General features: G+C 34.5%; 51 protein-coding genes and 1 tRNA gene (1 of these 52 running past the window's edge). 22 read left to right on the top strand and 30 right to left on the bottom strand.

Going from position 1 to position 57,671, the window contains the following annotated elements:
- The 4 genes from KO527_RS03115 to KO527_RS03100 all read right to left on the bottom strand — a co-directional run.
- On the bottom strand, nt 1-229 hold the 5' portion of the coding sequence (locus KO527_RS03115; protein WP_216038923.1) for a hypothetical protein. It extends 71 nt beyond the left edge of the window; the window shows 229 of its 300 coding nt (coding positions 1-229); it begins with the start codon at nt 227-229; its stop codon lies off the left edge, out of view.
- A 101-nt stretch (nt 230-330) separates the two neighbouring features.
- Nucleotides 331-849 carry a DUF6817 domain-containing protein gene (locus tag KO527_RS03110; RefSeq protein WP_216038922.1) on the bottom strand — a complete coding sequence of 173 codons (519 nt, stop codon included), beginning with the start codon at nt 847-849 and terminating at the stop codon, nt 331-333.
- 39 nt (nt 850-888) lie between these two features.
- Complete coding sequence (locus KO527_RS03105; protein ID WP_216038921.1) at nt 889-1,500, bottom strand: LysE family translocator; 612 nt, start codon at nt 1,498-1,500, stop codon at nt 889-891.
- 126 nt (nt 1,501-1,626) lie between these two features.
- Nucleotides 1,627-2,541, bottom strand: a complete 915-nt coding sequence (locus KO527_RS03100) for a LysR family transcriptional regulator (RefSeq protein ID WP_216038920.1) — start codon at nt 2,539-2,541, stop codon at nt 1,627-1,629.
- Nucleotides 2,542-2,646: 105 nt separating this feature from the next.
- On the opposite strand from KO527_RS03100, the gene KO527_RS03095 reads away from it, so the two are divergent.
- Nucleotides 2,647-3,597 carry a DMT family transporter gene (locus KO527_RS03095; RefSeq protein ID WP_216038919.1) on the top strand — a complete coding sequence of 317 codons (951 nt, stop codon included), beginning with the start codon at nt 2,647-2,649 and terminating at the stop codon, nt 3,595-3,597.
- A 73-nt stretch (nt 3,598-3,670) separates the two neighbouring features.
- Here the strand turns inward: KO527_RS03095 and KO527_RS03090 are convergent, their stop codons facing one another.
- From KO527_RS03090 to KO527_RS03060, 7 genes are all read right to left on the bottom strand, one after another.
- Nucleotides 3,671-4,441, bottom strand: a complete 771-nt coding sequence (locus tag KO527_RS03090) for an SDR family NAD(P)-dependent oxidoreductase (protein WP_216038918.1) — start codon at nt 4,439-4,441, stop codon at nt 3,671-3,673.
- A 125-nt stretch (nt 4,442-4,566) separates the two neighbouring features.
- Nucleotides 4,567-5,457, bottom strand: a complete 891-nt coding sequence (locus KO527_RS03085) for a 3-hydroxybutyryl-CoA dehydrogenase (RefSeq protein WP_216038917.1) — start codon at nt 5,455-5,457, stop codon at nt 4,567-4,569.
- A 1-nt stretch (nt 5,458) separates the two neighbouring features.
- Nucleotides 5,459-6,349, bottom strand: a complete 891-nt coding sequence (gene mmsB / locus KO527_RS03080) for a 3-hydroxyisobutyrate dehydrogenase (RefSeq protein WP_216038916.1) — start codon at nt 6,347-6,349, stop codon at nt 5,459-5,461.
- 4 nt (nt 6,350-6,353) lie between these two features.
- A complete protein-coding gene (locus tag KO527_RS03075; RefSeq protein ID WP_216038915.1) occupies nt 6,354-7,484 on the bottom strand; it encodes an enoyl-CoA hydratase/isomerase family protein in 1,131 nt (376 codons plus the stop codon).
- Nucleotides 7,484-8,260, bottom strand: coding sequence for an enoyl-CoA hydratase (locus tag KO527_RS03070; RefSeq protein ID WP_216038914.1), 777 nt, complete (start codon nt 8,258-8,260; stop codon nt 7,484-7,486). The genes KO527_RS03075 and KO527_RS03070 overlap by 1 nt, the downstream gene beginning before the upstream one ends.
- Before the next feature lie 75 nt (nt 8,261-8,335).
- Entirely contained in the window at nt 8,336-9,493 is a 1,158-nt protein-coding gene (locus tag KO527_RS03065; RefSeq protein ID WP_216038913.1) for an acyl-CoA dehydrogenase family protein, read from the bottom strand.
- Nucleotides 9,494-9,676: 183 nt separating this feature from the next.
- Nucleotides 9,677-10,861 (bottom strand): acetyl-CoA C-acyltransferase, encoded by a 1,185-nt coding sequence (locus KO527_RS03060; RefSeq protein ID WP_216038912.1) that lies wholly within the window; start codon nt 10,859-10,861, stop codon nt 9,677-9,679.
- A gap of 368 nt (nt 10,862-11,229) precedes the next feature.
- Between KO527_RS03060 and KO527_RS03055 the strand changes: the two genes are divergently transcribed.
- From KO527_RS03055 to KO527_RS03020, 8 genes are all read left to right on the top strand, one after another.
- Entirely contained in the window at nt 11,230-11,637 is a 408-nt protein-coding gene (locus tag KO527_RS03055; protein ID WP_216038911.1) for a MerR family DNA-binding transcriptional regulator, read from the top strand.
- A 47-nt stretch (nt 11,638-11,684) separates the two neighbouring features.
- Nucleotides 11,685-12,860: an isovaleryl-CoA dehydrogenase gene (locus tag KO527_RS03050; RefSeq protein WP_216038910.1), complete on the top strand. Its 1,176-nt coding sequence runs from the start codon at nt 11,685-11,687 to the stop codon at nt 12,858-12,860.
- A 48-nt stretch (nt 12,861-12,908) separates the two neighbouring features.
- Nucleotides 12,909-14,516: a carboxyl transferase domain-containing protein gene (locus KO527_RS03045; protein WP_216038909.1), complete on the top strand. Its 1,608-nt coding sequence runs from the start codon at nt 12,909-12,911 to the stop codon at nt 14,514-14,516.
- A 109-nt stretch (nt 14,517-14,625) separates the two neighbouring features.
- A complete protein-coding gene (locus KO527_RS03040) occupies nt 14,626-15,393 on the top strand; it encodes an enoyl-CoA hydratase-related protein (protein WP_216038908.1) in 768 nt (255 codons plus the stop codon).
- A 35-nt stretch (nt 15,394-15,428) separates the two neighbouring features.
- On the top strand, nt 15,429-17,387 hold the full coding sequence (locus tag KO527_RS03035) for an acetyl/propionyl/methylcrotonyl-CoA carboxylase subunit alpha (protein WP_216038907.1): 1,959 nt from the start codon (nt 15,429-15,431) through the stop codon (nt 17,385-17,387).
- Nucleotides 17,388-17,389: 2 nt separating this feature from the next.
- Entirely contained in the window at nt 17,390-18,301 is a 912-nt protein-coding gene (locus KO527_RS03030; protein WP_216038906.1) for a hydroxymethylglutaryl-CoA lyase, read from the top strand.
- A 108-nt stretch (nt 18,302-18,409) separates the two neighbouring features.
- The gene (locus tag KO527_RS03025) at nt 18,410-19,114 is read left to right on the top strand and encodes a CoA transferase subunit A (RefSeq protein ID WP_216038905.1); all 705 of its coding nucleotides are present in this window, start codon (nt 18,410-18,412) and stop codon (nt 19,112-19,114) included.
- 18 nt (nt 19,115-19,132) lie between these two features.
- Complete coding sequence (locus tag KO527_RS03020) at nt 19,133-19,792, top strand: 3-oxoacid CoA-transferase subunit B (RefSeq protein WP_216038904.1); 660 nt, start codon at nt 19,133-19,135, stop codon at nt 19,790-19,792.
- Between the two features lie 166 nt (nt 19,793-19,958).
- Here KO527_RS03020 and msrB read toward each other — a convergent pair whose 3' ends face one another.
- Together msrB and gndA are read right to left on the bottom strand one after the other, a co-directional pair.
- A complete protein-coding gene (msrB, locus tag KO527_RS03015; RefSeq protein ID WP_216038903.1) occupies nt 19,959-20,324 on the bottom strand; it encodes a peptide-methionine (R)-S-oxide reductase MsrB in 366 nt (121 codons plus the stop codon).
- A 215-nt stretch (nt 20,325-20,539) separates the two neighbouring features.
- Entirely contained in the window at nt 20,540-21,913 is a 1,374-nt protein-coding gene (gene gndA / locus KO527_RS03010; protein ID WP_216038902.1) for an NADP-dependent phosphogluconate dehydrogenase, read from the bottom strand.
- A 297-nt stretch (nt 21,914-22,210) separates the two neighbouring features.
- Between gndA and pyk the strand changes: the two genes are divergently transcribed.
- A complete protein-coding gene (gene pyk, locus KO527_RS03005) occupies nt 22,211-23,647 on the top strand; it encodes a pyruvate kinase (protein ID WP_216038901.1) in 1,437 nt (478 codons plus the stop codon).
- A 325-nt stretch (nt 23,648-23,972) separates the two neighbouring features.
- Here the strand turns inward: pyk and KO527_RS03000 are convergent.
- From KO527_RS03000 to KO527_RS02970, 7 genes are all read right to left on the bottom strand, one after another.
- A tRNA-Ser gene (locus KO527_RS03000) sits at nt 23,973-24,063 on the bottom strand.
- 128 nt (nt 24,064-24,191) lie between these two features.
- Nucleotides 24,192-25,346: an erythromycin esterase family protein gene (locus KO527_RS02995; RefSeq protein WP_216038900.1), complete on the bottom strand. Its 1,155-nt coding sequence runs from the start codon at nt 25,344-25,346 to the stop codon at nt 24,192-24,194.
- Between the two features lie 195 nt (nt 25,347-25,541).
- Nucleotides 25,542-26,243, bottom strand: coding sequence for a hypothetical protein (locus KO527_RS02990; protein ID WP_216038899.1), 702 nt, complete (start codon nt 26,241-26,243; stop codon nt 25,542-25,544).
- Between the two features lie 77 nt (nt 26,244-26,320).
- Entirely contained in the window at nt 26,321-27,409 is a 1,089-nt protein-coding gene (locus KO527_RS02985) for an HDOD domain-containing protein (protein ID WP_216038898.1), read from the bottom strand.
- Nucleotides 27,410-27,566: 157 nt separating this feature from the next.
- The gene (locus KO527_RS02980; protein ID WP_216038897.1) at nt 27,567-28,097 is read right to left on the bottom strand and encodes a hypothetical protein; all 531 of its coding nucleotides are present in this window, start codon (nt 28,095-28,097) and stop codon (nt 27,567-27,569) included.
- 33 nt (nt 28,098-28,130) lie between these two features.
- Nucleotides 28,131-28,742, bottom strand: a complete 612-nt coding sequence (locus KO527_RS02975; RefSeq protein ID WP_216038896.1) for a DsbA family protein — start codon at nt 28,740-28,742, stop codon at nt 28,131-28,133.
- Nucleotides 28,743-28,815: 73 nt separating this feature from the next.
- Nucleotides 28,816-30,162, bottom strand: a complete 1,347-nt coding sequence (locus KO527_RS02970) for an outer membrane protein transport protein (RefSeq protein WP_216038895.1) — start codon at nt 30,160-30,162, stop codon at nt 28,816-28,818.
- Nucleotides 30,163-30,348: 186 nt separating this feature from the next.
- Here KO527_RS02970 and KO527_RS02965 point away from each other — a divergent pair, with 186 nt between their 5' ends.
- A complete protein-coding gene (locus KO527_RS02965; RefSeq protein WP_216038894.1) occupies nt 30,349-30,819 on the top strand; it encodes a hotdog fold domain-containing protein in 471 nt (156 codons plus the stop codon).
- Between the two features lie 52 nt (nt 30,820-30,871).
- On the opposite strand, the gene KO527_RS02960 is transcribed toward KO527_RS02965, so the two are convergent.
- Nucleotides 30,872-31,738 (bottom strand): delta-class carbonic anhydrase, encoded by an 867-nt coding sequence (locus tag KO527_RS02960; protein ID WP_216038893.1) that lies wholly within the window; start codon nt 31,736-31,738, stop codon nt 30,872-30,874.
- Between the two features lie 306 nt (nt 31,739-32,044).
- Between KO527_RS02960 and KO527_RS02955 the strand changes: the two genes are divergently transcribed.
- Nucleotides 32,045-32,659: a flavin reductase family protein gene (locus tag KO527_RS02955; protein WP_216038892.1), complete on the top strand. Its 615-nt coding sequence runs from the start codon at nt 32,045-32,047 to the stop codon at nt 32,657-32,659.
- 97 nt (nt 32,660-32,756) lie between these two features.
- Here KO527_RS02955 and KO527_RS02950 read toward each other — a convergent pair whose 3' ends face one another.
- Together KO527_RS02950 and KO527_RS02945 are read right to left on the bottom strand one after the other, a co-directional pair.
- Entirely contained in the window at nt 32,757-33,683 is a 927-nt protein-coding gene (locus KO527_RS02950) for an FAD-binding protein (RefSeq protein WP_216038891.1), read from the bottom strand.
- Entirely contained in the window at nt 33,684-34,433 is a 750-nt protein-coding gene (locus KO527_RS02945) for an electron transfer flavoprotein subunit beta/FixA family protein (RefSeq protein WP_216038890.1), read from the bottom strand.
- 183 nt (nt 34,434-34,616) lie between these two features.
- Here KO527_RS02945 and KO527_RS02940 point away from each other — a divergent pair, with 183 nt between their 5' ends.
- On the top strand, nt 34,617-36,263 hold the full coding sequence (locus KO527_RS02940) for an electron transfer flavoprotein-ubiquinone oxidoreductase (RefSeq protein WP_216038889.1): 1,647 nt from the start codon (nt 34,617-34,619) through the stop codon (nt 36,261-36,263).
- A 59-nt stretch (nt 36,264-36,322) separates the two neighbouring features.
- Here the strand turns inward: KO527_RS02940 and KO527_RS02935 are convergent, their stop codons facing one another.
- From KO527_RS02935 to KO527_RS02920, 4 genes are all read right to left on the bottom strand, one after another.
- On the bottom strand, nt 36,323-37,681 hold the full coding sequence (locus KO527_RS02935; protein ID WP_216038888.1) for an ATP-binding protein: 1,359 nt from the start codon (nt 37,679-37,681) through the stop codon (nt 36,323-36,325).
- A 79-nt stretch (nt 37,682-37,760) separates the two neighbouring features.
- Nucleotides 37,761-38,507, bottom strand: a complete 747-nt coding sequence (locus KO527_RS02930) for a transporter substrate-binding domain-containing protein (protein ID WP_252733400.1) — start codon at nt 38,505-38,507, stop codon at nt 37,761-37,763.
- A 165-nt stretch (nt 38,508-38,672) separates the two neighbouring features.
- On the bottom strand, nt 38,673-40,766 hold the full coding sequence (locus KO527_RS02925; protein WP_216038886.1) for a hypothetical protein: 2,094 nt from the start codon (nt 40,764-40,766) through the stop codon (nt 38,673-38,675).
- Nucleotides 40,767-40,938: 172 nt separating this feature from the next.
- The gene (locus KO527_RS02920) at nt 40,939-42,207 is read right to left on the bottom strand and encodes a hypothetical protein (protein ID WP_252733381.1); all 1,269 of its coding nucleotides are present in this window, start codon (nt 42,205-42,207) and stop codon (nt 40,939-40,941) included.
- 345 nt (nt 42,208-42,552) lie between these two features.
- On the opposite strand from KO527_RS02920, the gene KO527_RS02915 reads away from it, so the two are divergent.
- The 4 genes from KO527_RS02915 (at nt 42,553) to KO527_RS02900 (ending at nt 46,182) form a co-directional block, all read left to right on the top strand.
- On the top strand, nt 42,553-42,996 hold the full coding sequence (locus KO527_RS02915; RefSeq protein ID WP_216038885.1) for a hypothetical protein: 444 nt from the start codon (nt 42,553-42,555) through the stop codon (nt 42,994-42,996).
- A 129-nt stretch (nt 42,997-43,125) separates the two neighbouring features.
- Complete coding sequence (locus KO527_RS02910; protein ID WP_216038884.1) at nt 43,126-43,809, top strand: response regulator transcription factor; 684 nt, start codon at nt 43,126-43,128, stop codon at nt 43,807-43,809.
- Complete coding sequence (locus tag KO527_RS02905) at nt 43,802-45,148, top strand: HAMP domain-containing sensor histidine kinase (protein WP_216038883.1); 1,347 nt, start codon at nt 43,802-43,804, stop codon at nt 45,146-45,148. Before KO527_RS02910 ends, KO527_RS02905 begins: the two co-directional genes overlap by 8 nt.
- Nucleotides 45,149-45,231: 83 nt before the next feature.
- Nucleotides 45,232-46,182, top strand: coding sequence for a succinylglutamate desuccinylase/aspartoacylase family protein (locus KO527_RS02900; RefSeq protein WP_216038882.1), 951 nt, complete (start codon nt 45,232-45,234; stop codon nt 46,180-46,182).
- Nucleotides 46,183-46,383: 201 nt separating this feature from the next.
- On the opposite strand, the gene KO527_RS02895 is transcribed toward KO527_RS02900, so the two are convergent.
- The 3 genes from KO527_RS02895 to KO527_RS02885 all read right to left on the bottom strand — a co-directional run bounded on the left by KO527_RS02895 (nt 46,384) and on the right by KO527_RS02885 (nt 49,579).
- Nucleotides 46,384-47,604 (bottom strand): M23 family metallopeptidase, encoded by a 1,221-nt coding sequence (locus KO527_RS02895; RefSeq protein WP_216038881.1) that lies wholly within the window; start codon nt 47,602-47,604, stop codon nt 46,384-46,386.
- A 79-nt stretch (nt 47,605-47,683) separates the two neighbouring features.
- Nucleotides 47,684-49,183, bottom strand: a complete 1,500-nt coding sequence (locus KO527_RS02890; protein ID WP_216038880.1) for a M23/M56 family metallopeptidase — start codon at nt 49,181-49,183, stop codon at nt 47,684-47,686.
- A gap of 9 nt (nt 49,184-49,192) precedes the next feature.
- Entirely contained in the window at nt 49,193-49,579 is a 387-nt protein-coding gene (locus KO527_RS02885) for a BlaI/MecI/CopY family transcriptional regulator (RefSeq protein WP_216038879.1), read from the bottom strand.
- A gap of 787 nt (nt 49,580-50,366) precedes the next feature.
- Between KO527_RS02885 and KO527_RS02880 the strand changes: the two genes are divergently transcribed.
- The 5 genes from KO527_RS02880 to KO527_RS02860 all read left to right on the top strand — a co-directional run bounded on the left by KO527_RS02880 (nt 50,367) and on the right by KO527_RS02860 (nt 57,334).
- Nucleotides 50,367-50,999: a protocatechuate 3,4-dioxygenase gene (locus KO527_RS02880; protein ID WP_216038878.1), complete on the top strand. Its 633-nt coding sequence runs from the start codon at nt 50,367-50,369 to the stop codon at nt 50,997-50,999.
- A gap of 162 nt (nt 51,000-51,161) precedes the next feature.
- Complete coding sequence (locus tag KO527_RS02875) at nt 51,162-52,325, top strand: methionine aminotransferase (protein ID WP_216038877.1); 1,164 nt, start codon at nt 51,162-51,164, stop codon at nt 52,323-52,325.
- Nucleotides 52,313-53,086: an amidohydrolase gene (locus KO527_RS02870; RefSeq protein ID WP_216038876.1), complete on the top strand. Its 774-nt coding sequence runs from the start codon at nt 52,313-52,315 to the stop codon at nt 53,084-53,086. The genes KO527_RS02875 and KO527_RS02870 overlap by 13 nt, the downstream gene beginning before the upstream one ends.
- 122 nt (nt 53,087-53,208) lie before the next feature.
- Nucleotides 53,209-56,496, top strand: a complete 3,288-nt coding sequence (locus KO527_RS02865) for an SNF2-related protein (protein ID WP_216038875.1) — start codon at nt 53,209-53,211, stop codon at nt 56,494-56,496.
- 628 nt (nt 56,497-57,124) lie between these two features.
- Nucleotides 57,125-57,334 (top strand): cold-shock protein, encoded by a 210-nt coding sequence (locus KO527_RS02860; RefSeq protein WP_042144538.1) that lies wholly within the window; start codon nt 57,125-57,127, stop codon nt 57,332-57,334.
- The last annotated feature ends 337 nt before the right edge of the window (nt 57,335-57,671 follow it).

The raw sequence follows: 57,671 nt of genomic DNA, 5'->3' as shown, positions 1-57,671 counted from the left end.
AATGGTCGCTTGCTGTAAAAGAAACAATCGGCGCGGTAGCACACACTTCAAGTAATAAGCTAGATTCATACTCTTGCCTTAATTGCTTTGTGGTTTTACCCGCTTTATTTAATAATAAAGTATATATATCTAGTGCTCTGTCTGGATATGATAAATCATCTATGCTTTCCATGACTTCATATAATTCTTGTAAACTATAATTATCTATTGAAAATTTATTCTCTGACATAACTTTCCTTAATTTATACTTTTCATAAAAATATTTAGATCTGTGTTTGTTATCGCTCTATTGTATATGAGGTTCTATTTATTTTTATATTCCTCATAGTATTAATACAATATGTCTTCTATGGCCGATTTAGCATATTTTGAAATATAGGGTGCCATTTCATTAAATAATACCTTTAATTCATTGCCATACTGCTCAATAAACTCATAACTGTTGTTAGCTATTTCTAATTCATTTGCTACCGTTAGTTCACAAAAATCACTTATGGTTTGTTTATCTAATTTAAAAGTTTTGTTTGTAAACCTGTCTTTATAAAGGTGAGTTTTCAAACAATTTTCATTAAAAAATGTTCTATCACATGCACAATATAAATACACTAACTCTTCTGCTTGTGTTCCAATTATTGCCCCAATTGCTTTTCGTTGTGTCACTGAAACCATATGTTCCTCAAAACCATCTGTACCATAGGCTGCATGGTATAAGCCTGCATCACATATATACTGGTTAGCGTCCCAACTTTTTAACATAGTGCATGTACCAATTAAATGCTTTTTCAAAGAACCATTAAAGTGTTCGAACTCCCCTGCACCTAATGTTTGTAATTGTATAAATTTATCCACTTTCGAACCTCTTATGTTCTGTCATTATTGAATTTTGTCTTATAAAATGTACTTTTTAATTAGCTCAGTTATTACGGGGAGAACAGATAAAAATAGTACAAATGCCATTGAATAATTGAAGTATGTTTGTTGAGTTTTTTTATGCAGTAAGTTTTTTAATCGATTACCAAAAATGAGCCAAATACCAACACAAGGGAAGGCAACAACTAAAAAAGTGAGAGATATTATGAATATTTGAACATACAAATCTAGACTTACTGAAGTATAAGCTGCAATTGCACCCGTTGCGGTGATCCATGCTTTTGGGTTGACCCACTGAAATAAAGCACCTTGGAAAAATGTAAGTGGTTTCGGTTTTTTATTAGAATAAGAAACTGTTGATGAAGCAAGGATATATGCTAAATATAACAAATATAAAATGCCAAAGCCTTTAATAATTTCAAATAACATAGGGTAAAGTTGAAAAACAACACTAAGCCCTAAACCCACAAAGATGACCATTACAGGAAATCCTATACATATCCCTAAGAATAAAGGCATGCTTTTTTGAACACCAAAATTCAACCCTGATGTCATTACCATAATGTTATTTGGTCCTGGTGTAACTGACATAGAAATTGCAAAAAATATTATTGCAGGTAATAATTCCATTTACTCACTCCATTAATCCATAAAGGCTACAAAATAAATTATCATAATAATGAGTACTATTTCGATGTTAGATATGTAACAAAAATTGTCTTAATATATATTTAATTTTGTTCTGCATCTTCTGACTCAAGAGGATAAGTTATTTTTTATAATATTTGCACACAAAGTTCTTAACCACTGCTGTGCAGGGTCTTTATGTACTGTAGGTGGCCAAACTAAAACATACTTTAGTTTTTCTTGTGAAAATGGTAACGGTTTGCTTATGATATTAAAAAGGTTACTAAACCTTTTTGGTACAAATGAACTTGATGTAAATAACATAGGTGTTTTACTCATTACCTCCAATGCGCCTAAGTAATGTGGTACACGCATGCCTACTTTACGTACGCGCCCAAGTTTACTCAGTTTATTTTCAATTGGGACATTAGGTCCGCCTCCAAGAGACACCATAATATGAGAGTAAGATAAATAATTATCTAAGGTTAATTCTCGATTATGCAAAGGATGGTTCCTAGACATAAAACAGACCATCTTCTCAGTGCCAACTGCGATAGTATGATAATACTCAGGGATCTTCATTGCTTGACTACAAATAGCAATATCTATGTTTTGCGCACTTTCTTGTAATAAAGATTTTTCACTGAGATTTATTATCTCTAATTGTGCATGAGGAGCTGCTTTGTAAAATGCTTCAGCAATATCAGGTAAATGCGCTTGTGTAATATAGCTGCTCATATGTAATCGAAAATTTCTTTGACAAGTCTCTGGTTCAAAAGCCTTATTTGTAAGTAATAAGTTTAACTGATTAAGGGTATTTTCTAGCGGTTGAACTAAAGACAACGCTCTATTGGTCGGCTCCATACCTTTTGCTGTTCGTACAAATAAAGGATCGTTAAAAATATTCCTTAACTTTGATAAATTACGGCTCATGGCAGGTTGTGTCATATTCATATCATCTGCAGCTAAACTCACATTTTTATACTTTATTAGGCTACTTAAACATTGAAGTAATTTAAAATCGACTTGTGAAATAGATGACATAGCTATATACATTTATTGCATAATGGTTAAACCAATTATGCATTGGTTTAAATAATATTAAAAGCGCACACTATAGGTAATTCAAAAAAGTTATTTGGTTGTAAAGTGGTTTTAAATTTCAGATTAGGTTTATTTTTTATATCAATAGCAGTGCTATCTTGGGGGGTATTACCAATTGCGCTAAAATTGTCTGCTAATTTTATCGACCCGGTTACATTAACTTGGTTCAGATTTCTTGTTGCTTTAATAGTAAGCTTGGCGATTCAATTCTTTGGCAATAAGTTATCTCAGTTTCTCAAGCTTACAAAGTGTGATTGGTTTAAACTCAGTATCGCTGCAGTATTTTCTATTTTTAATTATGTGTCTTTTGTTTACTGTTTAGATTATTTGTCTCCTGGCCAAGCACAACTTAACTTTCAAACAGCACCCTTCTTTTTAGCATTTGGCGGTTTGTTATTCTTTAAAGAAAAATTAAGACCTATTCAAATGATGTGTTTTGCCACATTAGCTTTAGGTATGATGTTATTTTTTAATCCCTATCTAGATTTATCAAGTTCAAAAAATGCAGATATTTGGTTAGGCATATTAATTGTTCAGTTCTCTGCATTATCATGGACGACTTATGCATTAATCCAAAAGTCATTAATTAATAAATTATCTCCAAACAATATCTTATTATTTATATACGGTTTTGGTTTATTTGCGATGTTACCTTTTAGCAATTTTGAATACTTTGAAGTAATGAAAATTAATGATTGGTGGGTGGCATTATTTTGTGCTGTAAATACCTTAGTTGCATATGGCTGTTTTGCACAATCTATGAAATATTGGCCAACATCTCAAGTTGGACCTATGGTAGCACTGACACCAGTCCTGAGCTTATCAAGTACAGCATTAGTTGCTTATTTAGGATGGTGGCCAGATCAAATAACAAGTACATCTTTAGGCATGATGTCAATCATTGGCATTGTATTTGTGATTTCATCTGTATTTGGTATTCAAGCTTTGCCGCGTTTAATAGATAAACGTAAATATAAAAAAGCTTTAATGTCATGAGTTTATTGGATTGGTAAATTTATGTCATTAACCAATCCAGTATGAAGAGAATAATTATCTTTAGGAATAAAGATTAAATCCTTATTCCACCGTCTATCTCAATCATACGGCCAGTGAAAAAATCATTTTCGATAATATATTGTGCCGTATGTGCGATTTCATTTGTAGAGCCAAAACGTCCTACTGAAGTACCTTGTATCATACGTTCTTGGGCTTGTTGTTTCATTGATCTGGTCATTTGTGTATCAATTACACCAGGTGCAATTGCAGCGACACGGATATTATACCTGCCAAGCTCTTTCGCCCAAGTCGTCGTTAACGCAACAACGCCCGCTTTTGATGCCGCATAATTTGTTTGACCTACATTACCCACATGACAAATACTCGACATATTAATAATGAGTCCCTCTGAAGTATTTTTATTTTCTATCATATAGGTTGCCGCTTCGCGCCCACATAAAAATACCCCTGTTAAATTAACATCAATAACGGATTTAAATTGATTTATCGACATACGCTCAACTACTTTTTGCTCTTTTACTTTAACTAACATGGCATCACGGGTAATGCCTGCGTTGTTAATTAAAATATCAATAGAACCAAAGTCAGTATTAATCGTTTTGAATGTAGATATGACTTGTTCTTCATTTGTGACATCAGCGATATAAGAGACAACTTTATTATCTGTATTAGTTGTTAATTCGTGAACAGCTTCATCAAGTTGATTCACACACATATCAATCAGTGCAATGTTTGCACCTTGCTCAATAAAAGATTTTGCCATTGCAAACCCTAAACCTTGGGCACCGCCTGTGATTACAATCGTTTTATTATTTATATTCATGTTTATGCTTTTAGAATTTTTTTTAGTTATTTTTACAATGTATCGTTTTGCTGAATTTAAAGCAAAAAAAAGCCTTATAAAATGATAAGGCTTTTAAACTTAACAAATTTTTGTTTGACTGATAATTAATTAGTAAATTGTTCTGAGACCTTTAAGTCTTTCATACCGTTTGACCAGTCGTAAAAACCATTACCTGATTTAGCACCCATGTGCCCCGCTGTTACCATGTTGACAAGTAATGGCGCTGGTGCATATTTATCGTCACCTAAACCATCTTGTAATACACGCATTATGTACAAACATACATCTAAACCAATAAAGTCAGCTAGCTGCAATGGACCCATAGGGTGCGCCATACCTAGCTTCATAATTTGGTCAATTTCGTTTACACCAGCAACGCCATTTTGAAGAGATAAAATCGCTTCGTTAATCATTGGCATTAATATACGGTTAGCAACAAAACCAGGGTAATCATTTGCTGGAACAGCTGTTTTGTGTAACTTATCACACAGTGAAATAATGCAATCAGTTGTTTCATTAGATGTTAAGTAACCATTGATCACTTCAACTAACTTCATTACCGGCACTGGATTCATAAAGTGCATGCCGATTATTTTTTCTGGGCGGTTTGTAACACTGGCAATTTTTGTAATTGAAATAGAAGATGTATTAGACGCTAAAATCGCGCCTTCTTTACAATAAGTATCTAGGTCTTTAAAAATGTTTAACTTAATTTCTGGATTTTCTGTCGCAGCTTCAACAACCAAATCAGCAGATTTAACACCTTCTTCCATTTGAGTAAAAGTAGTGATGTTATTTAAGGTATCTAGCTTAACTTGTTCAGTTATTGCTTCTTTTTTAACTTGGCGGTCTAAATTTTTACCAATCGTTAATAGCGCTTTATCAAGTGCATCTTGTGAAATATCAACTAAGTTTACTTGAAAACCATTTTGTGCAAATACATGAGCAATACCATTGCCCATAGTACCTGAACCTATTACTGAAATTTGTTTCATTTTATTCTGCTTTTGAAAAAAGTTTGAAAATCGAAGAAAAATCTTGCGCACCCATATCTTGATTTTGCATTAAGTTGTAAAGGTTTTTAGCAAGTGCGCCCATAGGTGTACTTGAATTACTATGGTTTGCTGCATCCATCGCAAGACCTAAATCTTTAGCCATTAAGTCAACCATAAAACCACCTTTGTAATCATTAGATGAAGGTACATTTTCTAATACATCAGGACATGGATTATATAGCTCTAAAGTCCAGTTACGGCCAGAGCTTTGAAGCATAATTTCTGATAACACCTTTGGATCTAAACCATTATCTATGCCCATTTGTAATGCTTCACTGGTGCCAGCCATTAATACACTTAACAACATGTTATTACATATTTTTGCAACTTGGCCTGCACCAATATCACCAGCATGGAAGATATTTTTACCCATGTCTTTTAATACAAGTTCTGCTTTAGAAAAGTCGTCTTTTGCTGCACCAACAATAAAAGTCAACGTGCCATTTGTTGCGCCCGCTGTACCGCCTGAAACAGGTGCATCTACAAAACTAATCCCCGCTTTGCTTAAGCCTTCACCAACAATTCGAGCAGATTGGGCGTCAATTGTACTACAATCAATTACTTGAGTTTGTTTGTCTAATACAGAAATTAATCCTGACTCACCTAGGTATAAACCTTTCACATGTTTGCCTGCAGGTAACATGCTAATCACATAATCTTTATCAATCGCACAATCATTTACATGCGTAGCAATTTTAGCGCCTGCATCAGCTAAAGTATTCATCGCATCAGCACTTAAATCAAAAACAGTGACCGTATGACCCGCTTTAACTAAATTCGCAGCCATAGGGCCACCCATATTACCTAAACCAATAAATCCGATATTTGCCATGTGATTATTCCTTTCCTAATGTTGCTAATGGATGTGCCTCTTTATCCCACAAAGATTCAAAAAATGGTGCGATGCTCTCTTGAGGTACAGAGTTTAAATCTGAGAATTGCCAATTTGGTTTGCCATCTTTATCAATTAATAAAGCGCGTACACCCTCTTTAAATTCACCGAAACGGCCACATTGCACAGACATCGATAATTCTTGTCTGAAACAATCACCTAAACTGAATCCTTGCGCGTGTTTTAATTGTTGAAATACAAGATGAGCACTTAATGGACTACCATGACTTAAGCCTTTTTGAGCACGGTTAAACCATTTATCTTCAATTTCGATGTTTAATAAATAATTTACTTTGTCTGTTAAACTTTCAAAATCTGACATAGCTGAAATTGATTTAATATGGTTTTTAACTTCTGAAACAGGCGGCTTACCAGATGTATTCTGAAAACCTTGTAATACTTCACTTAATTTATCGTGATTAAGAGACTTAGTTTTACCCCATTTTGTAATGAGTAGCTTTTCGATAATGTCAGCTTTAATATCGTGTTTAATGTAATAATCGGCAAGTCCAACAAAACGTGCATCTTCACAATTCATTGAAGCGCCGGTTAATCCCAAAAATAATCCTACTTGATCTGGCATTTTATTTAAGAAAAAACTTCCGCCAACATCTGGGTATAATCCGATAGTGATTTCAGGCATGGCAATACGGGCTGTTTCGGTAACAACTTTATGACTAGCACCTGCCATTAAACCTAAACCACCGCCCATTATGATGCCGTTGCCCCATAATAGAATTGGTTTTTCAAAGCGGTGAATTAAATAATCTAATTTATATTCTGCTGTAAAAAAGGTTTCAATATAGTTAGATGGGTCGCTTTTACCGTTCTCTTCAGTTGCCATCGCTTTATATAAGCTAACAACATCGCCACCTGCACAAAAAGATTTTGCACCTGCGCCTTCTAATAAAACTAACGCAATTGAATCATCTTCTTTCCAAGCTTGCAGTTGAGGCGTTAATAACTGGATCATATCCATATTTAACGCATTAAGAGACTTTTCAGAATTGAGCGTTGCAACACCAATTTTTTGGCCACAAACAGATTCTAACTCTTTAAATAAAACGCAGCTCATTAGCCATTCACCCAATTTGCTTTACGTTTTTCTAAAAATGCTTGTACACCTTCTTTTTGATCTTTGGTATCAAATAACGTTACAAACATTTCACGTTCTAGTGGTAACGCGCCACGGGTTGAACCTGAGCGACCTTGCTGTATAAGTGTTTTACAAGCTGATACTGCAACAGGGCTTTGTTCTTCTACTTTTTTAGCAAGTTCTAAAGCATGTTTTAATGAAGAGCCAGTTTCGACAATTTCTTCAACTAAGCCTATTTGTAATGCTTTATCTGATTTTAATCTTTCACCACATAAAATCATGCGCTTAGCCCAACCTTCACCAACTAGCGTTGCTAGGTTTTGTGTTCCGCCAGCACATGGTAATAAACCAACTTTTGCTTCTGGTAATGCAACTTGGGCTTGTTGTTCTAAAATTCTAATATCACATGCCAAAGCAACTTCTAAACCACCGCCCATGGCAAAGCCATTAATAGCAGCAATTGAAACACCTCTAAAATCCGATAAAGTTTCAAATGCTTGGCCAAATACAAATGACATATCGGCAGCGATGCCTTTATCACCAGATGCAAAAACATTTAAATCTGCACCGGCACTAAAGAACTTATCACCTTCACCTGTGATCACTAACGAATATATATTTTTATCTTCGTTTAGTTCTAATACTAATTCTTTTAAAGCAACTAAAGTATCGCGCGTCCAAGTATTTGCTGGTGGATTAGACATCGTTAAAATTGCGATATGATCTTGTTTTTCTAATTTGATTTGAGCTGACATACTTTTATCCTTAATCTTATCTAGGCATTGATGATATCAATGCCAAATGGGCACAATTAATTGACCTATAAATAGTTATAAAATATCACCTGCACCATCAGCCAATAAGCGACGGGCAATGATCAAACGCATGATTTCGTTAGTACCTTCTAGAATTTTATGCACTCGTACATCTCGAACATGGCGCTCTAATGGATATTCTTTAATGTAACCATAACCACCGTGCAGCTGTAATGCTTCATCACATACTGTAAAACCGATATCTGTAGCAAAGCGTTTAGCCATAGCACAGTAAGCTGTTTTTTCAGGGTCTTGTGTATCTAATTTAAATGCTGCTAAGCGCACCATTTGGCGTGCAGCTACAAGCTCCGTTGCCATATCAGCAAGTTTAAATTGTAGCGCTTGGAATGCAGCAAGCGGTTTACCAAATTGCTCTCGCTCTTTCATATATTCAGTTGCTGTATTTAAAGCTTGTTGAGCCGTTCCGATTGAACAAGTTGCGATATTAATTCTGCCACCGTCTAAACCTTGCATAGCAAACGTAAAACCGTCACCTTCATTGCCTAATAGATGTGATTTTGGAATTCTGACATTTTCAAAAGTAACTAATCGTGTCGGTTGTGCATTCCAACCCATTTTTTCTTCTGCTTTACCGTAAATGATACCTTCAGCATCAGCTGGGACAACAACCGCTGATATACCTTTAGGGCCAGCTTCGCCTGTGCGTACCATAACAACTAATACTTCTGTCTCGCCTGCACCAGAAATAAACATTTTTGAACCATTGATAATGTAATCATCACCATCAGATACTGCTTTTGTTCTTAAAGATGCCGCATCTGAACCTGAGCCTGGTTCTGTTAAACAATATGAAGCTAGTTTTACACCCATCACAAGGTCATCACATAGCTGATCTTTTATTTCTTGTGTGCCAAAACTTGCGATCATCCACGTAGCCATATTGTGAATTGTTAACATTGCCGTAGTAGCTGTACATCCCATTGCAAGTTGTTCAAATATTATGCTTGAATCTAAACGAGATAAACCTAAACCACCTGCTTCCTCAGGTGTATAAAGGCCACAAAAACCAAGTTCACCTGCAGCTTGAATCACATCTTTTGGAAAAATATGTTCCGCGTCCCATTTTGCTGCATTTGGTAGCATTTCAGTTAATGCAAATTGGCGTGCTGTTTCTGCAAATGCAATTTGATCTTCAGATAAGTTGAAATTCATAAGGTTCTCATTTTTATACTTTTAAAACTAATATGTTTTACAATTAGTGAATACGGCCAATTTAAGTTTGTTATTATTGCTTAAATTGGTTTTCCCAAATATCTATATGTAAATATTGATTACTTAAATATAGAAACTAATAAGTACACAAAATAAAAGGCGCTAAAAAGCGCCTTTTAAAAATTAAATTGCTTCAACTGCCATTGCGACAGCTTCACCGCCACCAATACATAAAGTAGCTACACCTTTGCTTAAACCTTTATTACGTAAAGCATGGATCAGCGTTACTAAGATACGCGCACCACTGGCACCAATTGGATGACCTAATGCACACGCGCCACCGTTTACATTAACTTTGCTTTCGTCAAGTTTAAGTTCATTAATTGCAAGCATAGTTACCATGGCAAATGCTTCGTTTATTTCCCATAAATCAACGTCATTTAACTCCCAACCGGCTTTTTCAAGTACAGTATTTATCGCGCCAATTGGTGCAACCGTAAATTCTGCTGGTGCTTGAGAATGCGTTGAATGTGCTTTAATGCGACATAAAGGTATTAACCCTTTAGCTTTTGCGGTTGATTCTTTCATTAATACTAAAGCTGCAGCACCATCTGAAATTGATGATGAATTAGCTGCAGTAATAGTACCGTCTTTTGCAAATGCAGCTCTTAGGCTAGGAATTTTATCAAGACGTGCACTACCTGGGCCTTCATCTGTTGTTACTGTCGTATCTCCACGACGGCTTTTAACAATAAAAGGTTCTATTTCTTCGTCAAAACTACCAGCATCAATCGCTGCTTGTGCTTTTTTAAGGGAAGAGATAGCAAATGTATCCATATCTTCACGAGTTAATTTATAGTCATTAGCTGTTTCTTGTGCAAAAACACCCATGGCTTTGTTTTCATACGCATCTTCTAGACCATCAGCCATCATGTGATCTTTAATTTCACCGTGGCCCATTCTAAAACCACCACGTGCTTTAGGTAAGAAATATGGTGAATTTGACATGCTTTCCATGCCACCAGCGATTGCCACCTCAATACTGTCTGCTTTTATAAGGTCATGCGCTAACATCGTAGCTTTTATACCTGAACCACACACTTTATTAATAGTTGTTGCGCCAGTTTTTTGTTCTAAGCCTGCTTTTAAAGTTGCTTGGCGTGCAGGCGCTTGGCCTAACCCAGCGGGAAGAACACAACCCATAACAACTTCATCTATATCATTTGATGCTAATCCTGAATTTGCAACAGCACTTTTAATTGCAGTCGCACCTAAATCAGTCGCATCTGCGCCGCTTAAAGCACCCATAAAGCCACCCATAGGGGTACGTTTAGCACTAACAATAACAATAGGATCTTCAACAGACATATATTCGCTCTCTATAAATCGAGTTTAATAAAATTAATATTCTATGAGCATACACAAAATTGACGTTTACGCCAACGTCAACTAAATAATTCTTTAATCATTATTTATTAAAATGTAAATTTTACTGACAACTTATGTTTCCAGTTTTCTTTGATTTTAGATAAATCCTTACCTGTCACTTATGTCAAACTAGCAATAACAAATATATTTTACTTTCTATAATAAATTCTAGAACAGTAATAACTATGCGTATATAGAGATATCTTTAGCTTACTTTTTTACATTTACATAACACCACAGCTTTACCTTTACGTAAACTTCACTTATATTGTATTGAAAATACAAGATGCTAAATCAGGGTACATTTAATGAACGAAGACATCTACGAACAGAACTCAGAAGAAACATATAGCATCAGTGATCTCTCAAAAGAATTTGATATTACAACTCGTAGTATTCGTTTTTATGAAGACCAAGGCCTTATCTCTCCGACCAGAAATGGTCAAACCCGTATTTATACTAAAAGAGACAAAGTACGTCTTAAATTAATATTACGCGGTAAAAGACTTGGTTTCACATTGGCTGAAACTGGCCGTTTATTTGAGTTATATGATGCAGATAAATCGAGCGCAAAGCAGCTAAACATCATGCTTGAACTGATACAAGATAAAAAAGTACACCTTACACAGCAAATGGATGACATTAAAGTTGTACTTATGGAATTGGTTACAGCCGAAAAACGCTGTCACGATACTTTAAATAATTTAGAAGACTAAACCAAAGACTTAATATTTTAAGCTATTAATACATTACAGGACATATCATGAGCACTATATCTCTATATAAAGAACTTAACTTTGGTTTAGGCGAAACCGCGGACATGATCAAAGATCACGTTAACTCATTCGCTTCTACTGAAATCGCCCCTATAGCTGAAAAAACAGATTTAGATAATGCGTTTCCAAATGAACTTTGGCCGAAACTTGGTGAAATGGGTTTATTAGGTATAACAGTAAGTGAAGAGTTTGGTGGTTCAGGTTTAGGTTATTTAGAGCATGTTTTAGCTGTAGAAGAAATCAGCCGTGCAAGTGCGTCTATTGGTTTAAGCTACGGAGCACATTCTAATTTATGTGTAAACCAAATTTTCCGTAATGGTAACCAAGCACAGAAAGAGAAGTATTTACCAAAATTAATTAGTGGCGAACATATTGGTGCACTTGCTATGAGTGAACCAAATGCAGGTTCAGATGTCGTATCAATGAAACTTAAAGCTGAGAAAAAAGGCGATAAGTACATTTTAAATGGTAATAAAATGTGGATCACCAATGGTCCAGATGCAAGTACGTATGTTGTGTATGCTAAAACAGATATGGAAGCACATTCTAAAGGTATTACTGCATTTATTGTTGAACGTGACTTCCCTGGTTTCACTCAAGCACAAAAACTAGATAAATTAGGTATGCGTGGTTCAAATACATGTGAACTTGTTTTTGTTGATTGTGAAGTACCAGAAAAAAATATTTTAGGTGAACTAAACCAAGGCGTTAAAGTGTTAATGAGTGGTTTAGATTACGAACGTGTTGTTCTGTCAGGTGGGTGTTTAGGCATAATGCAAGCATGTATGGACTTAGTTGTACCTTATATACATGAGCGTAAGCAGTTTGATACAGAAATTGGTAAGTTCCAACTTATTCAAGGAAAAATTGCTGATATGTATTCACAAATGAATGCTGCACGTAGTTATGTATACACAGTTGCGAAATCATGTGATCGCGGCGAAACCACACGTAAAGATGCTGCGGGTGTTATTTTATATGCTGCAGAACTTGCAACAAAAATGGCATTAGATGCTATTCAAATCCTAGGTGGCAATGGTTACATCAATGAATTTGCAGCAGGTCGTTTATTACGTGATGCAAAATTATATGAAATAGGCGCAGGTACTTCTGAAATCCGTCGTATGCTAATTGGTCGTGAATTATTTAGTGAAAGTCGTTAGAACACACATTCACATAACTAATAAAAGCGTATAAGTTCAGGGGAAAATATGACAATTTTAAAATCTCAAATTAACAGTCACGATCCAGCTTTTGTTGAAAAACAAGCTGCAATGAATGAATTAGTAAAAGATTTGCACAAACAAACAGCAAAATTTATTAAAGGTGGCGGTGATGCATTAATCGAAAGGCATCAAGGTCGGGGTAAAATGTTTGTGCGTGATCGCATTGATACATTAATTGATGAGGGCTCACCATTTTTAGAGATCTCACAATTTGCAGCACACGGCGTATATAAACAAGATATTGCATGTGCAGGCATTGTAGCGGGTATTGGTCGTGTTAAAGGCATAGAATGTATGATCATAGCCAATGATGCAACTGTTAAAGGTGGGACATATTTTCCGCTAACTGTAAAAAAACATTTAAGAGCACAAGATATTGCAGAGCAATGTCATTTGCCTTGTATTTATCTTGTTGATTCAGGTGGTGCAAACTTACCTGAGCAAGATGAAGTTTTCCCTGATAAATTACATTTTGGTCGTATTTTTTATAACCAAGCACGTATGTCAGGCAAAGGTATTCCTCAAATTGCTGTGGTAATGGGTTTATGTACTGCAGGCGGTGCATATGTACCTGCTATGGCTGACGAAAGTATCATAGTAAAAGATCAAGGAACTATCTTTTTAGCTGGTCCACCATTAGTTAAAGCTGCAACGGGTGAAGTTGTTTCTGCAGAAGATTTAGGTGGTGCTGATGTTCATTGTAAAGTATCGGGTGTAGCCGATCATTATGCAGACAACGACGAACATGCGTTATCAATTGCACGCCAATGTATTGAACGTGTTAATCATACCCGCCCTACTGCACCTTTATTAGATGACGTTAAACCACCAAGATATGACGCTTCAGAAATTTATGGCATTGTGGGAACAGACCTTAAAAAACCTTTTGATGTTCGTGATGTCATCGCACGTACTGTTGATGACTCTGCATTTGATGAATTCAAAAAATATTTTGGCGAAACGTTAGTATGTGGTTTTGCTAAAATTTATGGCATGCCTGTAGGTATAGTTGCAAATAATGGCATTTTATTTTCAGAATCAGCACAAAAAGGTGCGCATTTTATACAGTTATGTGCACAAAGAAAAATTCCATTAGTGTTTTTACAAAATATTACTGGTTTTATGGTTGGTCAAAAATATGAAGCTGAAGGCATCGCAAAGCATGGCGCAAAAATGGTAATGGCTGTGTCATGTGCTGATGTACCTAAATTTACTGTCCTTATTGGTGGCTCTTACGGTGCTGGTAACTATGGTATGTGTGGTCGTGCATTTGAACCGACTATGATGTGGATGTGGCCAAACTCTCGTATCTCAGTAATGGGTGGGGAGCAAGCAGCAGGCGTATTAACACAAGTTAAACAAGACGGTTTAGCACGTAAAGGTGCTTCTATGTCAGATGAAGAAGTGGCTGACTTTAAAAAACCAATTATTGATCAATATGAAGAACAAGGTCACCCTTATTATGCCAGCGCCCGTTTATGGGATGACGGAATAATCGACCCTGCTCAAACACGCCATGTATTAGGTTTAGCTTTAAGTGCCTCTAAAAACGCACCTGAAAAAGAATCTAACTTTGGTGTATTTCGTATGTAAGTAAAACTGTAATACTGTTTTGCTTAGACCACGATGTGGTTATCAATTTTAGCCACTTAGTGGCATTTAAATAGAGGTGGCAACACCTCTAAAACTGACAGGAAATCTCATGTCTGTAAATTTAACGATTTCAAACAAAGTTGCTACAGTTACTTTAAATCGCCCTCAAGTTCACAATGCATTTGATGACATCACAATAATACAACTAATAGATGTTATTACACAGGCATGTGAGCAAGATGTACGGATTTTAATTTTAAAAAGTGAAGGTCGACACTTCTCTGCGGGTGCTGATTTAGGTTGGATGAAATCAATGGCTGATAATGACTTTGATGATAATTTTGCTGACTCTCAACAATTAGCAAAATTAATGCATACACTTGCAAACTGCCCTATGCCAACGATTTGTCAAGTTCAAGGTGCTGCATTTGGTGGTGCGCTAGGCTTAATTGCCTGTTGTGACATCGCTTTTGCAAGCCCAGATGCTAAGTTTTGTTTAAGTGAAGTTAAGCTAGGATTAATCCCTGCTGTGATCAGCCCTTATGTGATTAAAGCGATTGGTGAAAGACAATCTCGTCGTTATTTTTTATCAGCTGAAATATTTAAAGCAGATAAAGCGTTAGAACTGGGTTTGATCCACGAAATTACTGACGAACTAGAGTCAACTGTTAATGATGCAATAAAAAACATACTTAATAACAGTCCAAAAGCAGTGATTGCTGCAAAAGAGTTAATTGAAGATGTTGCAAACAAAGAAATTAATCAAACATTACAAGATTTAACAGCTGAACGTATTGCGTCAATTCGTGTATCAGTTGAAGGCCAAGAAGGCTTAAGTGCTTTTTTTGAAAAACGCGCGCCAAATTGGCAACAATAATACTTAAACGATTGAGCATAAAAAGGTAATAAACAATGTTAAAAAAAATACTTATTGCAAACCGTGGTGAGATTGCTTGCCGCGTAATAAAAACAGCCAAGCGTTTAGGTTTAAAAACAGTTGCTGTTTACTCAGATGCAGATAAAAACTCTCTTCACGTGCAACAAGCTGATGAAGCGTATCATATTGGTCCAGCACCAAGTAAAGATTCTTATTTAGTTGCAAGTAAAATAATTGAAGTAGCAAAACGTGCCGGTGCTGATTGCATTCATCCAGGTTACGGATTTTTATCTGAAAACTGTGAGTTTTCTCGTTTATGTAAAGATAATGATATCGCTTTTGTCGGACCACCTGAGTCTGCCATTGAAGCGATGGGCTCTAAATCTCGTTCTAAAGAAATCATGGCTGAGGCTAATGTACCATTAGTACCAGGTTATTATGGCCATAACCAAGATGAGTCATTCTTATTTGAAGAAGCGAATAAGATGGGTTATCCAATTTTACTGAAAGCGGCATTTGGCGGTGGCGGTAAAGGCATGCGTATTGTGAATTCTGAAGATGAATTTATGACTATGTTAGCATCAGCAAAACGTGAAGCGATTTCTGGTTTTGGTAACGATCAAATGTTGCTTGAAAGATACGTTACTAAGCCACGTCATGTTGAAGTACAAGTTTTTGCAGATAATCACGGTAACTGTGTTTATTTAGGCGATAGAGATTGTTCTTTACAACGACGTCATCAAAAAGTAATTGAAGAAGCTCCTGCACCGCAACTATCAGATGCACTTAGAAAAGAAATGGGTGAAGCTGCAGTAAGGTGTGCACAAGCAATTAATTACCAAGGTGCTGGTACAGTTGAGTTTTTATTGTGTGGTGATGAATTCTTCTTTATGGAAATGAATACGCGACTTCAAGTTGAACATCCAGTAACAGAAATGGTAACAGGTGTTGACTTAGTTGAGTGGCAAATTCGAGTTGCATCAAATGAAACTCTAGCTTTAACGCAAGATGACATTACTTTAACAGGTCATTCTTTAGAAGCACGTATATATGCAGAAGACCCATCAGCTGATTTTATGCCATGTTCAGGTATTATTAAGTTACTCGCCACACCAGAAAACTCAAAGCACATCCGTATAGATACAGGTGTAAATACGGGCAGTGAAATCAGTAGTTTCTACGACCCTATGATAGCTAAATTAATTGTTTGGGATGAAACACGTGATTTAGCGATTAAAAGATTACAGTCTGCATTAGAAGAATTTCATTTAGCAGGTTTCCATTGTAATGTGGCCTTTTTACATAACTTAGCAAGTCATGATGGCTTTGTTAAAACACAACCTGATACGCATTTTATAGATGAAAACCAAGATGAGTTAGTTCAAGTAGACAATGCAGATTTAAAAATCTGTAATATTCTTGCAAGTCTTGTATATCTAGATTCTATTAAAAATCAAAATTGCGCCTCACCATGGAACAAGCAACAAGGTTTTAGATTAAACCAAGCTAATAATATTAAAATTCCTTTTACAGAATTAACTAATATATCTGCAGTATGTAATGGCTCGAGTTACAGTTTAACACTTGATGATCAAACTATTACAGCTGATATATTTATCAATGATACCCATATCAACGCTAATATTGACGGTATCAAATACACTGCTGATTATGTATTAGATCAAAATCAAATAGAGTTAATGTATCTAGCAACGACACACAGATATCAGTTAAAAGACAAACATTATGTCAGTGAAGTCGAAAATGATGATGCTTCACTAGCGGCGCCTTTAAACGGCACTGTTGTTAAGCATTTATTAGCGCTTGGCAGTAAAGTCGAAAAAGGTGATGCGATTGTTGTGATTGAAGCCATGAAAATGGAATATACATTGACTGCACCTTATGATGGTACGCTTACGAGCTTCTGTTTTGATGAAGGCGAATTAGTATCACACGGCAACCTATTAGCCATAGTTGATCAGGAAGACGCTTAACCATGACAAAATCAAAATTACCTTCATTTGTTAAAGTCGTTGAAGTGGGTGCACGTGATGGCCTACAGAATGAAACAAAAGTTACAACACAAGATAAAATCGTTCTGATCAATGGATTAGTAGATGCTGGTGTTAAACATATAGAAGCAGGTGCATTTGTATCACCCAAGTGGGTGCCTCAAATGGCAGACTCAAAGCTTGTTATTGAGTCATTAAATCATAACAGCGCTGAATTTAGCGCTTTAACACCTAACTTAAAAGGCGCACAACTGGCTTTTGAAGCGGGTATTAAAGAGTTCGCTATTTTCACAGCTGCCAGTGAAGCGTTTTGCCAAAAAAATATTAATTGCTCTATTGACGAAAGCATAGAACGTTTTAAAGAAATCATGTCTTTTGCCAATGAACATAACATCAAAGTACGTGGTTATGTCAGTTGCGTAATGGGTTGTCCATATCAAGGTGATGTTGAAGTATCTGAAGTAGTTCGTGTATCTAAAATGTTGCTAGATATGGGCTGTTATGAGATCAGCCTAGGCGATACTGTAGGTGTGGGTACACCAGGCAAAACAGAAGCATTAATATCGTCACTACTTCAGGAAATTCCAGCAAATAAGCTAGCTGTACATTTTCATGACACTTATGGGCAAGCGTTGACAAATATTTACGCTGCTCTAAAACTCGGTATCGCCACTGTTGACGCGGCTGTAGCAGGTTTAGGTGGTTGCCCTTATGCTAAAGGTGCGTCAGGAAATGTTGCCACTGAAGACTTAATTTATATGCTTGATGGACTTGGCATTGATACTAATATTGATATAAAAAGGCTCTCGAAAGCGGGCTGGCAAATATCTAAAGCATTAAATAAAGTACCAGCCAGTAAAGTATCCCTTGCTATGCAAGCGGAACTGAGTGAGTAAATTAAATATTTACTATTCTCAAAATTCGAATTTAGTATTATTTTTAGAAGTATTTACCTGTGTTTTTTACTCAGGTAAAACATCATACAATTAAGGGAGCACGCCCAAATGGCAGGTTTCGATAAAGTAGTTTCGAGTTATGCAGAGGCCATGAAAGGTCTAAAAGATGGCGATACAGTGATTGCCGGTGGATTTGGCTTATGTGGTATTCCAGAAGGTTTAATCGCAGAAATTAAAAAGCAAGGTACTAAAGATTTAACTGTAGTATCTAATAACTGTGGTGTTGATGATTTTGGTTTAGGCATATTATTACAAGATAAACAAATCAAAAAAATTATTGCTTCTTATGTAGGTGAAAATGCCCTTTTTGAACAGCAACTATTAAGTGGTGAAATTGATGTTGAATTAACACCTCAAGGTACTTTAGCCGAGAAAATGCGTGCCGGTGGTGCTGGTATTCCTGGTTTCTATACTGCAACGGGTTACGGCACACCTATTGCTGAAGGTAAAGAAGTAAAAGAGTTTAATGGCCGACCTTATATTCTAGAAGAGTCGATTACAGGCGAATTTGCAATTGTTAAAGCATGGAAAGCTGACAGATATGGTAATTTAGTTTTTCGTCATACTGCAATGAACTTTAACCCTATGGCAGCAACAGCAGGTAAAATTACGGTTGTAGAAGTCGAAGAAATTGTAGAGCCTGGTGAATTGTCACCAAGTGAAATTCATACACCGGGTATTTATGTAAACCGTGTTATCAAAGGCACATTTGAAAAACGTATCGAGCGTGTTACTACACGTCCATCTGAATAAGCAATACGGAGAATTATAATGTCTTTATCAAGAGAACAAGTTGCTAAACGTGTTGCACAAGAGCTACAAGATGGTTATTACGTTAACTTAGGAATAGGGATCCCTACCCTAGTTGCTAATTACGTACCTGATGATATAGAAGTAATGTTACAGTCAGAAAACGGACTTTTAGGTATGGGTCAATTCCCTACTGAAGACGAAGTTGATGCAGATATGATCAACGCGGGTAAAGAAACCGTTACAGCAGCCACAGGTGCGGCAATATTTAATAGTGCTGAAAGCTTTGCAATGATACGGGGTGGTCACGTAGACTTAACTGTACTAGGTGCTTTCGAAGTTGACCAAAATGGGTCTATTGCTTCTTGGATGATCCCAAAAAAGTTAATTAAAGGTATGGGCGGCGCAATGGACTTAGTCGCAGGCGCACAAAATATCATAGTAACGATGACTCACGCCAATAAACATGGTGAATCTAAATTATTAGAAGCTTGTACTTTACCTCTAACGGGTGTTAATTGTGTAAAGAAGATAGTGACTGATTTAGCTGTATTAGAAGTAAAAGCTGGCGCATTTCATTTATTAGAGCGTGCACCAGGTGTACCTGTTGATGAAATCATCGCAAAAACTGCTGGTAAGTTAATTGTTGAGGGTGAGATCCCTGAAATGACTTTTGAGTAAACCCTAAACAGAATTTATTGAGCTGTTGATAACAGTTCAATATACCGACCTCATTCCCAACGTCAAAGATGTTGAGAAACCCCCAAAATCCCTCTAGCGAGGGATTTTTTATTTGCTCTTATTATACCATTTGCGTTAATTAACTGATCACGCAGTTGAAATTCTATTAATCAAAACTCAAGCAAATTGAATTGATACAATATCTAGTACCTTCAGGTGTCGGACCATCATCAAAAACATGGCCTAAATGTGAATCACATTTATTACAGCGCACTTCAGTGCGTTTCATACCATGCGATTCATCATGTAAGTACCTCACAGCGTTATCAAAGGGTTTTATAAAAGCAGGCCAACCACAGCCCGTTTGAAACTTGTTACTACCATCAAATAATGGCTGCGCACAACATATACACTTATAGACACCATTTTCAAAATGATTATTATATTCACCTGTATGTGGATATTCAGTACCGCCATGTTCGCACACCGCTTTTTGTTCATCAGTTAAATGTTTAGTCCAACATGTTTTCATCGGCTTCTCTTTATAGATATTTTTGCATGTCGATTACCACCATGGATTGGCAATAATTGAAAATGAAATATTAGGATAGAATAATAGAATGTAATGAGTGAGAAGTTAATAAATATTTGATTCTATCAAGCAGACAGAATCAAATATTTTAATAAGATAAAGTGGGGTTAATTTTTTACTACACAACCTGTTTATTGAACTGTGTAGTAATTTAATTATCTTACTTTTGCGTCGATATCCACAAGATCAGTTAAGTGACATGTGCCATCGTTATGTGTTTTGATACCATGCTCACCAAAATAATCTCTTTGCGCTTGCACTAAGTGACCATTACTTGGTGTTGTTAATGTTGCAAGATAAGTTTGACTCGCTGTTAACACAGGAAAAGCTAAACCTGAAGCGATTGCTAAACCAGACACTTTGCGTAATGCATCTGACTCACTTGTTAACGTATCAATAAACTCAACACCTTGTGCTATTTGATCTAGGTAATCAGCACGTATAATACAGCCAGCACGCCAAGTTTGTAGCGTTTTGCCAAGGTCAACTTTCCACTGATGTGAACGAGATGCACCTTTGATTAATGCCAAACCTTGGCGATAAGCTAGTAAACTCGCTAAATGGAATGCTTGTTTCAACTCTTCTAAATCGATTTTGACTTTAGCAGTTGTTTTCGATGCGTAAGTCATTTCTTTAGCTGCATGCGTTTCTTTAGTATTAGTTAGATGACGTGCTTGTACCGCGGCTACTAAAGATGGAACTGCAATACCTAACTCTAATGCATTTTGTGCAGTCCAAAGTCCTGTACCTTTAGCGCCTACTCTATTATCAATTAAATCAACTAAAGATTCGTTGTTGCTTGTCTCTAATTTAAGAATATGACTAGAAATTGATAATAAGTAACTCTGTAATTCGCCTTCAGACCAAGTATCAAATATTTCTGATATTTCTTTAGGTGATTTACCACAGCCATCACGCAATAATTGGTACATTTCAGCAATTAGCTGCATTAATGCATACTCAATACCGTTGTGAACCATTTTTACAAAGTGACCACTTGCAGAGTGACCTACTCGTGCGAAACAAGATTCATTGTTAAAGTTAGCAGCAATTTTTTCAAAAGAAGGTTCTATACGTTCCCAGCCTCCTTCTGAGCCACTTGCCATCATTGCTGGACCGTGACGTGCGCCTTCAGCACCGCCTGATATACCCATAGTGGCAAATTCAAATTTGTTTTGGTATTTAAGTTTACGAGAAATTCCATCTTTATAATTACTGTTACCACAATCAATGATCATATCATTGATCTCAACACCTGCCTCTACAAGCTCTAGACATACACGATCTACTAACTCGCCAGCTGGTACTAATAATAAAATAGAACGCGGTGCTTCTAGTCTGCGAACCATATCACCGATATCTGAAACGATATGTAAACGCTCAGCAGTACCTTCAGATTTTGCTAAACGTAATAAATCTTCTCCTGCATCTGGATTTTTGTCATATGCAACTAAAGTGACACCTTTTTCTATTAAATTTAGAGCAAGGTTTTTACCCATAACGCCTAAACCAACTAATGCAACCTGCATGTATTTCTCCCGAAGAGCGAAAGTATTAATTTATATAAGTGTATTTCAAAATTAAAATATCATTCATAAAAATTTGAATGATAAAGTCGCGCATTATAGGGTATTATATTTACCTTTCAATGCTTGATTAAAATTAACCTAAATTTATCGTTCTTTTTACCCAAATTTTCACAGTTTTTACAAATCTATTGACGAAGCATGACACCGGTGTCATACTTTTGTCACAATCGTCATTCAGTATGATAATATGACTAGCCATTAGTCAGCATTATAATTTTATACATTCAGGAGCATAAGATGCCTAGACGCACTAAAATCGTTGCAACACTTGGACCCGCTACAGATAGAGATAATAACCTAGAAAAAATTATCAAAGCTGGTGCAAATGTTGTTCGTTTGAACTTTTCCCATGGTGTAGCTCAAGATCATAAAGACCGCGCAGAACAAACCCGTACAATCGCTAAAAAATTAGGTTGCCATGTTGCTATTCTTGCCGATTTACAAGGCCCTAAAATCCGAGTTTCTACTTTTAAAGACTCTAAAGTTACTTTAGAAGTTGGTGCAAAATTTATTCTAGATGCTGATTTAGGTTTAGGCGAAGGCGATATCAATGGCGTTGGTATTGACTATAAAGAATTACCAAATGATGTTTCACCATCAGACTTATTATTATTAAACGATGGTTTAATTCAATTGGTTGTAGATTCTATTGAAGGTAATAAGGTTTTTACAACAGTTACTGTTGGCGGTGTGTTATCTAACAATAAAGGCATTAATCGTTTAGGTGGGGGTTTAACTGCCCCTGCTTTTACTGAAAAAGATGAAGCTGATTTAATAACGGCTGCTGAAATTGAAGTTGACTATATTGCAGTATCTTTCCCGCGTAGCGGTGATGATATGCGTCACGTACGTAATTTAGCAAACCAAGCTGGCAGCAAAGCACAGCTTTTAGCTAAAATTGAACGTGCTGAAGCTGTTGAGTCAGTAGAAGCTATCGATGATATTGTACTTGCATCAGATGCAGTTATGGTAGCACGTGGTGATTTAGGTGTAGAAATCGGTGATGCTGAATTAGTGGGTAAACAAAAACTGATTATACAACGTGCTCGCACATTAAACCGCGTTGTAGTTACTGCGACACAAATGATGGAATCTATGATCGATAACCCTATGCCAACTCGTGCAGAGGTTATGGATGTTGCTAATGCAGTGCTTGATGGTACTGATGCGGTAATGCTTTCAGCAGAAACTGCTGCGGGTGACTACCCAGAAGAAACAGTTGCAACGATGGCACGTGTTTGTAAAGGTGCAGAATCACAACCAGAAACACAAGTTTCTAAACATAGACTTGAATGCATGTTTGAAAATGCATCAGAGACTGTTGCACTAGCAGCTATGTATGCAGCTAACCATTTAGACAGCATTAAAGCGATTGTTGCATTAACTGAGTCAGGTAGTACTGCTAAGCTAATGTCACGTATCACGTCTTCATTACCAATTTACTCTTTATCTCGTCATTCAATGACTTTAGGTCAAACAGCACTTTACCGTGGTGTTTACCCAGTTGAGTTTGATTCAACGCAGTTTGAAGCAAATGATTTAACTAAAGAAGCATTAAATACGCTTGTCGAAAAAGGGATTTTAGAGTCAGGCGATAAAGTGATTTTAACTCACGGTGACGCAATGGAAACTGTTGGCGCGAGTAATACAATGAAGATTCTAACAGTCGCTTAATAATTAGTTAAGTTTATTTCATTTTAAAAACCAGATCTATGATCTGGTTTTTTTTGCTTAATTTGTCATCCTTAACACTCCTGCTTTCTACTAATCATAAGATTATATCTACATTAGATACAATGTTGTCCATCAAACAATAAAATGGGGTCAATTGAATATCTATTTTCTATAAGTAAAAATATAGCCTAAAAGTAACTAAAATAAGTGTTGGCTTTAAATGATAAATCGATACAGATTAGCTGCTTGAACAATTAGAATGACAAGAAAAAAACTAAATGGCAAAAAGAAAGAAAGCCACTCAAGGTGGCTTTAGGGAATGAGGTGGCGGAGAGATAGGGATTTGAACCCTAGATGGGCTATAAACCCATGCCGGTTTTCAAGACCGGTGCATTCGACCACTCTGCCATCTCTCCGTCATTAACTCGTGCATAGTAGCAAAAATTAATATATATGCAAAAAAATCACATAATATAAAATGTAATAATTCAACGTCATTCCACCCCTTTTGTATTGTTATCTTTACATAATTTAGATTCAATTATTATTTTTTCTTACTAGGTGTAATTTCTTTAAAATAAACAACATTGTCCCATTTATGCTTATTTTTCATAAAAGGAACTAAATTTGTGTAGTTAAAATATAATATGTCTTCAATTTGTTCTGGTTGTTCTAGTGTATCTAAATTTACAACACAAACTGTACATTTATGTTTGGAGGTTTTCACTTCGAAACTATCAGTTTCTGACTTTTTAACTAGCTTTGTTTTCATATCTATAAAGTCGACATATGTACCAGAACTACCTGTAATGTGAGAGACAAAATAATCATCACCGAACTCTTTTAGCATTACTTTTCCAGCATTTTCAGTTTCATGCACTAAGTTTTTTTCTACATGGAAAGTATGGCCCCAAATTAAAACTTTTTTACCAGGGTATTGGTTTGCTATCCAAACAAGATTATTACCTATTTCTTTACTACGTAAATCTTCAATTTGCCATTGTCGATATGTCTGGGCTTTAAGCCCCGCTATAATTCGAAGCCAAAAAGAACGTCTATTTTTTATATTATTTGCATGTACCTTTAACGCATTATAGTTTTTTTGGAATTGCTTGAGTTTGGTATCATTTGGTTTTAGTGATTTTACCTTTAGAACTAATTCAAATTCTTGCCTTAATTTTTTCCACTGAGTCTCTGTAAATTCATTAGTAAACCCCGGCAATTCTTTAGATAAATCATTTAGTAAATATTGATTAGATAGTGAACCTGTATGCTGGCTATCAAATCCAGCTAATATTAAAGGTCTATTTGTATGTTGAGTCTTTTCTATATATTTAAACAAAGGTGACATTTCTGCACTATTTGCATACATATAGAATATATTACCAGGTGCATTTTTTTCTATTGATTTTCCAGATGATAAATAGTCACGATAAAGCATATCAATATCAAAAAGACCGCTTTCAATTATAAATACATCGAAATTATGTTTTTGATGCATGTACTGAACAAATTGAGCCTTAAAATCAAAAACATTCCCTGCTCCATGGCTTTGCTCACCTAATGCGACATAACTTTTATCAGATATTTGTTTTGATAATTTATTGAATTGTAGTTTATAGTTTACTTCTCCAATAGCTTTACCTGAGAAAACTGCGTTCAGTAATACGACGCAAGCAACTACTTTTATTATTGTCATTGTTATAGTCCCTAAAATATAGTCAAAGGAACTTATAATAAAAACATTTCTGCTTCCATTAGACTTAAGTATAAAAACTTCAATCAATTAGTAATTATGTTTAAACCCTTTAAATCCGGTTGTAGTGTATTATTTTTAGGCATAAAAAGACCTCTAAATAGAGGCTTTTAATTTACTTGCGTATCTATTAAACAGTTACTTGGCTTTGCCAATCTTTTCTGCCCAAAAATCATCTAATTCTTTTGATTTATCAATATTAATTTCTACACCTAAGCCATTTTTATAACAGAGCGCTAAAGTTAATGCAGTGTATGGTGCTTCTAAATAAATAGATTCAAGTAAAGGTACAGCTGCTTCATAGTCTTTATTTTCAAAATAATGCATTGCTAATGCTGAAATAGCCAGTTCAGACCCTTTAACTGCACTTTCTTGAGCGGCTTGCCAATATTTAATGACTTCTTGCCAATCAGTATTATCTTTTCCGCCAATTAACTTGGTTAATAGCCCTACTCTGAAATTTGATAAACATCTAAGCTCTGCATCTATATCATCTCTGTCTAATAAAGATAAATACCAAGTTTTAGCTTGTTTATAATTAGCAAAAACAACTGTACTACCAAATGGACCTGGCGTAACACGAGTTGAAAAGTGCATATCGGCAGCTTCAATTAAACTAGCTAAATGGCCTTTTTCAGCGCCTGTGACGATACAATCTTCAGCATCTTTTTTTAATTTATCTTTGGCTTCTTTTTTCTTCATGCCTTCAGGAATAGGCGCTTTATATGCATCATTAAATACAAGTTTAGCGGCAAATAAACCAGCATCAAAATCACCATCATCATACAAAGCAAATAACTCTTCACCTTTACGCTTGGTATATAGTTCTTGTAAATCCATTGGTATTCCTAAGTTTCACTGGTTTTTATTTTATAACACCGTAATTTAACACAAAATACAGTAACGATATTAGTTTTTTAATCTGTTATTTTTGCCTGTTTTAATTTGTTTATCGTTTTCTGGGCAAGCTTAAAAGCCCCTGTTGATGAAAGCCTTTGACGACATCGTAATTTAAATTCGGATTCATCTATGATGTCTGCTTCAAAAATATATTCTAGCTCACTAATTATGTTTGCTTCATATACTGCTTGTGCAATTTCACATGTTGCTGATTTAACTTTTGTTTGATTAGCAATAGCATTAATTATTTCCGTTGGTAATTGCCAATGCTTAGCAATTGCATAAGTTAATCTCGTTGAAAATGTAGAAATTAAGTTTTTAAATGCTTGTGAGTTAGGCGGTACATTTGGGTCTACATGACTAAATGCTTCGATCATTATTTGGAAAATAACCATTTTTCCTAAATTTCTTATAAGACCTACTAAATATGCAGTAGAACCATCTTTATTATCATTTGAGTTTATATATATATCTTTAGAATAAATTGCAGTTTTAAGGCTATGTTGCCATATTTTCTCACCAAATTGTTTAAAATATATATTACTACTAGGTGATAATTTCTTTGTATAACTTATCAAAACACTTTCGTATAAACCTTGAGAACCAAGGTTCATAAATGCTGATTTAAGATCCGTAACTTGCCTTTCACTTCGTTTATAAAAAGCACTGTTTGCCGTTTTTATCACATCAGCTGCAATACTAGGTTCTTGTTCGATAATCTTTAATATTTCATTAAGATTAAAATCATCTTCTTTCATTGTAGTCATCAAAATGGTGACTGTAGATGGCAGAACAGGCAGTTTATCTATCAATGTTTTAGGTGACAGTAATAATAGCTCAATTTTTGATGAGACAAATACACTAAACGGGTCTAGTTTATTTTGCTTTTCTGATTGACCAAATAAATAATGATGAAAATCAGCATCGTGTTGGTTGATTGGTTTTATAGTTATACCAGTAGAAGAAACAGATGATGATTGGGTAAAATCAATTGTTTGGGGCTGGATTTTTGAATCTACACTATTACGTGTTCTTTCAAAATACTCTAAATCTGGTGTATTTTTTATTTTTTTTGAAAATAACGCTTTTAATAATTTTTTAAACAACTGATGGACCTTTAAGCAAATAACATAAATATCCTTATCTGTATGGTTCTACTTCCATGTGTTTAAATACCCCTTACAAATATAAGGGATATTTCAAGGTCGCGAGTATATCAGGTTTAGTTTTCAGTTATAGAGTTTTAAATCTAAAAACCCATAATTAGCTATATACGGGGCAAGATGAAAACAGTTTAGAAACAGAGCCTAGTATCCCATTTTTATTTTTATACCATATCTTTTCATAAGGAATTTTTTGATGTGCAAATACAGACCCCTTATTATCGTAAATACTAAATGTAATATCAGTAGAGCATTCAGTATCTTTTGCAGCCGATGATAAACCAAAGCTCAGTATCGCTGTTCCCCTGCCCTTTTTCACACCAGAAGGTCTACAAGACCAATCACCTCTTTTTCCGTCGAAAGATACGCCACCGCATGTAGTTACAACGTCTCCATGATCGCCTGAATATAAATAATCAATTTTTAAGATAAGTCGGTCATCAATATCGGATACAACCTGAGCCTTAATAACTGACATCGTTTCCCAATTACGGATGAATTGTTCAACTGGAATATCATTTTGAGGCTGATTATAAATGATCAACCCTTCATTTTTTATAGTTGCAGGTTTAAGGCTAACTAACAGGATTATTATTAATAATACTGAGTAAACGACGATCCTTGTTTTCATTTTAATTCCTTAATACCTTTGATTATAGCCGCTTTATAAATGTGACTTTATTTCTTCTAGTGTTGTGTTAAAGTTTTTGTAATCAATTCTTATTGGATGATATTGTTCATCGAGATGTAATACAAGAGAAGGAAAGCCTTGTATTGGCATTTTTTGTATCAAATTAATTTCTGATATCAATTTATTATTAATCTCATCACTTTTTAACTTTTGTTCGAATTCAATCTTATCTATTCCCAAGCATTGCGCTAACTGGATCAGGACGTCATTATTTGATGGGTTTTGTGCTTCAAGGTAATAAGCTTTTTGAATAGATTCAAGCATTTGAGTTTCTAACTGATAGTCTCTTGCAATAATCACTGCACGACATGCTGGATAAGTTGAACGTTTCGGCGTTCTATCACGCCAAAAATCATGATTAAACTCAGTACCTAGATCTTTTTCTATTTTTTGCCATGTTGATTGTAAAAACTCTTGCATTGGCATTGGCATAGCCACATCAGAATCGGGCGCCAATCCGCCAACTTTATATTCGATATCAACTAAAGGCGCTAAAACCTGTTGTAATTTTTGCCACGTTTTCTTATATCCCCAGCACCAGCTACACATGGGATCATATATATAAAATAAAGTAGGTCTATTCATGATAGTTACAACATCAAAAAGGTAAATCTGTACATTAAAGATTTACCTATAAATGTCTACTATTTTCTAGGGTTTAAAGCTTATAACTCAATTGCATACCAACTAAATATACATCGCCACTGGCTTCACCAGAAAAGTCAACTTGTGCTATATCCATTAAGTTGAGTGATTCATCTATTTCAGCATCACCATGGGCTTTTATATAAGTAACTGAGAAATCTAAAGTAAGATCTTCACTTGCTTGATAACCTAAACCAGAGCTGAACCATAAACGATCTGAGTCTGGAATACTTAATGTACGATGTTCATTATCAACTGCAGTTTGATCTAGTGCGATACCCGCTCTATATAACAAGTCATCATTAATTTGATAGGTAGAACCAATTGCAAAACGCCAGTTATCTTCAAAGTTTTCCTCTTTAACTAAATCTGAGTCAATACCACCTTTTGGTTTTGTTTCACCTGGGAAATAAGCAACGAGTTCGTCGAATACACTCCACTGTGTCCAGTTTATACTGGTATGCATAGCAAAGTTATCTGATAGTTGATGGTATGATGAAACTTCTGCAAAAGCTGGTAATTCAATAGGTAGATTCCCTTCTACACTTATATTTTCACTACCTGTGTACAATAATCCAGATGCTGCCCCATCTAGTTTTAATTTAACTTCACTGTGATAGGCAAAACCAAGTCTATGAATGGGTGATAGCTGCCAAGTGGTTCCTATATTCCAACCATGGCTAATATCATCGCCTTCCATACTTTTCAGGGCTGTACCACCATCAGGTAATTGTCCTGCGATTGGCTCGGGTAACTTAGTCTTTAAACCATCTATCCAACCTGGAACCGATGCACTAATACTACCCTCACCATATACAAGTCTTAATCCAACACCTACACTAAACTTAGAATTGATTTTATAAGCAATATTTGGGTTAAATTCAACCGTCGTAATTGATGTATGGTTGCCAAAAATGGCAGCAGTATGCGTATCTGGAATATTAGTTTCTAAACCGAAATTTGAATTAATGCCCAATCCCCATGTCCATTTAGCATTTATTTGTTCAGCAAAAAACATATTAGGCACAATCGCATTTGGCGCAACATCTTTCATGTCAGCATTCATGATAATAGGTTCAGGACCAAATAACGGTGATGATAATGACACATCACCTAATACATCAACATTAGGCATTACATATACTGCACCTATACTAAAATGGCTACCTTCTAGGTAGGTCAACATTGCAGGGTTTCTAGCTTGTGTTGTCGCATTATCTGCTATTGCAGCTTCACCAGCATAAGCACGACCTAAGCCTGTTGCTGAAGATTCTGCTAACTTAAAACTTGCCGCTGATACTTGTGAAATGCAGCCAAATAATGCTGAAGATACAGCAATAGTTAAAATACGCTTGTTCATTAATTCTCTCTTAATCTTATATTTCACAAATAGAGTTATTACTCTATTTATTTTGTTCGAGAGTTTACTTAGGCAAAAGTGCATTGCAAGTAAATGAAGATGAATTTAAAGATTAATCAGTCAAACTGGCGATTTCCTTTCAAAATGATAAACTCATCAGACCAGATAATAAAAAGAATAAAAATTATGAGTACAACTAATCAGACTAAACTAATGTCAATTTATAAAAAAATTTCTAAATTTCCTTTTGGTAATAAAATTTTTTCTATGATAGTTGCTAAAAAAGCCCCCTATTTTGGCACGATAAATCCAAAAATTACCGAGCTTAAAGCAAACTATTGTGAATGTTTAATTAAAAAAAGAAATGCTGTTCATAATCATATTAAAACTGTTCATGTTATTGCTATATCTAATGGTTTAGAGATGGCGATGGGCGTGATGGCTGAATCTTCTATTCCAAAGCATTTAAGATGGATCCCTAAAGGTATGACTTTAGACTACACAGCTAAAGCTGGCACAGATATATTATGTACCGCACAAGTAAAACCTGAACAATGGCAACCAGGAGACATGAATGTCGCTGTTACAGCTTACGATACAAATGGTGTGGTCGTTGTAAAAGGGGAAATTAAATTATGGATCTCAGAAAAGAAATAATGCGCTAAATTACTTGTGAACTTAACGCATTATATAAATCAACTTTAAAAAGTTATTTTATTTCAGATAGAAGCTTAGGGTTCATAACTAAGTTTCTCACACCATGACCGTGGTCTTCGTTAAATGTATTGCCTTCAAGCCATTTACCAACAGTGCGAATATCAACTTTAGCTACTTTAGGGCGTACGCTCCAGCTAACTTGAAATGGTGAACCTTTTTCATTGTAGCTTGGTCCTGTTGTAGAACCTTCATATTGAACAGGTGCACCAGTGTTTGTTGGAATGTTAATCGCTTGGTGATAACCATCTACGACTTTATGTTGTGTCAATGTATTAAAATCTAGCGCATTTTTGTCATTAACAATAACATATACTTGAGTTTCAACTCTCAATTGTGGATTACCAATCGCATCACTCAAACAAGCTCCAAGAGTTGGACCTGGTTCGATTTTCGCAGTTGAATGCACATAATGTACTTCAATTGTATCGCCTGGATATAAGTTACCGTGTTTACTTGCACCAATTTGTTTACCAAAAGGTTTTAATTCAGATTGAGATAATTCACCAGAATATTTAAAACCAGTTTCAAAACCTTTACCATCACCATGTCCGGCATATTCAGTAAATTCACCACCTTTATGTTCAGCATTTTTATGAAAATGAATGTTACATAAATTCATTTCTTTAAAAGCAGGAGATTCACTGAAAGCACGATTATTTTCACCTAATAAAGAATCAATATCACGTGGTGATTGTGGACCAAAGCCTTGCCCTTTAGTAGATTTAGCAAGTGCAGATCTTTGCTTAGCAATTACTTTGTCAGATACAGTTTTATGCGCACCTTTATGACTGCTATCAGCACTTGCACATAAAGGTAACAAAGTAGCTGCAGCAAACAACATAATTTTATTTGTTTTCATGGTTAAACTCTCATCAATAAATCAAACAATATGGTAATTTAAATTATTGATTTTTCATATTGAAAACTTGTGTAAATTACAGTTTTTTTCTTTATTTTATAAGTATTTATCTTATTTTTATTAATTATAAACAATACTTAAAAGGAATTTATTTCGATATTAATGTAAGTTTAATTTAAATTTAAATTGTATATAAAATGAATAGAGGCATATTTTTATAAACAGACCGGGTTTATTTATAACTGTTGTTTATCATCCAACTATGGCAGGATTTGAATTATAATTAACAGCATATTTTAGATAAAAATGAACCTTAATTTTACCCAGATTTCTCCAAGCCAACGTTATCACTTAATGACACAAACCTTAATACCCCGTCCTATCGCTTGGGCGTTAACCGACTCAGGAAATGATTCTTTTAATTTAGCGCCTTTCTCATATTTCACCGCAGTATCAAGTGATCCAGCACTGATCATGATTTCTGTTGGTTTAAAGCCAAATGGTGATAAAAAAGATACTTTAGTTAATGTTCTAAAAAATAGAAAAATGGTGATACATATTGCATCAGAACAAGATGCATCTTTAGTAACACAAACAGCTGCAAGCCTAGAACATGGGGTCTCTGAATTAGATGCATCTAAATTGGAGACTACAAAATTTGAAGGGTTTTCATTACCACGTTTGGCGCAATGTGATGTCGCTTATGCATGTGAGCTTTATGAAATAAAAGAACTTGGAGATATACCACAAACTTTAATATTTTTAGAAGTAAAACAGTTATATGTCAGTGATAAAGTTTCTCAATTGGATGAAAAACAAAGAATAAAAGTGCACTCAGATCGCATAAATCCATTGGCACGTCTTGGAGGTGGAGAATACGCCGCAATTACTGCCCCATTTAGCATGCAAAGGCCGAAATAGTTATATTCAGCAACATAGTATTGTACTTTAAATAAAAAGCACAACTAATAAAGTTGTGCTTTTAAATGAGTAGCATACTCAAAATTAAACTATGTGGTTATAAAGAAGATTCTAACTCGGGTAATACATCAAATAAATCTGCAACTAAACCATAATCTGCAACTTGGAAAATTGGTGCATCAGGGTCTTTATTGATAGCAACTATCACTTTAGAATCTTTCATGCCTGCTAAGTGTTGAATTGCACCACTTACACCAACAGCGATATATAAGTTTGGTGCAACAATTTTACCTGTTTGGCCAACCTGCATATCATTTGGAACAAAACCAGCATCAACAGCGGCACGTGAAGCACCGATTGCAGCTCCAAGTTTATCTGCTACACCTTCTAGTAATTTGAAATTTTCACCGTTTTGCATACCACGACCACCAGAAATGATAACTTCTGCAGCAGTGAGTTCAGGGCGCTCAGATTCAGCTTGTTCTTTAGAAACAAACTCACTTCCAGTAGCTGCAGTGTCTGTTGCGTTATTGATAATATCAACACCGGCTTGTTCACCTTGCAAATCAAACGCACTTGCACGTACAGTGATAAGTTTTTTATCTTCTAATGACTTAACTGTAGCGATTGCATTACCTGCATAAATAGGACGCTTAAATGTATCAGCGTCAACAACAGCTACAATTTCAGATATTTGGTTTTTGTCTAAAAGCGCAGCAACACGTGGCATAAAGTTTTTGCCTGTCGTTGTTGCAGCAGCTAAAATATGACTGTAATCATTACTTAAAGAAATAACTAGATCAGCCATGTTTTCAGCTTGTTGATGCTCAAATGCAGCATTATCTACTAGTATTACTTGATTAACACCTTCAATACTTGCAATTGTAGAAGCAGCATCACTTACATTTAAACCTGCAACTAAAACATCAATAGAATTACCTAGTTTAGAAGCTGCATTAATCGTTTTTGATGTTTCAGGTTTTAAAACACCGTATTCGTGGTCTGCTATGATCAATGTTTTCATTTAAATCACCTTCGCTTCATTTTTTAATTTTTCAATTAGCTGAGCAACGTCATCAACAATGATCCCTGCTTCTCTTACAGCTGGTTCTTCAACTTTTACAAGTTCAATGCGCGGCGCTAAATCAACACCTAAAGAATCTGCAGCGATAACTGCTAATGGTTTACGCTTAGCTTTCATGATATTTGGTAAAGATGCGTAACGTGGTTCGTTCAAACGTAAATCTGTCGTTACGATTGCTGGTAAATTTAGTGCAACTGTTTGCAATCCACCATCAACCTCACGCGTTACATTAACTTTTGAATCATTTAATTCTACTTTTGAAGCGAATGTACCTTGAGGTCGATTAGACAATGCAGCTAGCATTTGACCTGTTTGGTTATTGTCTGAGTCAATCGCTTGTTTACCTAAAATAACTAATTCTGCAGGCTCTTGCTCTAAAAGCTTATTTAACAGTTTAGCAATTTGAAGAGACTCTAGTTTTTCTTCAGTTTCAATATGAATAGCACGATCAGCACCTAGCGCCAGTGCCGTTCTTAATTGCTCTTGTACTGCTTTAGCACCAATAGATACAACAATAACTTCTTCTGCATTACCCGCCTCTTTTATACGGATAGCTTCTTCTACAGCAATTTCACAAAACGGGTTTAAAGCCATTTTTACATTGGCTAGATCAACATCAGTCTGATCTGCTTTAACTCTAGCCTTTACATTATAATCAATTACTCTCTTGACCGGCACGAGGATCTTCATAGTCGCTCCATTATTGTTGACCTAAACGTCAATTTACGATTTTTATTTGTAATTAAGGCTACTTCCTGTTGACGTAAACGTCAACCTAAAATACTCTTAACGTCATATTAACTTATTATTTTTTGATTTATGCCTAAAATAAGGTGTAATTAATCACAAACCGTCACAGAAAAAGGGGTAGTTATGGTTGAACGTGAAACCATGGAGTTTGATGTTGTTATTGTTGGTGCAGGTCCTGCAGGGCTTAGTGCAGCAATAAAACTGGCACAGCAAGCCCAAGAAAAACAAAAAGAACTTATGATCTGTGTAGTTGAAAAAGGCTCTGAGGTGGGTGCACACATTCTATCTGGTGCTGTATTTGAAACCAAAGCGCTAGATGAACTTATTCCTGATTGGGCTGATAAAGGCGCACCTATCACCACAGCAGTAAAGCAAGATGATATTTATTGGCTTAACAATGAATCTAAAGGTACTAAGGTGCCTAACTTCGCAGTACCAAAAACATTCCACAATGACGGTAATTATATTGTCTCAATGGGTAATGTATGTCGCTGGTTAAGTGAACAAGCAGAGCAATTAGGAATAGAAATTTTCCCAGGTTTCAGTGCACACTCACTTATTATTGAAGATGATGCTGTAAAAGGTATTATCACTGGCGATATGGGTTTAGATGAAAATGGTAATGAAAAAGATGGTTATATGCCAGGCATGGAACTTCGCGCAAAATACACTATTTTTGCAGAAGGCTGTCGTGGACATTTAGGTAAAGAAATCATCAACCGCTTTAATTTAGATGAAGGTAAATCTCCACAACACTATGGTTTAGGTTTTAAAGAAATCTGGCAAATAGACGTAGATAAACATGTTGAAGGTACAGTGGTACATACTACAGGTTGGCCTTTAACGGGTGATACGAATGGAGGTTCATTTATGTATCATAGTGGTGATAACCAAATTGTCGTTGGCCTAATTGTCGACCTTAATTACGCTAATCCACACCTCAGTCCATATGATGAATTTCAAAGAATGAAACATCACCCTGTTTTTGCTGAAACTTTAAAAGGTGGTAAACGTATTTCTTATGGCGCAAGAGCAATTGCAAAAGGTGGATTAAACTCTTTACCGAAAATGAGTTTTCCTGGTGGTATTTTAGCAGGATGTGATGCTGGCACTTTAAACTTTGCCAAAATTAAAGGTAATCATACTGCCATGAAATCAGGTATGTTAGCTGCAGAAGCTGTTTTTGAAGCGATAGAGAAAGAACAAGCTAATACTGATATCACAAACTATCAAGCTAAATTCGAAGGTTCCTGGTTATATGAAGAGCTGTTCAGTTCTCGTAATTTTGGTCCTGCAATGCACAAGCTAGGTAAGTTTATTGGTGGCGCATACAACACGCTAGACCAAAACTTCTTTGGCGGTAAATTACCTATTCAATTTAAAGACAATACACCAGATCATGCAACCCTACTACCAGCAAGCAGTTGCGACAAAATTGAATATCCAAAATACGATAATGAATTAAGTTTTGACAAATTATCATCCGTATTTTTATCTAACACTAATCATGAAGAGTCTCAGCCTTGTCATTTAAAATTAACTGATGCGAGTATTCCTGTGAAAGTGAACTTAAGTGATTTTGATGAACCTGCGCAACGTTACTGTCCTGCAGGTGTTTATGAGATAGACAATACTGATGAACAACCTAAATTTGTAATTAATTCGCAAAACTGTGTACACTGTAAAACATGTGATATAAAAGATCCAAGCCAAAATATCACTTGGGTTACACCTGAAGGTGCCGGTGGCCCAAATTATCCAAATATGTAATATCTTTACTTTATATACAAAAGCCCTCAAATTGAGGGCTTTTTGCATTTAGATAAACGCTAGTTAGTCGCTAACAACGTCTCTTCAACATAAATAGGGAGTGATATCTTAAATTTTGTACCATCAGCGTTTGATTCTACTGTAAGCAAACCTTGATGCTCTTCTTTAATAATTTGGTAACTAATTGATAAACCAAGTCCAGTGCCCTGTCCTACAGGTTTTGTTGTAAAAAATGGCGAGAAGATATCTGATAGATGCTCTTTTGGTATACCTTTGCCATTATCTGATATTTCAATGCAAACCGAACCATTACTATCATAGGTATCTATTTCAATCACACCATTATCATCACATGCTTGACTAGCATTAAGAATAATGTTCATAAACACTTGATTTAACTTACCAATATTTCCATGTACTTCGGGTAACGGGTTTAAATTCAGCTTTATTTTACAATGATTTTTTAATTGGCTATTTACAACATTAAGGGTTGTTTTTATGCCTTCGTTTATATCTAATGCGCAAAACTCTCCATCTTTTGAATGAGCAAAGCCCCGTAAATCTGCCACAATATTTTTAGCGACTTTCAAACCATTTAGAGTAACACTGGTTAAATCATCTAAATCCTCTATAACATAGGTATAATCTGTATCTGTTAAGCACGATTTTGTATGATCAGATACATATGGATCACTTAATATTTTATCATTACAAGTTTTTATATCTTTTACATATTCTTGAAGCATACAAAGATTGCTTATTGAATACCCTAGGGGATTATTAATTTCATGCGCTATTCCAGCAGCTAACGTGCCAACAGATGCCATTTTCTCAGATTGAATTAAAGATTGTTGATTGTGCTTTAAATCTTCCATGCGTTCATGTAATTGATGATTTGCACGTTTCAACCTAATTTGAGCTGTTTGTAAGCTTCTTTCATATAAAGCGCTTGCGATGCGGGGAGAAACGATATTTGCGATTACTTGTAAAAGTTCTTTGTCTGAATTTGTATAATTGTTTTTAAAAGCCGATTCAGAATCTATAACAGCTATCGTTTCGCCTTCATATATAACGGGAACAGCAAGCTCAGAGCGACCAGAAAATTGGTCAAATATGTATCTTTTGTCAATATGCGTATCAGTCACAATTTCTGCATGTTTTGTTTTAGCGACAGTGCCAACAATGCCCTTACCTACCGGAATCTCTAATCTTTCAAATATTTGCCTATCTTTTTGGTTTTTAATCCCAAAAGCAGCCATTTGAACAAGATTTTCATCTACTCTAAGGTAAATAACACAGTCTTCAAACCCCATAATTTCGCCTACACCTTGAGCAGCAGACCAGAGCAGATCGTCCAGACTGGCTTGTTCTAACATAGCCAAAGCAAAATCATTAATTTTTTTAACATCTACGAACAAAATTAAACCTCCAAAACGTATTTAGAGTTCATACTATTTTAGTAGACAACTCTAGAACTCGCCAATAAGGCTCCGTATTTTAAAATCGATATTTATCGTATATTTCTTTTATTTCATTGTTATCCACCATAAAAGATAATGCTTGATTAAATTGGTCTAAGTATATTTTATTTTTTGGGTGTAATCTTAATGAAACTTTTGAATTCCCCAACTCAATAACCCCTTCGTAAATACGATATTTGGGATTTAATAGTTGGTAGTATTTTGCGGTAATATCACCTATACAAATATAGTCTAAATGTTTACGTGATAGTTGTTTAAGCAATTCATTTTCTGACTTATTTTCAACCTTAACAATTTTTCTTTTACCAAAATGATCATCAAGCATTTGATAACGATAGCCTCTGACGACACCAACCATGTTGCCGTATAAATCAGAAGCAGTATTAATGTCTTTGTTCTTGAGCCCCAAAAGCACTTCAACAGAAGATGCATACGGTATTGTGTAGAGTCCAACTTCCTTTTGATGTAAACGCCATTTTTTGTTTATACCTGGCTCTATATCAATATTACCTAAGTCAAATTCCCTTAATCCTCGCGCAACTGGTAATTGAATAAAATTAAATTCATACCCAGTCAATTGAGATAACCTATTGAAAATATCTATAAAAATTCCTGACTTCTTATTATCTGAAATCATGCTGTATGGCGGATTTCCGCCATTGTAAAGTACGACATTAAAAGTTGAAGCTAAACTGGCGGGTAAGAATAGTGACAGAATTAAATAACATAAAATATATTTAATTTTAGATAAAGTTATTCGCATATCTAACACTCATATTATTTACCTAATTACAATAATTGATCGTTTTAATGCTTTTTACAATATTTATTAGTACTTTTCGCACCCAATAAGGGTAAGTATGTCTAAGTTATGTAAAAAGTAGGCCTAATCATTTCAACCTACTTTTGATAATAAACCAATATAAACTTATTCTGTTAAAATTTTATAATTGTTAATTTCTGACTCTGTCATCCAATGAATACTATCGGCATCAGCTGAATCTAATGTGTACCAATAAAACTCAGTATCTATTCCCATTTCATTGTAATACTCAAGATATTTAGCATGTTCTTCGTGATCTCGAGGGTATTCATTACCACCCTTTTCACCATCACTCCACGAATGAACACCTAATTTGGCACCAATCTCTATTGTACGTTTCGCTCCTGCAAGAAACATATCTGTACCACCCGATGCTACCATGCCATCTTTTGCTATATGTGTTGCTATACCACGATTTCGTATTTCTCTTGACGCTAATAAATTTACATCATCATCCATAGAACCAGGTACATTTTGCATTACAACTAATTTAATTTGAGGATGTTCATTAAACAAGTTTTTCATAACATCTAGTGTGTCAGAGCCAATTACGCCGTTCATATAAACAGTATCAGAACTTGCATCATTATCTTCAAAAGTGAACTTTGCCAATTGTTCTACTTCACCATGATCTTCTGCGAATATTTCATTTAATACAGCATATCCTAATGGATTTTCAGTCATTAACTCTTCAGTGGTTGTTAAAGTGAATTCACCTGCAACACCTTGTTGGTTACCAAATGCTACTTTAGCTAAGTTATATAAATAACTACCATATTTAAGCGCATTTTTATCAGATGCATTTTGATGTACTTCATCAATATAACCATCTTGGTACGCTTCATCAGGATTAAATAAGCCTTTACTATTTGCCTCTTCATATGCACTTTGTAATGCTGAATATTGTTCTGAAAGCTCTGGTTGAGTTAAGAGGGAATAATAAACAATAAGATACATCATTTCTAACTTTGTATTGGATAATCCCGCACGTTCATCACTGGTCAAAGTCTCATCTTCGCCATCAATATTGGTAAATACTACTTCTAAAGGTAATAACGACATAAAGTAGTCTAAATTTGACTCCAATTCATCTTCATTTTCAACCACCAGCATTTTTACGCCTGAGTTAAATAGTCCTTGGCGTACATCTTCATTCAAAAAATCTATAACATCTTTTACATCTGTTAAAGCACGTTGGTAAGAAGCTTCATCTATTAATTTTGAACCATAAACAGCAATAGACTCTCCGCTTTGCTCTGTTATGTAGCTAAATGTATCTGTTTTTTTTGTATCAACAACAGCACCTGCCACTTCAAAATCAAGTGCGTCATATTGTCCATCGGGTAAAATAGTTGCTAAACCATAGCTTTCATTAGTTAGAATATTAAATACAGAAGTATCAGTAGTTTGAACTTTGTCTTTAGTATTTAGCTGCCATTCGTCTTTTATTTCTTCATAACGTCCATTAGATTCTTGTGCACCTAATATCGAAGTCAATGCCCAATATGTGTATTCGGTCACCATGCAATCATATTCACAGGAATCGTCATCATAACGGTACCAAGCAGATTCAGGATAGCTTGTTGGTATTGTTTCAAAGTATCCGCCGCGTGCGATATCCATAGCGTCTGCGATGGCAGAGCCCTTTATTTCTCCAAAGATCTCAGGATATACATCTGCATAACCTTCATGGGTTATTAAATGTAAAACCTCTTCTAACGTTGCATCAAAGTTCCCTGTTGCATTACCATTTGGGTGTATTTCACTAATGTATAAATCCTGTAATGCCGCATCTGCTATGAGGCTTTCAGATAAATGTTCATTCATGACCTGTTCAATGTCTTGCTCTGTAGACCCAATAACCAGTGTTGCTTTTTTTGATACTAGCTTATCAACTATGGCTTGGTTATCTGGCATGCCATCTTCGTCATTATCTAGATATTGCGCCATTATATTGGCTGCATGTGTGATCCCGGAAACTGTCGCATTCGATGTACCTCGAATACTAATACCAAACACTGTAGTCGATTGTGGGAATGCTATTTTCAGCTTAGCTTGAATATCAGTTACTTCTGGGGTTGTTGGTTTAGTTGGCTCTGTTACTTTCTTTTTATCACTGCTACCACAGCCTGATAAAATTGCACTGATCACAAGTGCAATCGCACCTTTCTTAAAGTTTTTAATATGTGCTAAGTTCATACATTCTCCAATATCGTTACATCAATTTTACTAAGAAAGTATTATCCCTGAATTTGATTATATTTAGGGTAAGCCCAAGTAAGGCTATGTAAGTGAATGTAAGCGCAACAACATAAATAAAAACACCTAACAATTTTTTAATTTTTAGGTGTTTTTATTTAGATAGGAAGGTTTAATAATCTGAAGTTTTAAGAACTGAATCAGTAAATTTTAAATTTTCTATACCTGTAACTGTATTTGTTCCATCTCTATCATCTTGCAAGTCTTTAATTGTCACAACACCGTCGTTTTTGGTTATATCATAATGTGTTGATGGGCCAGAAAATATAACAGTATTAGTCCCAGTATTTCCCGTAATATCATTATCCATTTGATTAACAATGACATTGCTATTATTACTGCCAGTTAGGGTGATATCTTTGAGATATTGAGCATGATACGTATAAGATAAACTACTATTGAATTTCAGACTAAAATCTCCCTTAAAGCTGTCATCAATACGCGCGTTATACGTAAGGTATGAGTGAAAAAATCGATTGTTCATCAAAGCTGCGGCTTGTGGATCTTTTGCTACTAAATCTTCTCTAGTTTTCGCAATATACATGCCCCACATGCCATATTCACTATCAAATGCGCCCCAAAGACCATAATAACTATCTATGACAGAAGCTAAATACTCTTGTGATAAACTATTTTCGGCTGTCAATTCAGCTATCCAACTTGATTGTTCTTGTGGCCATGCCCATAATTTATCTGCTAAGCCATTAATCTGTGCCGCTCTTATTTCAGCTTGAAAATTTGGTAGAGCACCATCGAATTGCGCATTCTGATCTACACCTATGCCATAGTCATGCACTAAATGAAGAATTTCTTCAAAGCTAGCATCTCTATGTTCATAGTTTTGATTAATATACCAAGAATGACCTTCAACTTGCATTTCACCATAATATAAAGGCTGGCCATCTAATTCGGCTCCTGCATTAGTCCCATCATCAACACCATTCAGTAACAAAAGAATTGCGCCGTTCTCTGCCATTTTATTTGCAACTTCACTTTTGTCTTCTCCATAAATAGACTCAGGTAAGTTTTTCAAATAATGCTCAAGTATGCCCCGTGACCGTACTATTTGATTATCCATAATATCTGTTTGTGCAATGATATGTATGGCATTCCCATTTGGGGTCTCAACTTTTGTATACCGATTAAACTTTAATGCTGTTGTATATGTTCTTTTAAGTTCGACCGGAATATCTGAAATACCTAACCCGCTTACTTCTGGGTTAGTCGTTGAGGTATTTCCTGTTGTTTGAGTTGAACCCGCTGTTTGTGTGCTATCAGTCGAACTTGCATTATTTGAGTTACCACCACACCCAGTAAGCAAAACCGCTAATAAAATTAAATTGATATTCTTAATCTTGTTATTGTATTTATTTAAATTCATTGTTTCTCCAAGATACATATTTGTTTGTAAACTTGAAAATAATAATGCGCTAAAACTGACGTATAGTTTGTAAGGACCTGTAAGCCAGGTGAGTTTAAAGTAAATAAAAAAATCTAAACAGAACTTCAACAAACTGTATTTTCTCACTTTTTTAGAAATTTAATATCGCTTACATAGGCTTACATATTTGTATTTTTTGATTCTATATATTTCACAAAAAAATGATGTTTTTAATATTAAAAAGTATGGAAATCGCTTTTAAACACATTTTCATGTACAAATCGATACAAACAATTGTTAATTGATTCTTTAAAATATAGACATATAAAAAATAAAAGGAACAACATGACGCTTTGTAATTCGTCGTTCAACCTAAACCCAGTACATACACCTGATCACGTTGATACAAACGAAATCGATTCACAAGACAATAACAACAAGCTTTGTTCTAGTTTGTTAATGCAAAATATTGCTTCCTCAGATATAAATTCAACTTCACAGAAAATTAATATTATTCTTATGAACTATTTAACAGATAAGCAGATATATGAACTCTATGAAATTAATACGTTACTATTTTCAATATTTAATGATAAAAAACCTCACTTTAATGAACTAAATAAAGCACAAAGACTTTTATCATTATCAAATGAGATTATGATCACATCTTTTTCGAAACTGTCATTAGACGAGTCTTTAGAAGTTGATAGATTGATGTCAGAACAATTTAGTTTTTTTGATAAAAAAACAAAATATATTCAGATTAATTCACCTAAAAATTTTATTTAGACTTATTTCCCGAATGCGCTGTAGATATTAAACTCACATTATATTTGATTTATCTTATGTAAGCGTTTGTAAGCCTCACTTATATTTTTAAAAAGATACAAGTAAACTAAACTTATAGTTGGAGGACTAATGAACAAAACAAAAATATTAATCATTGAAGATGACGCTGAAATTTCTCGTTTAACGTCTTTATATTTACAAGCTGAAGGATACGATACTTATATTATTTCTGATGGCTTGGAAGCGATAGATGGAATCAAAACATTTCAACCTGATTTAGTGATCTTAGATTTAATGTTGCCAGGTTTAAGTGGCATTGAAATATGTAAACTATCTAGAGAATTTTATCAGAGTCCTATACTGGTGTTAACCGCATGTGATGATGATGTCAGTGAAGTCAGTTTATTAAAATTAGGCGCTGATGATTTTTTAACAAAGCCACTTAAACCACTCATTTTAGTGGCAAGAATTGAAGCGCTATTAAGAAGATCAAATAGTAATAAAACAAATCTTCGCCCAAAACATAGCAAACTTAAAATTGACGAAAATAAACAAATAGCATTTTTCAATGATATACAGCTAGCTTTAACAGGTGCTGAATTAGAGTTACTAATATTACTGGAACAAAATATCGGAAACCCGGTTTCTAGAGAAGGTTGCAGCCAAGCCTTTAGAGGTATCGAGTACGACTTTAATGACAGATCAATTGATATGAGGATTTGTGGTTTAAGAAAAAAATTAAATGATGATCAAATGCCATATAAAATAATTACAACAGTTAGAAATAAAGGTTACATGCTACTCCATGGTTAATATGTCAAGAGTCTCTTTATTTACCCGTTTATATATTAGTATTGCAATGGCCGTTGTAATCAGTGCAACAGTTACCTTTATTGTCATTGATGATTACTTTATTCAGAGTGATATTGAAGAGTTTGTAAAGCATACAGATTCTGTTTATCAAGACTTATTAAGCGCGTTTGAAGCTGCACCTAATAAAGAAAATCAAAGCTTATCAAATTATCAATATAACTCTGAAGAAATAGAGGTTCACTGGCTTCCACTATCTGAAGATTTTGCATGTACTACTTGCGAGTATCTAGGTTCTGTAGGTTCAGTCCTTATTTATACGAGTGATATGTATGAATTTATTGCTGTTTATACATTAGAGGAATATAAATTAATCATCAAATTTATTGATAATGAAAGTGAAGAAGATCAACAGCCAAAAATAATAGCCAATTATGATTTAGACGACCTGGCACCATTTATTTTATTATTTACAGTCTTAACCAGCATAGGTTTTACTATCTACTGGCCAGTAAGAACGATGCAAAAACAAATTAATCAACTCATCGAAACCCAAAAAGACTTTGGTTCTGGCAACATGAAAGCGAGATCCAACCATAAATTAACAAAACCTTTAAATAAGTTAGCTGATAGCTTTAATACAATGGCAGACTCTATCACCAATACTGTAAATGAAAACCAAATCTTCGCGCAAGCGGTACCACATGAAGTAAGAACACCATTAAGTCGAATACAACTCGCTACAGGGCTTTTAAGCCAAAATTGTGATGACGATTTTCAAAAAGAATTACTTCACAATATCGACACATATATTGATGATATTGATGAATTAATAAGCCAAATTGTCGCTTTTTCAAAGCTCAATGATAAAAACAACAAAGAAGATTATGATTATTACCAATCTATTAATTTTGTAGCTTTTATTCATTCTCGCATTAGGGCTTTAAAACCAAGTAAAAAACTCAATATAGAATTAATAGCTGATGAATCAATCGAGATCACAACTAACCCAATATACATGCGTCTCCTAATAGATAACCTAATCAAAAATGCGATGGCTTATGCTCAAAATGAAATTAGTATTTCTATAAATAGTTTTGAAAATGAAATCACATTTTGTGTAGAAGACGATGGGCCAGGTATACCTAATCAAAACTATAAAACTATTTTCATGCCATTTTCCCGATTAGATAAAAGCAGAAGTCGAAAAACAGGTGGCTTAGGACTCGGATTATCAATAACAAAAGCCGCTTGTAATAAAATGAATGGTGATATTTCAGTTATTAATAACCATATTGGGGGAGCAAAGTTTACATGTACTTTTAACAAAAAAGTGACGTGATTTATAAACTTTTTCATTGAATTCTTAAATTCTTGTTATGATGTTCAATATTATGTAAAAACTCTTAAATAAGAGATTAAAATATGAATAACAATAAAACGACTCCATGGACGAAAGCACAATTTGAAAATTGGTATCAACAACACCCTGTAATACCAAGTCGCGATTATAAAAAAACAATAGAGCCAAGAATAGTTTCACTTAATGAACAGCCTGATTATACTGTTGAAAATTATGGTAAAGTTAACTACAAAACCAATGATTTAAATAATACGCCATTACAAACAACACATGATCTATACAGAATATTAATTGGTGATTTTAAACAAGATAAACCCTGTTATATCGTTATTGGCGGTACACACGGATATGAGAAAAGTGGCCCTTTAGCATGTTTAAAGTTTGCAGAAGAAGACGCTCAAAAACTAAAAGCATCATTTAATATCATTATTTACCCTTGCCTGAGCCCTGGTCCTTATGAAAAAGAGTTGCGATTTAGTGAAGGTAGAGTTGACATTAATAGAGATGCTTTTTTAGAAGGTGCTCAAACTCAAGAAATGCAAGCATTTTCAGCCTCTTTAAAAGAATTACATGCACGTATATTTAAAGATGACCTATCTCAAAAATTTACTGCGGCAATTGATTTACACGAAACGCCTTTTATGGATATCGCAATAGATAAAGAAAGTGCCCAAGCCGGTGGAGAGCTATTTGAACTTGATATCTTTCCCAAAGGCATGTTCTTAATCGCCTTTGATGAAGACCAAGCTTTAGGCAATAAAATCATTCAACAAGTTCGAGCCGAAGGTCACCATGTAGTTGATGACGATACGTTATATGGATCACCAAATCATAATGGTATTTTATTAATGAGTGAAATGGGCGAAGTAACAGGAAGAGTTCGCCAACTTGTTAAGCACTATACAACAGCGAGTTTTACAACTGAATACTGTGATGAGAACTTAACTGACAATACTGCTGATAATGAACGCGTAGATCCACAAATGGCTGCACTTCGTGGAATGTTTTTGTAATTTACAGGTAATTAATTACACATAAAATCAAAAGGGTAATCTCTAACTACACATATTTGATTGAAAAACGCGATGATAATACCCGCCTACATTTATTTTGATTTAGCGTCCTACGTTAGATATCAAATTAAAAATAGGCGGGGTTTGCATATATAAATATTTTTACAACGATATTAAGAAACAATTAATAATTTTCATTTGTTAAATTAAATGCTGATTTATCTTTTTTTTGTATTTTTCAAATGCAATTAACTGTTTACCTTTTAGTTTAATACTACTGGCTTGTTTAAGTTTTAAAGGGTCGATTGCTCTGCCATTTTTGTGAATTTCATAATGTAAATGGCGCGCTTGTGATAAACCAGTATTACCTAAATAACCTATGATCTGACCTTGTTTTACCTTTACACCTTTTTTGATACCTTTAGCAAAACCGTTTAAATGTGCATAAAGGGATTGATAGCCATTTTTGTGTTTAATACGTATCAAATTTCCAAAAGAACCTCCCCAGCCAGATTTTTCAATTATGCCATTTCCTGCTGCTAATATTGGAGTCCCTTTAGGTGCGCCAAAATCTATTCCTTTGTGAATTCTGGTATAACCCAATACAGGATGTTTTCTTTTACCAAAGTGAGATGATAAACGAGCTCCTTCAAGTGGTGTTCTTAACAAAAAACTATTGGCTAACTTGCCTTCATTATCATAAAAATAATCACCTTTATCTGTACTTTCAAATCGATATAAACGTGTTGTTTTGTTTGATAAAGTTAATTCTGCATATTTAAGTTTATCGACCTGTTTTATTTTTGAGTCATCTTTTAAAAACTTTTCTGTATATATAAGTCTAAAACGGTCACCTCTCCTGATCGTTCTTTGAAAATCTACATTATGAGAATACGCTAGCATAAAACGATTAATTACCGACAGAGGTGCATGTGTATCTAACGCGCTCTGATAAAAACTTCCTTCTATCCGCCCTACAATCACTTTATATTGAGTCTCAGTTTCAAGGTTTGATTTTTGTGCTTGCCAATTGTTATTAATTTTATTTAAAGTGATCTCTTGATTAAACGCTATTGGAATTTTAATACGCTTAATATTATTTCCGTCCATAATGAGATTAATATTGTGGCCAACTTTCATTTTATTAACTGAAATATAGGGATTAAGTTTATTACTGATATCTAATATATCAACAGCATTTAAACCATATGGTTTAAGTAAATGGGCAAGGGTCTCTCCTTGTTTTAATTTTAATACTTTTTGACTCTCTACTATTGTTTTAGAGTTAACAGAATCAATTTTGTGTTTTTTAGTTTCAGATGCTTGTGCGAGTACTTGGTTATGTTCATTGAAATTACAATCTTTTTTAACTGTTGGGCATCCGAATAAAAAAAGACAACTTAATATTAATATTTTTTTCATACTTAACTCAAATTTTAGACATAAAGATCCCCAAGCAATAGTGCCTGTAAATTTACTTAGGGATTGTGATTAAAAGAATTTAAAGATTTAGATATTTATTAGGGTTCAAACGTTTATTATGTTTAATCAATTCAAAGTGCAAATGTGGGCCTGTTACACGACCACTATTACCAACAGTACCTATGAAATCTCCCTCTTTTACTCTTTGGCCAGCAGTAACATTAAAGCTGTCTAAATGTGCATACAAAGATTGCATGTCATTTTCACTATTACGGATCAAAATAACTTTGCCATAATTTTTATGTAGGCTGGTATCGTTTGCAATTAATACTACGCCGCTGAAACTTGCTGTAATTTTAGTTCCTTTTTTTGCTGCAAAATCAATTCCTTGATGCGGCTTAGCACCTCTAAATTCATTAACTTCATCATAGTTAGAACTGATCCAAGCTTCTTTGACTGGTTTTAAACCTTTAATTTGCAAATTAAGAGAAACTAAATCTACAGCTTCCTTATGTACATTATCAAAATTTGGAATAACCAGCGCTTCTTGTACTGGCTTTAAACCTTTTACTTCATTTGCTATTTGTTCTATGTTTAATGTTGCTTTAGTAATAAAAGAGCTAACACCTAACAATATAAATACCGCCAACAATAAAATCTTTTGCAATATTTCAAACTTATTTTTGTTATTCGTTGCCATCGCTGCTCGGATCCGAGTCTCAAATATAGACTTATCATGTTTAGGATTTGAAAAATGGGTCAATGTACTCATATTTAATTGTGTTTGATATAACTTTAAACTTGAAAGTAAAGCACGTGCATAATCAGATTTTTTGTTAGGCAAGGTTTTAAGTACATCTGCATCACAGCTGATCTCCATTGCATTGGTGAATCCCTTTTCAATGTCTTTTAAAAAAGGATTAAACCAAAAGATTGAACAGCAAAAGCGGTATATAAATACCGCGATAGGATCATGTCTTTTCGCATGTGTTAATTCATGTGCTAGTAATAGCTTTTGTTGCTCTAATTGCATAGCTTCAAAGTTTTTTGGAATTACTATGGTGTAGCTAAAGATCCCATAAACAAATGGTGAATGAGGTAACTGACTTTGTATTAATCTAATATTACTCTTACTATTGATCAGTTTAAGTTCTTGTGTATTAAACCAGTTTGATAAACTAACCTGAGCACATTTATTTGAAAACTGTTGTAGAGTTAAGCAGGAATAAATAAATTTATGTAAACTAACAATGCATCCTAAGATTATAAAGATGAACAATAAAATGAGACCATACTGACTAAAGTCGTTGTTATTTACCTGTTCAGAAATAATGTAAGAGTTTTTAATGATTTGATGAGAATGCGTAAAATCATTAAGCAGTACACTTGGAATAATTGGTTCAGACGACAAATTATTCACAGGTAATAATGGTATCAATGATAAAAACAATAACCCATGCCAAAATAAAGAAAAATTGGATAACTTAGGCGCTATTTTTTTAATCAAATTATTAATTAAAAAAAGTACACCACTAAAAATAACAAATGCGACTAAAGACACCATTAAAGAATATAACATGTGAATTTCCTACCCTTTAGATGACTTTTCTAAATCATTTAATAATTTTTCTAAATCATCAATTTCACCATCATCTATCAACTTACTATCTGTAAACATGGCTACAGGTAATGGTCCATCAATTTCAAATACACGTTTTGCAAAATCCTGAGCAAAAGTTGCTAAAGTTTTCATTTTATCTAATTTTGCTAAATATATTTTTTTGTTACCTTGAGTTTGAATTTCTATAAATTCCTTATCACCCATTCTTTCTAAAGTTTTACGAGTAGATGAATAACTCCAATCAAAAATTTTTTCTATTTCATCATGGATCTCACGCGCAGTTCGCGGTTCTTCATGCCAAAGAAGTTTCAATATCTCTAACTCTGGTGCGGTAGGCTGTGTTGTAGGTTGCATTATTCTTCTTCTTAAGTGGAAATTATGACTATAGTGCGACAAGAGTCGCATTAATGCAAGAATTATTGTGACATTTGTCGCACTACAATTTATTAAATAGAAAAAATTTAAAAACACACTTAATGATAGAAATAATTTTTACATTTAAAAAAAACTTAATAAAACCCTCATTAATTGGTCATTTAATGTGTACATCAATAAAAAACTGTTGTATGTTTACACTGTCAAATTCACCAAGGGAATATTCGTTATTCACCAAATAAATACCTAGATAAATAAGATTTATAATGGTGCATTTAGATTTGACTAAACGACAACACACTAAACTTTATCTTAAGTACAGCAGGAAATATTATGAAGCTAAATACAGCAGTAAATGAAAAAAACCAAAACCAAGACGATGATTGTTTTGAAAGAGGTTATAACTAGACAATTATTAAATATAAACAATAAGGTTTATATTTAACCTACGTGATCTTTAAGAGTCGCATAGACTCTGATCGCTTTATATTAATACCCCTTTTGTCATCACCTCTTCCAATTTTTAATAAAACAAACCACCATTTATATTAAAAACTCAATATTTCTTAAATTTTATTTCTCTAAACAAAAAATGTAATCTATTGTTTTATAGCATAATAATTCTATTGTTTTTCTATATTGCTAAGAAATAGATTTATAATAAGACCGCGAGTAAATCAAATTGTAACCTTGATTAATAACTTAAATAGTTCATATGTTTATTAAATATTAACCGTTATTAATATAAGATTTAGGATTCAATTATATGAAATCAATAAAGCGTCGTAATTTTATAAAAACTGCAGTATTAGGCTCTTTAGCAAGTGTATTTGCAACAAAAACACATGCAAACATGGTCACACCTACTGATGCGCAAGGTCCCTTTTACCCTATAACACCACAAAAAGATAAAGATGCAGACTTAACACATGTTAAAGGCAGAAGTGGCACAGCAAAAGGTCAAATTATTGAAATCTATGGTCAAGTATTAGATCAAGATATGAATCCAATTGAAGACGTTACAATAGATTTATGGCAAGCAAATACATTTGGCAAGTACCATCACCCTCATGATGATAGTGAAGCACCTATTGATGAAAACTTTCAATCATGGGCGATTTTACAAAGTGGTAAACATGGAAAGTTTCGATTTAAAACGGTTATGCCAGGGGCATATCCTTTACATAGTTCAGATCAAAGAACACCTCATATTCATTTCAAGGTCACCAAATATGGATATGAATCTTTACTCACACAACTCTACTTTCCTGATCAAGCTTTAAATAAAACTGATGGTTTGTACAATAGAAAAAATAAAGATCAACAAGCATTGATGACGGCAAAAAAGACTAAAATGGATAATGTATTACATTACGATATTATTTTAGCCAAAGTGTGATTTATAAGAATATAAAATAACTTCATTTCCCCCGATATCTTATCGGGGCTAAATTCAATATGTACTGTCCTAATTTCTTTTAGAAATTCAATCAAATCATAGTCAATATCTGAACATGATGTAATAATGCAAAAATAACAAACTAACTTTTGTAATTGAGCAATGAATACTAATAAAACAAACGACATAAATTCTAAATTACCGAATGTTGGAGTAAGTATATTTAGTGAAATGTCAGGACTCGCGAACCAATATAAAGCAATAAACTTATCACAGGGTTTTCCTGAATTTGATACACCCGAGTTTATTAAAAATAAGATAAACTATTATATTAGTGCTGGGTTAAATCAATATGCGCCCTCTTCTGGTTTACCAAAATTGCAAAGTGCCATTGCAGATTTAGTAAATACTAAATATAACGCAAACATTGACTCTGCAAACCATGTGACTGTCACTTCGGGCGCGACTGAGGCATTATTTGTCGCTATTCAGACCTTGGTAAAATCTGGTGATGAAGTTATCGTTTTTGATCCCGCTTATGATTCATACGAGCCTGCAATCGAATTAGCAGGTGGTAAAGCGATACATTTACAACTCAAAGCACCGACTTATAGGGTTAACTGGGATGATGTGATTGGAGCCATTACACCTAACACAAAGGCTATAATAGTTAATACTCCGCATAACCCCACTGGCACTATATTAACTGAATCAGATATTAACAATCTGAGTAAAATTATAACCGATCACAAATTATATTTGATCAGTGATGAAGTTTACGAACATATTGTTTTTGATGAGCAAACCCATTTTAGTGCTTTACGTTTTGAACAGTTACGCAAACGTGCTTTTGTGATCAGTAGCTTTGGTAAAACATTTCACTGTACAGGTTGGAAACTAGGTTACTGTATTGCACCAACAAATCTCACTGAAGAATTTAGAAAAATACATCAATATGTCACCTTTTCTTCTTTTACACCAGCACAAGCTGCCATCGCTGATATGCTAACCGAAAATAGCACTCATGTTTATGCACTCAGTGATTTCTATCAGCAAAAACGTAATGTATTAATTAATGCACTACAAGATTCTCGTTTTAAATTATTGCCTTGTAACGGTACCTACTTTTTATTATTAAATTACAGTGCAATAAGCGATGTAAAAGATGTTGAATTTTGCCACTGGTTAACAAAAGAGCATGGCGTTGCAGCTATTCCACTCAGCGTATTTAATCAATCAGGCCATTGCGATAAAATAATTAGACTATGTTTTGCTAAAAACGATAATACATTAATTAATGCTGCGGAGCGTTTATGTCAACTTTAACAATCACAACAGTACAAACAGACATAAATTGGTTAAATGTCTCTGAAAATTTATTATCACTCGAAAACAAACTAAAACATATTACAAATACTGATTTAATTTTATTACCTGAAACATTCGCAACAGGTTTTGCAATTAATCTAGACGTCGCAGAAGATGCAACTGATGGCCCCGTTATCACATGGTTAATAAAACAAGCCGCTATATTAAATGCAGTTATTGCGGGGAGTGTTTTAGTAAAACATAACAATAAAAAAGTGAACCGTTTTTATTGGGTTTGGCCTGATGGCACGATTAAATTTTATGATAAACGCCACCTCTTCCGACTTGGTAATGAAGGTGCTCATGTAATAGCGGGTGAAAAACGTGAAATATTTGAAATTAAGGGTATAAGAATATTGCCTTTAGTCTGTTATGACTTACGTTTCCCAGTTTGGGCTCGAAGTAAAAATGATTATGATGTAATGGTAAATGTCGCTAATTGGCCAGCCGCAAGACGCAATATTTGGGATACGTTATTACAAGCACGCGCGATGGAAAATCAAAGTTATGTCGTAGGTATAAATAGAGTTGGAGATGATGGAAATGGCACAGCTCACACAGGCGGTACTGCAATATATGACTTTACAGGTGAACCATTATTTCAAGCCAAAGACAATGTGTGCGATATTACAACCACAACAATAAATATTGAAAAGCTTGAAGAATTTAAAAAAGCATTTCCTGCTTATTTAGATGCCGATAACTTCAATATAACCTAGCTATCATATAAAGTATCACTTTTTAGCTGTAAACTCTGTATGCGCTTTGCAGTAATTGATAGTTATTACTAAATTTAAACTAATAACTATCTATCTTAACAATCAATAAAAATTAAAGAGTTATGGCCAAAATCACCTTTACCCCTGAGTTACTTGAAGATCATTTTACCAACAACGAATGGCACAAAGGAACCAGAATATTTGACGCTAAAGGCGTTAAGTCCTGCACACTTAACGGTGACACAATTAATGGTGATGTTAAGAGTGAACGCGCGAACCACAAAGGCTATGCAACACGTTTAGTTTACAATAATCAATATAATAGTATTAAAGCATATTGTGATTGCTACGTTGGTCGTGATTGTAAACATAGCGCAGCTTTAGCAATATATTATATAAATGAGCAATTTAACCATAGTATTTTAGCCTCTCCAGAAAGAGAGGTAAATAAATGGCTTGAAAACTTTAAAGTGCAACCTAGTAGATATCAAATCAATAGCCTACAAAAATCCTTGTTATACTTTCTAAAACCCAATAGTTATGATGAAGATGGTTATTTAACATTAAACATAAAATCTACCCGCTCTAAAAAAAGTGGCGGCTGGAGCCGTTCACTCAATAGTGAATATTCATCAAGCGCATTAATAAATAGCCCCTATGCAACTAATGATGATGTTGCGATATTGACTGAACTTATGCGTACTAATCAATATGGCGATTATATAAAGTATTTTGATATCTATGAGCTTGTTATTAAAACTAACCGTTGCTTTTGGCATACTAACGATAACTTAAATACGCCAATTACTTTAGGCGAACCACTAGAAGCACACTGGCAGTGGTTAGCATTAGAGAACAATTTACATACCCTACAACTTGTTTTATTACAGCCATCAGACAGTATTAAAATAATAAAATCACAACCACTTTGTTATTATGATGAACAACAAAACTGTTTTGGTAAAATAAAGACTAATACACGATGTGATTTTGAAGCTGATTTACTCAATTCGCCAGTATTTGAAGAAGATAAGTTACCTTGGATAATGAATAGACTGTCATTATCGTTAGGTGAAGCTGTACAACGGTTTCCAAAACCAAAAACAAAATTCGCACAAGAATTAACTAAGCCCGAAGTATATTTACATTTTACAACACCTATAAATACAGATCCTCAAGCAGGTTTAGTAAAAGTCGATTTTTCGTATCAAGGAAACTTAGTTAACCCACATAATGAAAATACGAAAATTATACTCTCGAAACAAGATGAAAATGATATAAAACTATATCGCGACTTAGCATACGAGCAAATAGTAATAAATAAACTTACTGCTCTCAACTTTTCAGTTCAACCTAAGCGATACAGTTATAATAATTTAGGCTATTTTGATACAGATAAACCAGCTAAATTCACCATGATGATGCCTAGTCGAAAATTATGGTATCACTTTTTAGATAAAGAGTTACCACAACTAAATGCGCTAGGTTGGCATATTAGCTTTGCTGATGACTTTTATTACAAGTCTCTACCAACAGATAGCGTATTTGATGCAGAAGTTATAGAGACTGATGATCATGACTTCTTCTCTTTAGGGTTGAATTTAAGCATAGATGGTAAAAAAATGCCTGCGTTTCCTATTTTACTCAGTGCAATTGATCAACTGCCAAAATCTGCATTGCTTGACCGAGACAAAGATCAACTAATTGCACCTGATTCTCCAATTTATGTTGATCTAGAAAATGGAAAATTTATCGCGTTACGCTATAAAAGTGTTCAGCCAATCTTAAAACAGTTTATTGAACTCTTTATGCCAAATTCTTTAAATAAAGACGGCACACTCGAAGTATCGCGCTTCCAAGCTCATCAAACATTATCAATATTAGATGACGAAGGACTTGTATCAAAGGGTACCAGTAAACTAAGAGCACTGGCTAATAAACTTAAAAGCTTTCAACAGGTTGCTTCTGTTAATGTACCTGTAGGTTTAAATGCAAACTTAAGATCATATCAACAACAAGGCTTAAACTGGCTACAGTTTTTAAGAGAATATCAATTAAATGGTATTTTGGCAGACGATATGGGATTAGGAAAAACCATTCAAACTTTGGCTCACCTATTAATAGAAAAACAACAAGGCCGACTTAATGAACCGGTATTAATAGTCGCACCTACCAGCGTCATATTTAATTGGGCTAATGAAATAGAAAAATTTACGCCTGAGCTTTCATATCAAGTACTACATGGCATTAAGCGTAAGCAGTATTTCAATTGTTTTGAACAAGATGAAAATCGGGTAGATATCATCATCACAAGCTATGCGTTAATTACCAAAGATTTAAAACATTATAGTGAACAAAGCTTTTATTATTTGATACTAGATGAAGCACACTACATTAAAAACTCAAAAACAAAGTTATACCAAGCCTTTTTAACCCTAAAATCTGAACATAAATTATGTTTAACCGGCACGCCGATGGAAAATCATTTAGGAGAGTTTTGGGCACAATTTAATTTTTTAATGCCCGGTTTCTTAGGCGGACATAAACAGTTTACCAAACTATTTAGGACGCCCATTGAAAAACATAGCGACCATGAACGTAAGACATTATTAAATCAGCGAATAAAACCTTTTATTTTACGTAGAACAAAAGACAATATCGCACTAGAACTGCCACCAAAAACGGAGATAATACAAACTTTACGTATTGAAGGTAAACAAGCTGAACTATATGAGTCTGTACGTTTAGCAATGGATACACGCTTAAAAGATATCATTGCAGATAAAGGATTAAATCGCAGTCAAATAGAAGTATTAGACGCATTGTTAAAGCTTAGGCAAGTATGTAATCACCCCAAATTATTATCACTTAAAGGTGCTAAACAGGTGAATCAGTCGGCGAAACTTAATCATTTAATGGAAACATTACCTGAACAGATTGATGAAGGACGTAAAATAATAATATTTTCGCAATTTACTAGTATGCTAGCCTTAATTGATGAAGCTCTAACCGCTGCCAGTATTGATTTCGCTAAATTAACGGGGGCAACAATCAAAAGACAGCATGAGATTGATAAATTTCAACAAGGCGAAGTGCCTGTATTTCTAATTAGTTTAAAAGCAGGTGGCGTAGGTTTAAACTTAACGGCGGCCGATACAGTTATACACTTTGATCCTTGGTGGAATCCTGCCGTAGAAAACCAAGCAACAGATAGGGCATATCGTATTGGCCAAGATAAGCCCGTTTTTGTTTACAAGTATATTATCGAAAATTCAATCGAAGAAAAGATTCAAAAGATACAACAAAATAAAGCCGAACTTGCAAATACCTTATTATCTGAAGAAGTCAGTGAAAACAAACTAAGCTTAACCGATGATGTATTAGGAGCACTACTGGCACCACTTGAATAAGTCTTACTTCTTGTAAGACTTTATTATAATCGTCAGCCTAATAGCCAACCTACAATTAAATCTCAAACCCTGTAGGTGAGGCTTTAGCCTTACAATTTCCTGTAGCCTTTCTTTTAGTCTTCGACCTAGTCAGCCTAAATGCTAACCTACAAATAAAACTCAAACCCTGTAGGAGAAGCTTTAGCTTTTCAGAGGGAATCAAAATTCACCAAGTCAGCCTAAAGGCCAACCTACAAATAAAACTCAAACCCTGTAGGAGAAGCTTTAGCTTTTCAAGAGCCATAAAAAATCACCAAGTCAGCCTAAAGGCTAACCTACAAAACAGGCTTTATTTCATGTATATAGTTCATTTACTCCGTAGATGAGATTTATCCACGATAATTTTATTAAAAACTAAATCCCTTCTAAACTGTTAAAAAGACTCAGCCTGTTCATTTTTTACACAAAACACTTTACTTCACAATCCCATTGTATATAATACGCACAGATTGAAAGCACGCAGTATATTTATGTTATATCATTTCGAAGATACATTTTATGTTCCTCGTTCTGTTTTTTATAAGTAACAGTAAGACTTCCAGCATCATCGCCCTAGGGCAAATTACTTTTAAAAAATAGGATTATTATTATGTCTAATACAACTACTGGTACAGTAAAATGGTTTAACGAAGCTAAAGGTTTTGGTTTTATCGAACAAGCTTCAGGCCCAGATGTTTTTGCTCACTTTAGTGCAATTCAAGGTGACGGTTTTAAAACGTTAGCTGAAGGTCAAAAAGTTGAGTTTGTAGTTACTGATGGTCAAAAAGGCCCTCAAGCTGAAAATATCGTTGCTCTATAACTGTTAAGTTATACAGTAATATCCCATTTAGATTTAACTAAATGGCTAAAAGGTAAGACTGATGTCTTACCTTTTTTGTTTTTAAAAGTGAAATTTAACTTAAACCATACAGACATTAAATATATTCATCTCATCTTTATTTTCTACCGTATTTCTATCTAACATCAACATCTAACATAATTATTGATATTTAACCTAATAAACACATATTTTTATACATACGTATGCAGTCTATAGCTTTTATTTATTTATTAACTTATCGTCAACACGTCGGTGTTGCCAAAATGTAAACAAAGGATTGTACTTTATTCAACACCATAATACCGGTTTTAAAACC

Origin of the sequence: Pseudoalteromonas sp. C2R02, from assembly GCF_018860845.1 — a bacterium.
Classification (GTDB): domain Bacteria; phylum Pseudomonadota; class Gammaproteobacteria; order Enterobacterales; family Alteromonadaceae; genus Pseudoalteromonas.
The sequence above is the reverse complement of the archived record's forward strand: the minus strand, read 5'-3'. Positions and strand labels throughout refer to the sequence as shown.

Excerpts from the sequence above, each read along its gene's own strand:
- KO527_RS03105 (WP_216038921.1), bottom strand. The coding sequence starts at position 1,500 with ATGGAATTATTACCTGCAATAATATTTTTTGCAATTTCTATGTCAGTT.
- KO527_RS03100 (WP_216038920.1), bottom strand. The coding sequence starts at position 2,541 with ATGTCATCTATTTCACAAGTCGATTTTAAATTACTTCAATGTTTAAGT.
- KO527_RS03090 (WP_216038918.1), bottom strand. The coding sequence starts at position 4,441 with ATGAATATAAATAATAAAACGATTGTAATCACAGGCGGTGCCCAAGGT.
- KO527_RS03085 (WP_216038917.1), bottom strand. The coding sequence starts at position 5,457 with ATGAAACAAATTTCAGTAATAGGTTCAGGTACTATGGGCAATGGTATT.
- mmsB (WP_216038916.1), bottom strand. The coding sequence starts at position 6,349 with ATGGCAAATATCGGATTTATTGGTTTAGGTAATATGGGTGGCCCTATG.
- KO527_RS03075 (WP_216038915.1), bottom strand. The coding sequence starts at position 7,484 with ATGAGCTGCGTTTTATTTAAAGAGTTAGAATCTGTTTGTGGCCAAAAA.
- KO527_RS03070 (WP_216038914.1), bottom strand. The coding sequence starts at position 8,260 with ATGTCAGCTCAAATCAAATTAGAAAAACAAGATCATATCGCAATTTTA.
- KO527_RS03065 (WP_216038913.1), bottom strand. The coding sequence starts at position 9,493 with ATGAATTTCAACTTATCTGAAGATCAAATTGCATTTGCAGAAACAGCA.
- KO527_RS03060 (WP_216038912.1), bottom strand. The coding sequence starts at position 10,861 with ATGTCTGTTGAAGATCCTATTGTTATTGTTAGTGCTAAACGTACCCCT.
- KO527_RS03055 (WP_216038911.1), top strand. The coding sequence starts at position 11,230 with ATGAACGAAGACATCTACGAACAGAACTCAGAAGAAACATATAGCATC.
- KO527_RS03050 (WP_216038910.1), top strand. The coding sequence starts at position 11,685 with ATGAGCACTATATCTCTATATAAAGAACTTAACTTTGGTTTAGGCGAA.
- KO527_RS03045 (WP_216038909.1), top strand. The coding sequence starts at position 12,909 with ATGACAATTTTAAAATCTCAAATTAACAGTCACGATCCAGCTTTTGTT.
- KO527_RS03040 (WP_216038908.1), top strand. The coding sequence starts at position 14,626 with ATGTCTGTAAATTTAACGATTTCAAACAAAGTTGCTACAGTTACTTTA.
- KO527_RS03035 (WP_216038907.1), top strand. The coding sequence starts at position 15,429 with ATGTTAAAAAAAATACTTATTGCAAACCGTGGTGAGATTGCTTGCCGC.
- KO527_RS03030 (WP_216038906.1), top strand. The coding sequence starts at position 17,390 with ATGACAAAATCAAAATTACCTTCATTTGTTAAAGTCGTTGAAGTGGGT.
- KO527_RS03025 (WP_216038905.1), top strand. The coding sequence starts at position 18,410 with ATGGCAGGTTTCGATAAAGTAGTTTCGAGTTATGCAGAGGCCATGAAA.
- KO527_RS03020 (WP_216038904.1), top strand. The coding sequence starts at position 19,133 with ATGTCTTTATCAAGAGAACAAGTTGCTAAACGTGTTGCACAAGAGCTA.
- msrB (WP_216038903.1), bottom strand. The coding sequence starts at position 20,324 with ATGAAAACATGTTGGACTAAACATTTAACTGATGAACAAAAAGCGGTG.
- gndA (WP_216038902.1), bottom strand. The coding sequence starts at position 21,913 with ATGCAGGTTGCATTAGTTGGTTTAGGCGTTATGGGTAAAAACCTTGCT.
- pyk (WP_216038901.1), top strand. The coding sequence starts at position 22,211 with ATGCCTAGACGCACTAAAATCGTTGCAACACTTGGACCCGCTACAGAT.
- KO527_RS02995 (WP_216038900.1), bottom strand. The coding sequence starts at position 25,346 with ATGACAATAATAAAAGTAGTTGCTTGCGTCGTATTACTGAACGCAGTT.
- KO527_RS02990 (WP_216038899.1), bottom strand. The coding sequence starts at position 26,243 with ATGGATTTACAAGAACTATATACCAAGCGTAAAGGTGAAGAGTTATTT.
- KO527_RS02980 (WP_216038897.1), bottom strand. The coding sequence starts at position 28,097 with ATGAAAACAAGGATCGTCGTTTACTCAGTATTATTAATAATAATCCTG.
- KO527_RS02975 (WP_216038896.1), bottom strand. The coding sequence starts at position 28,742 with ATGAATAGACCTACTTTATTTTATATATATGATCCCATGTGTAGCTGG.
- KO527_RS02970 (WP_216038895.1), bottom strand. The coding sequence starts at position 30,162 with ATGAACAAGCGTATTTTAACTATTGCTGTATCTTCAGCATTATTTGGC.
- KO527_RS02965 (WP_216038894.1), top strand. The coding sequence starts at position 30,349 with ATGAGTACAACTAATCAGACTAAACTAATGTCAATTTATAAAAAAATT.
- KO527_RS02960 (WP_216038893.1), bottom strand. The coding sequence starts at position 31,738 with ATGAAAACAAATAAAATTATGTTGTTTGCTGCAGCTACTTTGTTACCT.
- KO527_RS02955 (WP_216038892.1), top strand. The coding sequence starts at position 32,045 with ATGAACCTTAATTTTACCCAGATTTCTCCAAGCCAACGTTATCACTTA.
- KO527_RS02950 (WP_216038891.1), bottom strand. The coding sequence starts at position 33,683 with ATGAAAACATTGATCATAGCAGACCACGAATACGGTGTTTTAAAACCT.
- KO527_RS02945 (WP_216038890.1), bottom strand. The coding sequence starts at position 34,433 with ATGAAGATCCTCGTGCCGGTCAAGAGAGTAATTGATTATAATGTAAAG.
- KO527_RS02940 (WP_216038889.1), top strand. The coding sequence starts at position 34,617 with ATGGTTGAACGTGAAACCATGGAGTTTGATGTTGTTATTGTTGGTGCA.
- KO527_RS02930 (WP_252733400.1), bottom strand. The coding sequence starts at position 38,507 with ATGCGAATAACTTTATCTAAAATTAAATATATTTTATGTTATTTAATT.
- KO527_RS02925 (WP_216038886.1), bottom strand. The coding sequence starts at position 40,766 with ATGAACTTAGCACATATTAAAAACTTTAAGAAAGGTGCGATTGCACTT.
- KO527_RS02920 (WP_252733381.1), bottom strand. The coding sequence starts at position 42,207 with ATGAATTTAAATAAATACAATAACAAGATTAAGAATATCAATTTAATT.
- KO527_RS02915 (WP_216038885.1), top strand. The coding sequence starts at position 42,553 with ATGACGCTTTGTAATTCGTCGTTCAACCTAAACCCAGTACATACACCT.
- KO527_RS02910 (WP_216038884.1), top strand. The coding sequence starts at position 43,126 with ATGAACAAAACAAAAATATTAATCATTGAAGATGACGCTGAAATTTCT.
- KO527_RS02905 (WP_216038883.1), top strand. The coding sequence starts at position 43,802 with ATGGTTAATATGTCAAGAGTCTCTTTATTTACCCGTTTATATATTAGT.
- KO527_RS02900 (WP_216038882.1), top strand. The coding sequence starts at position 45,232 with ATGAATAACAATAAAACGACTCCATGGACGAAAGCACAATTTGAAAAT.
- KO527_RS02895 (WP_216038881.1), bottom strand. The coding sequence starts at position 47,604 with ATGAAAAAAATATTAATATTAAGTTGTCTTTTTTTATTCGGATGCCCA.
- KO527_RS02890 (WP_216038880.1), bottom strand. The coding sequence starts at position 49,183 with ATGTTATATTCTTTAATGGTGTCTTTAGTCGCATTTGTTATTTTTAGT.
- KO527_RS02885 (WP_216038879.1), bottom strand. The coding sequence starts at position 49,579 with ATGCAACCTACAACACAGCCTACCGCACCAGAGTTAGAGATATTGAAA.
- KO527_RS02880 (WP_216038878.1), top strand. The coding sequence starts at position 50,367 with ATGAAATCAATAAAGCGTCGTAATTTTATAAAAACTGCAGTATTAGGC.
- KO527_RS02875 (WP_216038877.1), top strand. The coding sequence starts at position 51,162 with ATGAATACTAATAAAACAAACGACATAAATTCTAAATTACCGAATGTT.
- KO527_RS02870 (WP_216038876.1), top strand. The coding sequence starts at position 52,313 with ATGTCAACTTTAACAATCACAACAGTACAAACAGACATAAATTGGTTA.
- KO527_RS02865 (WP_216038875.1), top strand. The coding sequence starts at position 53,209 with ATGGCCAAAATCACCTTTACCCCTGAGTTACTTGAAGATCATTTTACC.
- KO527_RS02860 (WP_042144538.1), top strand. The coding sequence starts at position 57,125 with ATGTCTAATACAACTACTGGTACAGTAAAATGGTTTAACGAAGCTAAA.